Origin of the sequence: Jiella avicenniae (genome assembly GCF_021390325.1) — a bacterium.
GTDB lineage: Bacteria > Pseudomonadota > Alphaproteobacteria > Rhizobiales > Rhizobiaceae > Jiella > Jiella avicenniae.
The window spans coordinates 1-57671 of the sequence record NZ_JAJUWU010000027.1 but is presented as its reverse complement, the minus strand read 5'-3'; the positions used below and the strand labels follow the sequence as shown (position 1 = coordinate 57671).

The 57671-nt window shown below is 67.4% G+C and carries 46 protein-coding genes (1 of these 46 running past the window's edge); 25 read left to right on the top strand and 21 right to left on the bottom strand.

Annotation, left to right across the window (positions count from 1 at the left end; translation table 11 throughout):
* Together ffh and LZD57_RS22100 are read right to left on the bottom strand one after the other, a co-directional pair.
* Positions 1-1519 carry the 5' portion of a signal recognition particle protein gene (ffh, locus tag LZD57_RS22105; protein ID WP_233721758.1) on the bottom strand. 38 nt of this gene lie to the left of the window's left edge, so the window shows 1519 of its 1557 coding nt (coding positions 1-1519); its start codon is at positions 1517-1519; the stop codon falls past the left edge of the window.
* A 274-nt stretch (positions 1520-1793) separates the two neighbouring features.
* Positions 1794-2210 (bottom strand): CBS domain-containing protein, encoded by a 417-nt coding sequence (locus tag LZD57_RS22100; RefSeq protein WP_233721757.1) that lies wholly within the window; start codon positions 2208-2210, stop codon positions 1794-1796.
* Positions 2211-2703: 493 nt separating this feature from the next.
* On the opposite strand from LZD57_RS22100, the gene LZD57_RS22095 reads away from it, so the two are divergent.
* The 9 genes from LZD57_RS22095 (at position 2704) to LZD57_RS22055 (ending at position 11981) form a co-directional block, all read left to right on the top strand.
* On the top strand, positions 2704-3810 hold the full coding sequence (locus tag LZD57_RS22095; protein ID WP_233721756.1) for a helix-turn-helix transcriptional regulator: 1107 nt from the start codon (positions 2704-2706) through the stop codon (positions 3808-3810).
* 612 nt (positions 3811-4422) lie between these two features.
* A complete protein-coding gene (locus tag LZD57_RS22090; RefSeq protein WP_233721755.1) occupies positions 4423-5502 on the top strand; it encodes an endonuclease/exonuclease/phosphatase family protein in 1080 nt (359 codons plus the stop codon).
* 406 nt (positions 5503-5908) lie between these two features.
* The gene (locus LZD57_RS22085; protein ID WP_233721754.1) at positions 5909-6286 is read left to right on the top strand and encodes a hypothetical protein; all 378 of its coding nucleotides are present in this window, start codon (positions 5909-5911) and stop codon (positions 6284-6286) included.
* Between the two features lie 32 nt (positions 6287-6318).
* Positions 6319-6999: a LysM peptidoglycan-binding domain-containing protein gene (locus LZD57_RS22080; RefSeq protein ID WP_233721753.1), complete on the top strand. Its 681-nt coding sequence runs from the start codon at positions 6319-6321 to the stop codon at positions 6997-6999.
* A gap of 191 nt (positions 7000-7190) precedes the next feature.
* A complete protein-coding gene (dapF, locus tag LZD57_RS22075; RefSeq protein ID WP_233721775.1) occupies positions 7191-8066 on the top strand; it encodes a diaminopimelate epimerase in 876 nt (291 codons plus the stop codon).
* Positions 8066-9364, top strand: a complete 1299-nt coding sequence (mtaB, locus tag LZD57_RS22070) for a tRNA (N(6)-L-threonylcarbamoyladenosine(37)-C(2))-methylthiotransferase MtaB (protein ID WP_233721752.1) — start codon at positions 8066-8068, stop codon at positions 9362-9364. Before dapF ends, mtaB begins: the two co-directional genes overlap by 1 nt.
* A gap of 17 nt (positions 9365-9381) precedes the next feature.
* Positions 9382-9693, top strand: a complete 312-nt coding sequence (locus LZD57_RS22065) for a hypothetical protein (protein ID WP_233721751.1) — start codon at positions 9382-9384, stop codon at positions 9691-9693.
* A gap of 56 nt (positions 9694-9749) precedes the next feature.
* A complete protein-coding gene (gene ftsY, locus LZD57_RS22060) occupies positions 9750-11090 on the top strand; it encodes a signal recognition particle-docking protein FtsY (protein ID WP_233721750.1) in 1341 nt (446 codons plus the stop codon).
* 210 nt (positions 11091-11300) lie between these two features.
* Positions 11301-11981 (top strand): septation protein A, encoded by a 681-nt coding sequence (locus tag LZD57_RS22055; RefSeq protein WP_233721749.1) that lies wholly within the window; start codon positions 11301-11303, stop codon positions 11979-11981.
* A gap of 297 nt (positions 11982-12278) precedes the next feature.
* Here LZD57_RS22055 and trhO read toward each other — a convergent pair whose 3' ends face one another.
* On the bottom strand, positions 12279-13160 hold the full coding sequence (gene trhO, locus LZD57_RS22050; protein ID WP_233721748.1) for an oxygen-dependent tRNA uridine(34) hydroxylase TrhO: 882 nt from the start codon (positions 13158-13160) through the stop codon (positions 12279-12281).
* Between the two features lie 189 nt (positions 13161-13349).
* On the opposite strand from trhO, the gene LZD57_RS22045 reads away from it, so the two are divergent.
* Positions 13350-13781, top strand: a complete 432-nt coding sequence (locus LZD57_RS22045; RefSeq protein ID WP_233721774.1) for a DUF805 domain-containing protein — start codon at positions 13350-13352, stop codon at positions 13779-13781.
* Positions 13782-14086: 305 nt separating this feature from the next.
* Here LZD57_RS22045 and dksA read toward each other — a convergent pair whose 3' ends face one another.
* Positions 14087-14503, bottom strand: a complete 417-nt coding sequence (dksA, locus tag LZD57_RS22040; RefSeq protein ID WP_163463686.1) for an RNA polymerase-binding protein DksA — start codon at positions 14501-14503, stop codon at positions 14087-14089.
* 342 nt (positions 14504-14845) lie between these two features.
* Between dksA and LZD57_RS22035 the strand changes: the two genes are divergently transcribed.
* The 4 genes from LZD57_RS22035 to LZD57_RS22020 all read left to right on the top strand — a co-directional run bounded on the left by LZD57_RS22035 (position 14846) and on the right by LZD57_RS22020 (position 18670).
* Positions 14846-15358: a SixA phosphatase family protein gene (locus tag LZD57_RS22035; RefSeq protein ID WP_233721747.1), complete on the top strand. Its 513-nt coding sequence runs from the start codon at positions 14846-14848 to the stop codon at positions 15356-15358.
* A gap of 143 nt (positions 15359-15501) precedes the next feature.
* Entirely contained in the window at positions 15502-16953 is a 1452-nt protein-coding gene (locus LZD57_RS22030; RefSeq protein WP_233721746.1) for a YcjX family GTP-binding protein, read from the top strand.
* Positions 16950-18038, top strand: a complete 1089-nt coding sequence (locus tag LZD57_RS22025; RefSeq protein ID WP_233721745.1) for a YcjF family protein — start codon at positions 16950-16952, stop codon at positions 18036-18038. The genes LZD57_RS22030 and LZD57_RS22025 overlap by 4 nt, the downstream gene beginning before the upstream one ends.
* 98 nt (positions 18039-18136) lie before the next feature.
* Positions 18137-18670: a hypothetical protein gene (locus LZD57_RS22020; RefSeq protein ID WP_233721744.1), complete on the top strand. Its 534-nt coding sequence runs from the start codon at positions 18137-18139 to the stop codon at positions 18668-18670.
* A 69-nt stretch (positions 18671-18739) separates the two neighbouring features.
* On the opposite strand, the gene LZD57_RS22015 is transcribed toward LZD57_RS22020, so the two are convergent.
* The 4 genes from LZD57_RS22015 to folP form a co-directional block, all read right to left on the bottom strand.
* On the bottom strand, positions 18740-19111 hold the full coding sequence (locus LZD57_RS22015; RefSeq protein WP_233721743.1) for a response regulator: 372 nt from the start codon (positions 19109-19111) through the stop codon (positions 18740-18742).
* A gap of 4 nt (positions 19112-19115) precedes the next feature.
* Positions 19116-20591 carry a sensor histidine kinase gene (locus LZD57_RS22010; RefSeq protein WP_233721742.1) on the bottom strand — a complete coding sequence of 492 codons (1476 nt, stop codon included), beginning with the start codon at positions 20589-20591 and terminating at the stop codon, positions 19116-19118.
* Positions 20592-20881: 290 nt separating this feature from the next.
* Positions 20882-21382 carry a 2-amino-4-hydroxy-6-hydroxymethyldihydropteridine diphosphokinase gene (gene folK / locus LZD57_RS22005; RefSeq protein ID WP_233721741.1) on the bottom strand — a complete coding sequence of 167 codons (501 nt, stop codon included), beginning with the start codon at positions 21380-21382 and terminating at the stop codon, positions 20882-20884.
* Positions 21379-22239: a dihydropteroate synthase gene (gene folP / locus LZD57_RS22000; RefSeq protein ID WP_233721740.1), complete on the bottom strand. Its 861-nt coding sequence runs from the start codon at positions 22237-22239 to the stop codon at positions 21379-21381. Before folP ends, folK begins: the two co-directional genes overlap by 4 nt.
* Positions 22240-22402: 163 nt before the next feature.
* Between folP and LZD57_RS21995 the strand changes: the two genes are divergently transcribed.
* Complete coding sequence (locus LZD57_RS21995; protein ID WP_233721739.1) at positions 22403-23011, top strand: DUF922 domain-containing Zn-dependent protease; 609 nt, start codon at positions 22403-22405, stop codon at positions 23009-23011.
* A 141-nt stretch (positions 23012-23152) separates the two neighbouring features.
* On the opposite strand, the gene LZD57_RS21990 is transcribed toward LZD57_RS21995, so the two are convergent.
* Both LZD57_RS21990 and LZD57_RS21985 read right to left on the bottom strand, forming a co-directional pair.
* Positions 23153-23473 (bottom strand): 2Fe-2S iron-sulfur cluster-binding protein, encoded by a 321-nt coding sequence (locus LZD57_RS21990; RefSeq protein ID WP_233721738.1) that lies wholly within the window; start codon positions 23471-23473, stop codon positions 23153-23155.
* 199 nt (positions 23474-23672) lie between these two features.
* A complete protein-coding gene (locus LZD57_RS21985) occupies positions 23673-24113 on the bottom strand; it encodes an Hpt domain-containing protein (RefSeq protein WP_233721737.1) in 441 nt (146 codons plus the stop codon).
* A 366-nt stretch (positions 24114-24479) separates the two neighbouring features.
* On the opposite strand from LZD57_RS21985, the gene LZD57_RS21980 reads away from it, so the two are divergent.
* The 3 genes from LZD57_RS21980 (at position 24480) to LZD57_RS21970 (ending at position 36446) form a co-directional block, all read left to right on the top strand.
* Entirely contained in the window at positions 24480-33113 is an 8634-nt protein-coding gene (locus LZD57_RS21980) for an apolipoprotein A-IV repeat region-like domain-containing protein (protein ID WP_233721736.1), read from the top strand.
* 307 nt (positions 33114-33420) lie between these two features.
* On the top strand, positions 33421-35247 hold the full coding sequence (locus LZD57_RS21975; RefSeq protein WP_420844849.1) for an extracellular solute-binding protein: 1827 nt from the start codon (positions 33421-33423) through the stop codon (positions 35245-35247).
* Positions 35248-35405: 158 nt separating this feature from the next.
* The gene (locus LZD57_RS21970) at positions 35406-36446 is read left to right on the top strand and encodes a sodium:calcium antiporter (protein WP_233721735.1); all 1041 of its coding nucleotides are present in this window, start codon (positions 35406-35408) and stop codon (positions 36444-36446) included.
* Between the two features lie 57 nt (positions 36447-36503).
* Here LZD57_RS21970 and LZD57_RS21965 read toward each other — a convergent pair whose 3' ends face one another.
* Complete coding sequence (locus tag LZD57_RS21965; protein WP_233721734.1) at positions 36504-37619, bottom strand: ribonuclease T2 family protein; 1116 nt, start codon at positions 37617-37619, stop codon at positions 36504-36506.
* 204 nt (positions 37620-37823) lie between these two features.
* Here LZD57_RS21965 and LZD57_RS21960 point away from each other — a divergent pair, with 204 nt between their 5' ends.
* Entirely contained in the window at positions 37824-38783 is a 960-nt protein-coding gene (locus LZD57_RS21960; protein ID WP_233721733.1) for an alpha/beta fold hydrolase, read from the top strand.
* Between the two features lie 107 nt (positions 38784-38890).
* A complete protein-coding gene (locus tag LZD57_RS21955) occupies positions 38891-39343 on the top strand; it encodes an MgtC/SapB family protein (protein ID WP_233721732.1) in 453 nt (150 codons plus the stop codon).
* A 66-nt stretch (positions 39344-39409) separates the two neighbouring features.
* Here LZD57_RS21955 and LZD57_RS21950 read toward each other — a convergent pair whose 3' ends face one another.
* From LZD57_RS21950 to LZD57_RS21940, 3 genes are all read right to left on the bottom strand, one after another.
* On the bottom strand, positions 39410-40372 hold the full coding sequence (locus tag LZD57_RS21950; RefSeq protein ID WP_233721731.1) for a COG3904 family protein: 963 nt from the start codon (positions 40370-40372) through the stop codon (positions 39410-39412).
* A gap of 57 nt (positions 40373-40429) precedes the next feature.
* On the bottom strand, positions 40430-41749 hold the full coding sequence (locus LZD57_RS21945; RefSeq protein WP_233721730.1) for a hypothetical protein: 1320 nt from the start codon (positions 41747-41749) through the stop codon (positions 40430-40432).
* 648 nt (positions 41750-42397) lie between these two features.
* The gene (locus LZD57_RS21940) at positions 42398-43600 is read right to left on the bottom strand and encodes a pyridoxal phosphate-dependent aminotransferase (RefSeq protein ID WP_233721729.1); all 1203 of its coding nucleotides are present in this window, start codon (positions 43598-43600) and stop codon (positions 42398-42400) included.
* A 276-nt stretch (positions 43601-43876) separates the two neighbouring features.
* On the opposite strand from LZD57_RS21940, the gene LZD57_RS21935 reads away from it, so the two are divergent.
* The gene (locus tag LZD57_RS21935; RefSeq protein ID WP_233721728.1) at positions 43877-44953 is read left to right on the top strand and encodes a histone deacetylase family protein; all 1077 of its coding nucleotides are present in this window, start codon (positions 43877-43879) and stop codon (positions 44951-44953) included.
* Positions 44954-45127: 174 nt separating this feature from the next.
* Here LZD57_RS21935 and LZD57_RS21930 read toward each other — a convergent pair whose 3' ends face one another.
* From LZD57_RS21930 to LZD57_RS21910, 5 genes are all read right to left on the bottom strand, one after another.
* Positions 45128-45469 (bottom strand): hypothetical protein, encoded by a 342-nt coding sequence (locus tag LZD57_RS21930; RefSeq protein ID WP_233721727.1) that lies wholly within the window; start codon positions 45467-45469, stop codon positions 45128-45130.
* Positions 45470-45649: 180 nt separating this feature from the next.
* On the bottom strand, positions 45650-46258 hold the full coding sequence (locus LZD57_RS21925) for a GNAT family N-acetyltransferase (protein WP_233721726.1): 609 nt from the start codon (positions 46256-46258) through the stop codon (positions 45650-45652).
* Positions 46259-46272: 14 nt separating this feature from the next.
* Complete coding sequence (locus tag LZD57_RS21920; RefSeq protein WP_233721725.1) at positions 46273-46686, bottom strand: ketosteroid isomerase-related protein; 414 nt, start codon at positions 46684-46686, stop codon at positions 46273-46275.
* A 179-nt stretch (positions 46687-46865) separates the two neighbouring features.
* Positions 46866-47354 carry a BrnT family toxin gene (locus LZD57_RS21915; protein WP_233721724.1) on the bottom strand — a complete coding sequence of 163 codons (489 nt, stop codon included), beginning with the start codon at positions 47352-47354 and terminating at the stop codon, positions 46866-46868.
* 172 nt (positions 47355-47526) lie between these two features.
* Positions 47527-49071, bottom strand: a complete 1545-nt coding sequence (locus tag LZD57_RS21910; RefSeq protein WP_233721723.1) for a bifunctional aminoglycoside phosphotransferase/ATP-binding protein — start codon at positions 49069-49071, stop codon at positions 47527-47529.
* Between the two features lie 135 nt (positions 49072-49206).
* Here LZD57_RS21910 and LZD57_RS21905 point away from each other — a divergent pair, with 135 nt between their 5' ends.
* Positions 49207-49560, top strand: coding sequence for a c-type cytochrome (locus LZD57_RS21905; protein WP_233721722.1), 354 nt, complete (start codon positions 49207-49209; stop codon positions 49558-49560).
* A gap of 58 nt (positions 49561-49618) precedes the next feature.
* Here the strand turns inward: LZD57_RS21905 and LZD57_RS21900 are convergent, their stop codons facing one another.
* Positions 49619-51529, bottom strand: coding sequence for an ABC transporter ATP-binding protein (locus tag LZD57_RS21900; RefSeq protein ID WP_233721721.1), 1911 nt, complete (start codon positions 51527-51529; stop codon positions 49619-49621).
* Complete coding sequence (locus LZD57_RS21895; protein WP_233721720.1) at positions 51526-53403, bottom strand: ABC transporter ATP-binding protein; 1878 nt, start codon at positions 53401-53403, stop codon at positions 51526-51528. Before LZD57_RS21895 ends, LZD57_RS21900 begins: the two co-directional genes overlap by 4 nt.
* Positions 53404-53860: 457 nt before the next feature.
* Between LZD57_RS21895 and LZD57_RS21890 the strand changes: the two genes are divergently transcribed.
* From LZD57_RS21890 to LZD57_RS21880, 3 genes are all read left to right on the top strand, one after another.
* Entirely contained in the window at positions 53861-55450 is a 1590-nt protein-coding gene (locus tag LZD57_RS21890; RefSeq protein ID WP_233721719.1) for a peptide ABC transporter substrate-binding protein, read from the top strand.
* Positions 55451-55567: 117 nt separating this feature from the next.
* Positions 55568-56491, top strand: coding sequence for an ABC transporter permease subunit (locus LZD57_RS21885; RefSeq protein WP_233721718.1), 924 nt, complete (start codon positions 55568-55570; stop codon positions 56489-56491).
* Entirely contained in the window at positions 56488-57411 is a 924-nt protein-coding gene (locus LZD57_RS21880; protein WP_420844848.1) for an ABC transporter permease, read from the top strand. The genes LZD57_RS21885 and LZD57_RS21880 overlap by 4 nt, the downstream gene beginning before the upstream one ends.
* Positions 57412-57671: the final 260 nt, after the last annotated feature.

The following is a 57671-nucleotide window of genomic DNA, read 5'->3' as shown; positions in this document are numbered from 1 at the left end:
ATCCGCCCGGCATGCCGCCGCCCGGACCGCCGAAGCCGGGGGGCAGGCCCTTCGGCATCCCGGGCATCCCGCCGCCGGACTGCGCGGCCTTCGCCAGCGCCTCGAGTTCCTTCGGGTCCATCTTCGACAGGTCCGGCATCCCGCCCGGCATACCGCCGCCGGGCAGGCCCATCTTGCCGGCGAGGCCGCCCATCATCTTCTGCATCATGCCGCCCTTGCCGCCCTTGCCCATGGCCTTCATCATGTCGGCCATCTGGCGGTGCATCTTGAGCAGCTTGTTGATCTCGGCGGCATTGGTGCCGGAGCCGGCCGCGATGCGCTTCTTGCGGCTATGCTTCAGGAGATCGGGATTGGCGCGCTCGGCCTTGGTCATCGAGGAGATGATGGCGAGCTGGCGCTTCAGCATCTTGTCGTCGAGGCCGGCGGCGGCCATCTGGCTCTTCATCTTCCCCATGCCGGGCATCAGGCCCATCATGCCACCCATGCCGCCCATCTTCTGCATCTGCCCGATCTGATCGGCGAGGTCGTTCAGGTCGAACTTGCCCGACTGCATCTTCCTGGCCATCGCCGCGGCTTTTTCCGCGTCGATGTTCTCCGCCGCCTTCTCGACGAGGCTGACGATGTCGCCCATGCCGAGGATGCGGTCGGCGATGCGGGCCGGATGGAAGTCCTCCAGCGCGTCCATCTTCTCGCCGACGCCGATCAGCTTGATCGGCTTGCCGGTGACCGCGCGCATCGACAGGGCTGCGCCGCCGCGGCCGTCGCCGTCGACGCGGGTCAAGACGATGCCGGTGATTCCGACGCGCTCGTCGAAGGAACGGGCGAGATTGACGGCGTCCTGGCCGGTCAACGAGTCGGCGACGAGGAGAATCTCGTGCGGCCGGGTCTTGGCCTTGATGTCGGCCATCTCGACCATCAAGGGCTCGTCGATATGGGTGCGGCCGGCGGTGTCGAGGATGACGACGTCGTAGCCGCCGAGGCGGGCGGCCTGTTCTGCTCGTCCGGCGATCTCGACCGGCCCCTGCCCGGCGATGATCGGCAGGGTGGCGACGCCGGTCTGCTCACCGAGGACCTTCAGCTGCTCCTGCGCGGCCGGCCGCCGCGTATCGAGCGAGGCCATCAGGACCTTCTTCTTCTGACGCTCGCTCAGCCGCTTGGCGATCTTGCCGGTGGTGGTCGTCTTGCCGGAGCCCTGGAGGCCGACCATCATCACCACGACCGGAGCCGGCGCGTTGAGGTCGATCGGCACCTGGGTTTCGCCGAGGGTGGCGATCAGCTCGTCATGGACGATCTTGACGACCATCTGGCCGGGCTTGATCGACTTCAGGATCTCGGCGCCGACGGCCTTTTCGCGCACCCGGTCGGTGAAGCCGCGGACGACCTCCAGCGAGACGTCGGCCTCCAGCAGCGCCCGCCGCACCTCGCGCAGCGCCGCCGACACGTCCTTGTCGGAAAGCGCGCCGCGACCGGTGAGGCCGTTCAGGATGGACCCGAGGCGGTCCTGGAGCGAATCGAACATCAAGCTTCCTTCCGTCCTTCCGTGATCAGACGGAAGGTGGGGCGACCGACCGCCATACGCAAACCCGTTGCCCGCGCCGGAAACGGCGCAAAGCAAAAACGCATCCCCGGGCGAAACTCGCTGGGGGATGTTGACCTCCGGGCGGCTCGGCGGCCCTTTCAGGAATTTCCTGTCAGGACGAGGGGCCCGGTCGGCGGATCGCGGACGGCATGTCGCGGATTTGCGGGGGTTGAAGCAGCATGGCGGGCGCTTGTCAAGGTCGGCGTCCAGCGCCTCAAGCGCTTCGCTCCCCGAACAGATCGCGCTGGTTCTTCTCCATTTCCTCGGCATAGCGCTTTCTGACGAAGCTTTCCGACAGCAGCCCCAGCACCTGCCCCTCCGCACCGACCACCGCGAGTTCGTCGGCGGTGGCCGCGTCGAAGGCTTCCATGACCTTGGAAATGTCCATCTCCGGGCGGAGCGCCGCGTCGGTGAGGACCGCGACCTCGGCGATCGGGGCGGCGGGGTCGAGACTGTCGGCATGGGCGGTGGGAGTGACGACGATGCCGGCATAGCGCTCCTTCTCCTCGATCAGCACGACGCGGGAGGTCGAGCCGAGGGGAAAGCGGCGGCGGAACTCGGCGATGGTCCGGGCAGCCGGCGTCGCCCGCGTCTCCCTGCGCATCATGCGGCCGGCCGTCAGCGTCTTCACCCAGCCGACGTCCCGCGCCGAGCGGATCGTCTCGCCTCGCAGATGCAGCCGCGAGGGGGAGAAGGAGTAGCCGAAGAACGATGCCCCAACGTCCGGCCGCAGGATTCGCCGCGCCTCCGGGGCGGATCCTGGTGATATGGCAGTATTGATGACTTATCGGGCTCTTGCTATGCTTTTCCGCATGATCCGCTGACGCGACGATCGGGCGGCAGGCGTCTCGTTCTTCTTTCCGGGATGGGGGATCGGCATGGTCTTCGCGTTCGTCGCGTCCGATGGGCGGGGCCGGGCATCCACGCCGGATGAAAAGGAAATTCGACATTCGCATTCCCGATTCAGCAGAGCCCCGTGAGCGTAGCGCGTCGGCGCTGACGGACGATCGCCGAACCGGCGATGCGGCGTCGGGTGCCCTCGCCGCCCCGAGCGGCGGGAGCAATCGACGCGCCTTCGCGCGGCGAGCCGGGCGGCGGTCGCCGGAATTAATGATGGCCGGTCGATGAGCGATACGCTGACGGCTCTGGCCGGTGCCCTCGACGGGCTTTACCAATCGCTGGCGAGCGGCAGCGACTGGCAGGAAACCGTTCGGCATGGGGCCGAGGCGACGGGCTCCGACCGGTTCAATCTCATCACCGCGGGTGGCGACGGGACCGCCCGCCAGTTCACGCATCCGTTCGATCCGGAACCCGCGCTCGAATACGTCACCACCTATCTGCCGCGGGATGCGCGGTTTCCGCGACTGATCGCCCGGCCGAGCGGCTTCGTGACCACCGAAGATCTGATGAGCCCGGAAGAGATCGCGACCTGTCCCGTCCATCAGGAATTCTACCGGCGGCATCCCGAATGCTGGAACACGGCGATGGTCTTCGGCCGCAGCGAAGGCGGCCTCGTCGTCGTGGCGGCCCATCGCCGTCGCTTCCATCCGGAAGGCTGGCGCAGAGACCAGCCCAGTCTGATGATCTTCGCCAACCATCTCGCCCGGATCGCCCATTTGCGGGACATCGTGCCGAGCGGGGCGATCGCCCGCCACGGCGCGCTGGCCGCCTTCGACGGGCTCGACGACGCGATCGCGATCTTCGACGTCAACGGGCTTGTGGTCCACCTGAATCCGGCCGCCAGACGGCTGATCGACGGGCGACACGGCCTGCGCCTCGTCGGCCGCCGGCTGATCGCCGGTCAGCCGGAGGCGACCGAGGCGGTCACCCGGGCGGTCGGCAAGACCATCCGCGTCCTCGCCGGTAGCGACCTGACGCTTCCAAGGCCCGTCCCGGTCCCGCGACCGGACGGCCGCCCGCCGCTGTTCCTGCGTTTCTTCGCGGCGCCTTCGCATGAAGGACGCGCCCGCTACGGCGTCGTCAAATTTGCCGACCCGGCGGAACGGCGCGTGCCCGACATCGCCTTCGTCCGGGCCGCCACCGGCCTCAGCAACGGCGAGGCCGCACTCGCCATCGGCGTCTATCGCGGGCTGACGGTCAAAGCCTTCGCCGAAGAGACCGGGCTCTCCGAACAGACGATCCGCAAGCGGCTGAAGCATGTCTGCGACAAGCTCGGAGTCCGCCGTCAGCCGGAAATCGCGACGCGGATCGCGGCGCTCGCCAACGTCTGAGGCGCCGGCTCCGCGCCCAGCGACATCCCTGCATCGGCTCGACTTCGGTCGAAGCGTAACCGATCGCGTCCGGCCCGCGGCTCCAGCTCGGATCGGCATCTGCAAGGTCCGCGGGCCGCTCCTGCGAAGCGGTCGAGCCAGCGGCAAAAAACTCTGGAGGCAAAAACGCAAGCCGGAAAAACGGTTTGTGCGAAAACAGCCCTCGTAAAGGTGGATATCTTCGCATCCCCGCTGCAAAAGCGGCTCCAGGCCTTCCACTCCGTCGGTGATGGCGACGAGGACGCCGCCCGACCCCGAGGCTACCCCCGTTTGGGGGCTGGCGAAAACCGCAGGGGGGCGCATCTTCACGGCGCGCCCCGATCAGTTCAGCGAACTCTTTCGCTCGCTTCAACGCCCCAAAAGCGAGCCGAAAGGTAGGACCAGCGCGGCCGAAAGGCCGCGCTGGCTCTTTTGTCGGGTGTATCGGCACTCGGACGGAAATTTCCTTGGCTCTGCCATGGAAGACCGCGGCAGACCGGATAGTTTGGCTGCAACTGCCGAACGGTTCGTCGCGGCAATTCCAGCCGGGTCGCGCCACAGCCAGCCCACAACCAGCCGGAGCCTCCGCCCGAGATGGTCATTCTGTTCGCCGCCCTCACCCTCATGCTTCTGGCCGCGACCGGAATTCCCTTTCTACACATTTCGCACGGCTTGGTGCGGGTGTTCGCCTTCCCGCGTCTGCAGATCCTGACGATCACCCTGATCGTCGCGGCCCTGTCGATCTGGCTACTCGACGGGACTGCCCGGAACTGGATCGTCGGGGGCCTGCTGATCGTCGCCGGCGTCCAGGCGGCCTGCATCGCCCAGTTCCTGCCCCTCAGGCCCCGCCAGTCGAAGCGCTACGAGGGCGATCCGGACGGGCCGAACACGGTCTCGATCGTTTCCTACAACGTCAAGATGTCCAACAGGCGCTACCAGGACGCCGTCGATCTCATCGAACGGGAAGCGCCGGATCTGGCGCTGTTCATGGAGGTCGACGAAGGCTGGGCCGAGGCGCTGGAGCCGCTCGGACGCTCGATGCCGCATGTCGTATCCCAGCCCCTCGACAACAGCTACGGCATGATCCTCTATTCGAAGCTGGAGCTTTCCGACGTCCGGCTGGCCAATCTGGTCATGGACAAGGTGCCGTCGATCATCGCCAGGGTCACGCTGCGAAGCGGCCACGACTTCTCGCTCTACTGCGTCCATCCGGAGCCGCCGGTTCCGTATGCCGATTCCGCCGGGCGCGACGCCGAGCTCGTGCGGGTCGCGGAACTGGTCGACGAGGACCTGCTGCCCGCGATCGTCTGCGGCGATCTCAACGATGTCGCCTGGTCCCATACGACGCGGCATTTCCAGCGCGTCTCGCGGCTGCTCGACCCGCGCGTCGGCCGCGGCTTCTACAACACCTTCGATGCGCGATACCCGCTGCTGCGCTGGCCGCTCGACCACCTGTTCCACAACGCCCGCTTCGACCTCATCGCCATGCGGCGCCTGAAACACATCGGATCGGACCATTTCCCGATGCTTTTCAAGGTGGCGCTGACCCGCGACGCCGACGGCGCGGATTATCCCGAAGAGGCGGACGAAAGCGACCTGGCGGAGAGCCGGGAGATCGTCGAAGACGCCAGGAAACTCGACCGCGAGGCGATCGGCACGGACTGGGAAAAGTGAGGACGGCGTCGACACGAGTCCTGCTTCAGCCATTTCATCGGAACGAGCGAATGCGCAGCGTTTTCAGCCGCTAGTCAGCAGTTTCTCGATCGAATTATCAGCGATTCCGTCCACCGCCCGGTTGAGATTGACGCAGATTTTCGGCCGATCCTTCGCTTCTTCCCGGAAATCACGAGGCCGGATCATGCCTCAGCGGCGTGGCCGCCGTTCGCATTCGCTGCTTTCGCCTGCCGTACCGAGGAGCAGTCGATGCACATTTCCGCGGCAGCCGAGGAACGATCGCCGCCCATCGACATTTGGTCGCAGGAAGGGACATGCCGCCTGTCGGCCATGCGAGACCAAGGCTCCGTTCAAGAGCCGGGCCCGGTGAATGGCGACGAGGCGGCCTTGATTGGAGCGCTGCATCATGAGCAATACCAACGGCCGGAAGCCGGACGGGGACAGGACGACGATCGTCAACAACGATCGCGGCGGCGGAGGCGGCGGGGGTTCCGGCTGGCTGATCGCCGGCATCATCATCGTCGTGGTAATCGTCGGCGGCTATTTCCTGCTCAACGGCAACTACTTCGGCGGCGCGACCAACGAGGCGGTCACCACCGAACCGGCGGCAACCGAACCGGCGGCCGGGACGGCCAGCAGCGCTGGCGGAGAAACCGCCCCCGCCACGGAGAGCGCGCCTGCGACGGGCAACGCCGAGACCGGCGGTGCGGCAGGCGGAGCCGACGGCGCCGTCGGCACCGCTGGCGAGGGCACGACCGGAACCGGCACCACGACCGGTCAGTGACCGACGTTGCGGTAAGGCAAACGGAGAGACCCATGCTGACACGCGCATTTGCATTGAGCGGACTGATCTTCGCCGCGTCCACGGCCTCCGCCCAGACGACCGAGCCTTGCGGCCGCGAGGTCGAGGTGCGGGCCGGCGACACGCTGAGTTCGATCGCCTCGCGCTGCGCGGTCACGGAGGGTCTGATCCTCCGGGCCAATCCGCGCATCGACGGCTCGGCCGACCTCCGGGTCGGCCAGGCGGTCAGCCTGACCGGTCCGATGGACGAGCTGAAGTCCATGGCGACGAGCGCCGGCCAAGGGCTTTCGCAGGCCGCCGAAAACGTCGGGTCGCAGGTGAAGTCGTCGGTGCAGGGCTTTCTGAGCGACAATCCCCAGCTCCAGTCCAACATTCGCGACCTCGGGACGCGGCTCGGCCTGAGCGAGGGGCAGCAGCCCGCCGAGGTCTCGCTCGACCCGGCGTCCCCGGCGCCGGGATCGACCGTCACGATTTCCGCCACCGGTCTTCCCGAGGACCAGCCGGTGATCATCGGCGGCGGCAGCCCGGGAGCAGCCTTCGCGCAGCTCGACGAAGCGCGCACCACGCCGGAGGGGACCCTGCAGGCCGCGGTCAAGCTGCCGGCCGAGATCTCCGGCGATCGCTACCTGATCTCGGTGCGCGGCGAGGACGGATCCTGGAAAGCCGAAGCGCCGGCCTTCCCGGTCACGCGCTGAGGCCGTATTCCGCTGCCTCGACGACGATGAAGGGCGCCGCCGGCCCTGCCGCGCGGCGTCTTCGTTCGAATGGAGCCGACAAGCCGGGCTTCCACCGGTGGCAATCGGCGAGGTTTCTTGCCATATACGGCTCGATTTTCGCAGCGACCGGTCCGAAAGCCTTGGCAGTTCCCTCCGTCCCCTTCGCCCGCATGAATGGCTGCGGCAACGAGATCCTCGTCGTCGACATGCGCGAAACCGACGCGCGCATCCGGCCCGAAGCCGCGAGGACGCTGGCCGCCGGTCCGGAGACGCATTTCGACCAGATCATGGCGATCCACCGCCCCGCGACGCCCGGCACCGACGCCTATGTGCGGATCATCAATGCCGACGGCTCGGAAGCCGAAGCCTGCGGCAACGGCACGCGCTGCGTCGTCCAGGCGCTTGCCGCCGAGACCGGCCGGACGGGCTTCACCTTCGAGACCCGAGCCGGGCTGCTTCTCGCCGAGGAGCATGCGGATGGCACGATTTCCGTCGACATGGGCAAGCCGCGCTTTTCCTGGCAGGATATTCCGCTTGCCGAGGAATTCCGCGACACAAGGGCGATCGAACTGCAGATCGGGCCGATCGAGGCGCCGGTACTGCATTCCCCCTCCGTCGTCTCGATGGGGAATCCCCATGCCGTCTTCTGGGTGAAGGGCGACGTCGGCTCCTACGCCCTCGACCGGTTCGGGCCGATCCTCGAGAACCATCCGATCTTTCCGGAGCGGGCGAACGTCTCGATCGCAGAGGTCACCTCGCCCTCCTCGCTCATCATGCGGACGTGGGAGCGCGGGGTCGGGCTGACCCGCGCCTGCGGCTCCGCCGCCTGCGCCGCCGCCGTGTCCGCGGCCAGAACCCGGCGCACCGGCCGTGAGGTCGCCGTCACCCAGCCGGGCGGAACGCTGACGATCCTGTGGCGCGACGACGACCACGTGGTCATGACGGGACCGGCCGAATGGGAATGGTCCGGCCGGCTCGACCCGGAGACGGGCGACTATCTTCGTGACGCGCCAGCCGAGTCCCACGCGGAGCGGGAGATCGGCTGATGGGCGTCGAGGTCGTATCCTTCGGCTGCCGGCTCAACACCTACGAGTCGGCTGTGATGAAGCGCGAGGCCGAGGAAGCCGGCCTCGGCGAGGAGGCGCGCGGCGCGATCGTCTTCAACACCTGCGCGGTGACGGCCGAGGCGGTGCGCCAGGCCCGCCAGCAGATCCGCAAGGCGCGGCGCGAGAACCCGGACGCGCGGATCGTCGTCACCGGTTGCGCGGCGCAGACTGAGCCGGCACGCTTCGCCGAGATGGCCGAGGTCGACGCCGTCATCGGCAACATGGAAAAGCTGTCAGCCGAGAGCTATCGCAAGCTGCCCGACTTCGGCGTCGCGGCCGAGGAGAAGGTCCGCGTCAACGACATCATGAGCGTGACCGAGACCGCCGGCCACATGATCGACGCCATCGAGGGCCGCTCGCGGGCGATCGTGCAGATCCAGAACGGCTGCGACCATCGCTGCACCTTCTGCATCATCCCCTATGGCCGGGGCAATTCGCGCTCGGTGCCGATGGGCGCCGTCGTCGAGCAGATGAAGCGGCTGGTCGATGCCGGCTACAACGAGGTCGTCCTGTCGGGCGTCGACATGACCAGCTGGGGCGCCGACCTGCCCGGCAGCCCGAGGCTGGGCAATCTCGTCCAGTCGATCCTTCGACACGTGCCCGAGCTGAAGCGGCTGCGGCTTTCCTCGATCGATTCCATCGAGGCCGACGCCGCGCTGATCGACGCGATCGCCTCGGAAGAGCGCTTCATGCCGCATCTGCACCTGTCGCTGCAGGCCGGCGACGACATGATCCTGAAGCGGATGAAGCGCCGCCACTCTCGGGACGATTCCATCCGCTTCTGCACCGAGATCCGCGACAAGCGCCCGGACATCGTCTTCGGCGCCGACATCATCGCCGGATTCCCGACCGAAACCGGAGAGATGTTCGAAAACTCGCTGCGGATCGTCGAGGAATGCGGGCTGACCTTCCTGCACGTCTTCCCGTTCTCGCCGCGCGAGGGAACGCCGGCGGCGCGCATGCCGCAGCTCGAAAAGCCGGTGATCAAGGAGCGGGCTGCGCGGCTGCGGGCGGAGGGCGAGGCGGCGCATGCGGCGCATCTCGCACGTCTCGTCGGCAGCCGGCAGAACGTCCTGATCGAGCGCGAAGGCATTGGCCGGGCGGAGAATTTTACCCTCTGCCGGATCGATGCCGGTCTCCCCGGCGAGATCGTCGACGCTATCATTACCGGTGCCTCGGACGGAGCGGCGATTGCCCGGCCGGTCGAGGCGGCTTTTCCGGCGACGCAGGCCGGCTAGAATGACGAAGGACAGGCATGGCTGAGAAAAAGGGCTTCTTCCGGCGGATCTTCTCCTTCGGTTCCGACAGCGAAGAGGCGCGCACGCCGGAAAAGGGCCAGACGCCTCGGCCATCCGATTCGGAGTTCGGCCGCGAGGGCGCACCCGACCCCGAGGTCCGGCCGCAGGCGGCGGCGAGTTCCGTCGCCGACGCCGAGGCCGGCGCCGCTCCCTCCGACGACGGCGGCATCGAGCCGCTAGAGCCACGTGGCGAAGACGCGTCGACGGCCACCGAGCCGGTCGGCGAGGCTCAAAAAAAAACTCCGTCGTCCGGGATGAAGGCCCGCTAGAGACACGCGACGTCGACCCCTCCGCACCGCCGCGGGTGGAAGTCGAGCCGCGCCCGATGGCCACGGCCGACACCGAAGAGACGGACGGCGATTTCGCCTTCCTCGAAACCGCCGAACCCCTCCCCGAAACTCCTGCGGACTTTTCCTTCCTCGAAGAGCGCGTCGAACCGGTCGAGACCGCGACGCGGGAACCCTCGCCGGAGGCCGATGCCCTCGCCCCCGAGGTCGAACCGGCCGGCGAAGAGGATCACGTCGGCATCGAGCCGGCGGAGGTCGGCGAGGAAGACGATCTCGGCGAAGACGAGGCGGACTTCTCCTGGCTTGATGCCGACCTGCCCCCCGAGGAGGAAGAGCGGAGCGAGCCGGCGGCGCCGGGCGTTCCCGCCGCTCCGCCGCGGGCGCCCGTTCCGGACGATGCCGGCTTCCGCCTGCGCGAACGGCCGGCGGCCCCTGCTCCCGCCGCTCCTGCACCACACGTTTCCTGGGCCGAGCGGCTGCGCCAGGGCCTTGCCCGCTCCTCCAGCCAGCTTTCCGGCTCGATCACCGCGCTGTTCACCAAGCGCAAGCTCGACGAGGACACGCTCCAGGACTTCGAGGACATCCTGATCCAGGCCGATCTCGGCGTCGAGACGGCGATGCGGATCACCGATCGGCTGTCGGAAGGCCGCTTCGGCAAGGAGGTCACCGGCCAGGAGGTCCGACGCATCCTCGCCGAGGAGATCGAGAAGACGCTCACGCCGGTCGCCCAGCCGCTGGAACTCGACCTCGAGAAGAAGCCCCACGTCATCCTCGTCGTCGGCGTCAACGGCACCGGCAAGACCACGACCATCGGCAAGCTGGCGGCGAAGCTCACCCGCGGCGGCCTGAAGGTCACGCTCTGCGCCGGCGACACCTTCCGCGCCGCGGCCGTCGAGCAGCTCAAGATCTGGGGCGAGCGCACCGGCTCGGAGGTGATCGCCAAGCAGATCGGCGCCGATGCGGCGGGCCTTGCCTTCGAGGCCTACGACCGGGCGCTCGAAAACGATTCCGACGTCCTCATCATCGACACCGCCGGGCGGCTGCAGAACAAGGCCGAGCTGATGGCCGAGCTCGAAAAGATCAACCGCGTGCTGGCGAAACGCGAGCCGGACGCGCCGCACACCGTGCTGCAGACCCTCGACGCCACGACCGGGCAGAACGCGCTCTCCCAGGTCGAGATCTTCCGCAACGTCTCGGGCGTCAACGGCCTCGTCATGACCAAGCTGGACGGCACGGCGCGCGGCGGCATCCTCGTCGCGATTGCGGCGAAACACCGCCTGCCGGTCTACTTCGTCGGCGTCGGCGAAGGCATCGACGATCTGGAGCCCTTCAAGGCGAAGGATTTCGCCAGCGCGATCGCGGGAACGCCGTTGAATTGACCGTTCATCGGACGGCACCGCCATAAATCGACCGGCAAAATGGTCGAAGTCGTCATCCCGGCCTTGAGCCGGGGTCGATTCCAAGCCATGTGAGCGACGGGTCAGTCCAAAATAGCTATGCCCGCCGGCCGAAATGGCCTTCCGCGGCGATCTGGACTGGATCCCGGGTCAAGCCCGGGATGACGAGGCTGAGAAGGCGATTATCGCGACATGACCGAACACATCATCGAGGAAGCCCCCAACAAGCCCGGCCGCAAGGAGATGAGCCCGCTGCTCAAATTCGCGCTGGAGCTGGGGCCGCTGATGGTCTTCTTCTTCGCCAATTCGCGAGGCGAGGATCTCGCCGCCGCCTTCCCCATCCTCGGCGAACTGGGCGGACCGCTGTTCATCGCGACGGCCCTGTTCATGGCCGCGATGGTGATCGCGCTTGGCGTTTCCTGGGCCGTGACGCGCACCTTACCGATCATGCCGCTGGTGACGCTCGCCGTCGTCCTCGTCTTCGGCGGGCTGACGCTTTGGCTGCAGGACGAGACCTTCATCAAGATGAAGCCGACCATCGTCAACGGCCTGTTCGCCGCCGTCCTCCTCGGCGGGCTGTTCTTCGGCAAGTCCTTCCTCGGCTACGTCTTCGACCAGGCCTTCAAGCTCGACGACGAGGGCTGGCGCAAGCTGACCTTCCGCTGGGGGCTGTTCTTCATCTTTCTGGCGGTCCTCAACGTCGTCGTCTGGAAAGCCGCCGACGCCTATTACGGCCCGGGCCAGACGTCCGACGACCTCTGGGTCGACTTCAAGGTCTGGGCGACGATGCCGATCACCATCGTTTTCATGCTGACCCAGATCCCGCTGATCAAGCGCCATGCGACGGAGCCGCTGGGGGTGAAGAAGGAGTAGCCGGGGATCGCTCAATGATGCGGGCGCCCTCTCTCCCCTTTGCGGGAGAGAAAGCGATTTCATCGGCTTAGCGAGGAACTCGCTAAACGATAGAAATCGCAAGAGAGGGGTTTCACCGGTACAGCCGCTGTCTGTCGCAGGCAGACCGGACATGATGCTTTCTCAGGCGGCGGTCACGGCGAATTCGATGGTGAAACCCCTCTCTTGTCATTCTCAAGGTTTGGTCCTCGCTCTGCTCGGCCCAATTCCTTGGAATGACGTTCTCTCCCACAAGGGGGAGAGAGGGCACCTTTTCGCTCACCCCTCGCCAATCGTCATCCGCCGATGGCGTTCGCGCAGCGCAGCGACCTCGCTTTCGGGCCTCTCGCCCACGCAGCCCGCACAGGACACGCCTTCCTCATACTCGGTCGCCGCCCGGTCTTCTTCCGACAGCGGCGCGCCGCAGGCGAAGCAGGCGGTCCAGCCGGTCTCGGTTAGTCCATGGCCGAGTGCCACCCGGCCGTCGAAGACGTAGCAGTCGCCGCGCCAGCGGCTTTCGGGCTCCGGCACCTTCTCGAGATAGGACAGGATCCCGCCCTTCAGCTGGTAGACCTCGGCGAAGCCCTTCTCCAGCATGAAGGCCGAGGCCTTCTCGCAGCGGATGCCGCCGGTGCAGAACATCGCGACCCTCGGGGTCTTCGCCGGGTCGAGCGTCTCCTCGACATAGCGCTTGAAATCGGTGAACCGGTCGATCCCCGGATCGACGGCGCCCTCGAAGATGCCGACCCTCGTCTCGTAGCGATTGCGCGTGTCGAGGAGGAGGACGTCCGGGTCCGCGACGAGCGCGTTCCAGTCTTCCGGGGCGACGTGAACGCCGGTCTTCGCCGAGGGGTCGCCCGCCACGTCGCGAAGGGTGATGATCTCCGGGCGGATGCGGACCTTCATGCGGGCGAAGGGCCAGTCGCCGGCGGCCGACAGGCGCAGATGCTCGTCGGTCAGCGAGAAGCGACGCGACAGCTCGGCGAGAAATTCCTCCATTGCGGGCTTTTCGCCGGCGACCGTCCCGTTGACGCCCTCCGACGCGATCAGGATGGTGCCGCGCAGGTTGCGGTCGTGGCAGAAGCCGAGCAGAGCTGCGCGCATGGGCCCGAGATCGGCGAGCGACAGGAAGCGATAGAAGGCGGCGACGGTCAGATGCATGGGCGGCGTGATAGCCTCGCCGCGCGCCGACCGCAACGCGCTTTCCCGGCCTCCGCAAAGCCGGGTGCGACGGGCACCCTCGGGACGATCGGCGCGGGGCCGGGATCGTCCGTCGCCATCTTGGCACCGGCCTGCCGGCTCTGTAAGCCATAGCCCTCCCTCAACGGTCAGGAGTCCGCCGTGTCGACCATGCTCATGCCCTATCGACGCTATTTCAACTTCTCGAGCCGGGCCCGCCGCAAGGAGTACTGGCTCTATATGCTGCTCTTCTACGTGGTCGGATTCGTCCTGATCTTCGTCGACTCGGCGCTCGGCCTCGGCGGCCCGACGCAGACGGCTGTCGATACGGTCGACGGCTTCAGCGCCAGCGCAAGCGCCGAAGGCGGCGTCCTGACGGCGATCTGGGGCATCGCGAATTTCATTCCGTTGCTCGCCTGCTCGGTTCGCCGGCTGCACGATACGGATCGCCGGGGCTGGTGGATGTTCATCACCCTCATCCCGCTGATCGGCTCGATCTGGTTCCTGGTGCTGATGTGTCTCGACGGAACGACGGGCAGCAATCGTTTTGGCCCGGATCCGAAGGACAGGATCGGCGCGACGGCGGAATCCGTCTTCGAATGATCCACGAAGTCGACCGCTCCGGGGCACCCGCTCCGGGGCACCGGCCAGCGCGAAGCGGCGACGAGCGGCAGATCTTTCCGGGAAAACCCCACGGCCCGTCACATTGGGGCCGTGTTCCTTTGGCGTGATGGGACAGTCGCGCCGGCGGCAGGTTCAGCCGACGCCCTCGCCGTTTCCGATCCGCGGCGGCTTCTATGACCTGCGCCGCAGGTGCGCCAACTCCGTCTGCCCGTGCCGGGCGAGCAGAGGATGGACGGCGGAGCTTTACGCGCGAAGCGAAGGGCGACGAAGCCTTCGCGCTCGGCTCATTCGTCGCGATAGACCTTTTCGCGACGCTCGTGCCGCTCCTGGGCCTCCAGAGAGAGCGTCGCGATCGGCCGGGCGTCGAGACGCTTCAGGCTGATCGGCTCGCCGGTCTCTTCGCAATAGCCATAGGACCCGTCCTCGATCCGCTCCAGGGCCGCGTCGATCTTCGAGATGAGCTTGCGCTGCCGGTCGCGGGCTCGGAGCTCGATCGCCCGATCGGTCTCGGACGAGGCGCGGTCGGCGACGTCGGCGAGATTGGAGTTGTCGTTGGCGAGGGTGTCGAGCGTCTCGCGCGCCTCGCGCAGGATCTCGGCCTTCCAGGTCAGGAGCTTGCGCCGGAAGTATTCCTTCTGGCGGTCGTTCATGAAGGGGCCGTCTTCGGACAGCTTCAGTTCGGCATTGAGTGTTTCGCTCATTACGCACCTCCATTCCCGCTGGCCGGCCTTATAGCGGCGGTTTGGCAGTCGAACAAGTTGAGTCTGCGTCACAGTCATCCGCTGGATGTGATTCTAAGACTCGGATTTGCTTGACGAATTGGAAAGCTCAGGCGGCCGGGCGATGCCGCGGCGACCGCCGATCCAGCGTCGCGCCAGCCTCGAAGCGTGTCCAACCATCGAAAATTCGACGGATTCCAAGGTTCTTTCGCACCTTGGGCTCGTGCGCTCGTCAGGCGGCCGGGATGCGCCGGACCGCGTCCGGGGCCGGATGAGCACGCGCGACGATTGCCTGACGGAAGGTTTCAGCTTATCGAATTTTTCATGACGGCACGCTTCGCGCACCACATCTTGATCCTCAGGCACGCCCATTCGTCCTGGGCGCGGCCCGGCGAGCGCGACCATCAGCGCCCGCTCGACGACCGCGGCGCCGCCGACGCCGAGCGGCTGGCGCAAATCTTCGCCGATGAAGCGCTGCCGGTCGACGCCGTCGCCTGCTCCACGGCGAAGCGGGCCGTGGATACGCTCGCACCCCTCCTCCCGACCCTCAGTCAGAGGGTTCCCGTCGCCTATGCCGACGAACTCTACGCGCTCGGCACCGAGGCCTATTTCGCCGCGGCGAAAGACGCGGGCGACGTCGGCAACCTTCTCATCGTCGGCCACAACCCGATGGTCGAGGACTTCACCCGGTCGCTCTGCGACAGCGGCGAGGAGGACGCCATCGCGGCGATCGCCGGCGGGTTTCCCACGGCGGCCCTGGCGATCGTCGGTCTCGACCGTCCGCTCGCCGAGATCGCCGCCAAATCCGGCCGTCTCCTGAGGATCGTCCGGCCCTGACGGCTCGGCGTGCGGACTGAACGGCCTTCAGGCCGGTTCATCGCCGGTCCCCTTCGAAGCGGGGCGCAGCCTTCCTATATGCCGGTCGAGGCTCCTTGCCCTGAAACCCGCCCCTCAGCCCGTCTCGAAGACCAGCGCCGCCCATGACATCGATTGCCGACGAGGCCCGCCTCGTCTTCGACAATTTCACCGACCGGACCGCGTCGATCTTCAATCCGCATCTTCGCCTCGGCGTCACCGGGCTTTCGCGCGCCGGCAAGACGGTGTTCATCACCGCCCTCGTCCACAACCTTCTGTCCGGTGGCCGGCTGCCGCTGTTCAAGGCGCAGGCGAACGGCCGCATCCTCGGCGCCGATCTCAAGGAGCAGCCGGACGACGCGGTGCCGCGCTTCCAGTACGAGGATCACATCCGCCGCATCGTCGAGGAGCGGGTCTGGCCGGAATCGACCCGGGCGATCTCCGAACTGCGCCTCACGATCGCCTTCGAATCCGCCGAGGCTTGGCGCCGCATGCTGCCCGGCGGCAAGCTCACCCTCGACATCGTCGACTATCCCGGCGAGTGGCTGCTCGACCTGCCGCTGATCGACAAGGATTTCGCCACCTTCTCGGCGGAAGCCCTGGAGCGGGCCCGCCTGCCCTCGCGGCGGAAGGAAGCCGGCCCCTTTCTGGCGAAGCTCGAAACCGTCGATCTCGATGCGCCGGCGGACGAGGTGACGGCGCGCGATCTCAGCGTGCTCTTCGCCGAGTATCTCAAGGCATGTCGGGCGGACTCCGCGGCGCTCTCGACCTTGCCGCCCGGACGCTTCCTGATGCCCGGCGATCTCGACGGATCCCCCGCCCTCACCTTCGCGCCGCTGCCGGTGGAAAAGGGCAAAACCTATCCGAAGGGCTCGATGGCGGCGCATCTTTCCCGCCGCTACGAGGCCTACAAGACCGTCGTCGTCAAACCGTTCTTCCGCAATCACTTTGCGAGGCTCGACCGGCAGATCCTGTTGATCGACGCGCTCCAGGCGATCAATGCCGGGCCGGAGGCGGTGAGCGATCTCGAAACCGCGCTCGCCGACATCCTCGCCTGCTTCCGTCCGGGCCGATCGAGCTGGCTCGGCTCCTTCCTCACCCGCCGCATCGACCGCATCCTCGTCGCCGCGACCAAGGCCGATCATCTCCACCACGAGAGCCATCGGCGGCTGGAGGCGATCGTCCGCGTCATGGTCGACGACGCGGTCGCCCGGGCGAAGTTCTCCGGTGCCAAGACCGAGGTCCTCGCCATGGCGGCGGTGCGCGCCACTCGCGAGGCGACGGTCAGCGACGGGGGCGAGGACCTGCCGGTGATCGTCGGCATCCCCGCCGCCGGCGAGACCATCGGCGAGCGCAGCTTCGACGGCCAGAGCGAGACGGCGGTGTTTCCGGGCGACCTGCCGGACGATCCACGCCGTCTGTTCGATCCGAAAGACGGCGTTGCGGCCGGGTCGCTGCGCTTCGTGCGGTTTCGCCCGCCGAAGCTCCAGCACAGCCCCGAAGGACTTTCGCTTTCGCTGCCGCACATCCGGCTCGACCGGGCGCTGGAATTCCTCCTGGGAGACAGGCTGCAATGAGCGACGAGCAAGGCCCTCGCCGGCGCGCGCCGGGCGCGTTCGACCTGCCGGGAAGCAAGCCGCCGCGCGAGGCCGAGAGGCGAGAAGAAACGGATTTCGCGCCGCCGCGCATGCCGCGCTCGATCGCGGCTGTCGAGACGATCGAATTCGACCCCGACGAGGCGATCGATGAAGACGTCGCGGCGACCGGCGAGCCGGAGATCGAGACACGCCGGCGCTTTTCCTTCGGCAAACTCCTCGCCGCCTCGCTCGGCCTTCTCCTGTCGATCGGGATCGGACTTGCGATCGACGCCATCGTGCGCGACGTCTTCGAGCGGTCCGAGTGGCTCGGCTGGACCGCCCTCGGCCTTGCCCTCCTCGCCCTTTTCGCCCTTCTCGCCGTCGTCATCCGCGAGACAGTCGGCCTGATGCGGCTCGCCGCCGTCGACCGGGAGCGCAAGCGGGCGCTGGCCGCCTATCGGGGGGATTCGCTCGCCGAGGCGAAACTCGCCGTCGCGACGCTGGAGACCCTCCTCTCCGACCGGCCCGAAACCGCCCGCGGCCGCGCCGACATCGCCGCGCTCGAAGGCGAGGTGATCGACGGCGCCGACCTGATCGCCCTGGCCGAAGAGCGGATGCTGGGGCCGCTCGACGCCAAGGCGCGGGCGCTGGTGCTCGCCTCGGCAAAGCGGGTCTCGGTGGTGACTGCCGTCAGCCCGAAGGCGCTGGTCGACGTCGCCTATGTCGTCTTCGAGAACGTCAAGCTGATCCGCAAGATGGCCGAACTCTACGGCGCGCGGCCGGGCATGCTCGGCCTCGTCAAACTGACGCGGGACGTCCTCGGCCATCTCGCGGTCACCGGCTCGATCGCGGTCGGCGACAGCCTGGTGCAGCAGGTCATCGGCCATGGACTCGCGGCGCGCCTCTCCCAGCGGCTCGGCGAAGGCGTCGTCAACGGCCTCCTGACGGCGCGGGTCGGCCTCGCCGCGATGGATCTTTGCCGACCGCTGCCGTTCCTGCGCGCCAGACGCCCGCGGATCGGGGCCATTCTGTCCGAACTCACCGCCCATTCCGGCATCGAACCGTCCGCCGGCAAACGATCATGAGGCCCTTCAGGCGGCGCGGCGGGCCCGCCGAAAGGCTTGGTTAACCCTTTGAAGCGACAATGACATGGTAAACGGTCTTCATTCAGGAAGTTTTCTCCATGTCGCGTCTGATGACAGCCGGTCTCGCCCTCAGCCTCGCAGTTTCGGCCGCGACCATCGTTCCGGCGAAAGCCGACAGTGACGAAGCCTTCTTCAGGCGCGTCACCGGCCAGTGGTCCGGCCCGGGCGAGATCGTCGCCGGCAAATTCAAGGGCACGAAGTTCGTCTGCAACTTCGCCGGTGCCGAGCATCCGAAAAAGGTCGGCGTCGAACTCGAGGGCTCCTGCCGGGTCGGCCTGTTCTCGCAGCCGATGCGGGCCGAGGTCGTGCGCGCCGGCAAGTCCTATCGTGGCGCCTTCCAGGACGGGGCGGCGGGCAAGGGCCTCGACATCGTTTCGGGGGAAGTCGCCGGCGACCACATCGTCGTCGGGCTCGACCGCAAGCAGCTCAAGGGCGCGATGATCGCCCGTCTCGCCGACGACGATTCGCTGGCGATCACCGTCTCCGTCCGGGTCTCCTCGCAGCTCGTGCCGGTCATCGGGATGAACCTGAAGCGGGCCGCCGGCACCCGCCAGAGCGCGCTCTCCGACTGATCCGACCGCGGCGGCAGCCGGCCGCCCGAAACCCGAGGCTGCGGCTCGACGCCCGGCGCGGCGGGAAAGTCAGTTGACGGACAGACCGATGGCGCGGCGCAAGTCGCGCTCGACGACGGGCTTGATCAGCACCTCATACGGATGGTCGAGGCTGATGCGCGCGAGCGAATTCGGCTCGTTCGAGCCGGTGATGTAGATGACTTTGAGATCGGGCAGTTCGGGCTGAATCGCCTGGGCGACGTCGACGCCGTCCCGATCGCCCGCCAGCCGAAGGTCCATGAACACGAAGTCGGGCCGGTTTTGCAGAATCGTCGTCACCGCCTGATCGGCGACGTCCGCCGTTCCGAGAACGTTCAGTCCGATTTCCTCCGACAGCTCGCGCAGATATTCCATGATCAGGAAGTCGTCCTCGACGATCACGACACTGAACCGTCTGTCCATTCGCTCATCTCCCCACGGGCATTCGGATGGAGAACCGGCTTCCCGATTCATGCGACACTTCCATGCTGCCGCGAAGCTGCGCGACGATGGCCTGAATGATCTTCGTCCCGAGGCCGTCTTCCGGGCATCGTGGGGCGGAAGGCTGGAGGCCGGAACCGTCGTCCTCCACGGATAGTTCGCAGCGGTCACCCTCGACCACCCGGAACGACACGTCGACCGTTCCGCCCCCGCTTGCCGCGAAAGCATGCTTGATCGCATTGCCGGCCAGTTCGTTGAGCAGCATCCCGGTGGAAATGGCAAAGTCGGGCTGCAGTTGGACGCGGTCCGAATGCACGGCTATGCGGATGCCGCGCTGCCTCGCCCCCAGCCCCTCCTCGATCCGCTCGCACAGGGCAGTGAAGTACTCCTGCGCGCACAGCGTGCTCGGATTGTCCTTGGCGAGGAGGATCCGGTGCAGCGTGCTCAACGCCTCGATCCGCCCCTTCATGTCGATGAGGCCCTGCCTGGCGACGGGATCGGCGACGCGGCGCGCCTGCAGCCCGAGCATCGCATGGACCTGCGCGAGATTGTTCTTCACGCGGTGGTTGACCTCGCGCAGCAGCAGGTCGCGATCCCGGGCGTAGAGTTCCATCTTCCGCATCATCTCGGCGAGGCGGGCTTCGCGCTCGTTGACGAGATGCCCGCTCCAGAGAACGCTCGCGCCGAGAAGAAACGAGGACAGGGCCGCGATGATGCTGACGACGACGGAATCGGGCAGGACATCTCCCGCCATCGCTCGATAGCCGGCATAGCAAAGCACCACGGGGATCAGGATTGTGAACGGAAACAGCCAGCGCGCCATCATGCTCCCGGCGCCTCGTCCGAGCAGGATCGCGGTCCAACTGCGCGCCGGCCGGAGCATCAAGAGGCCGGCGAAAGAGACGAGGAAGGCCAGCGCCGAGGAAAGGGCGTGGCCGACGAAAAACGGCACGGAATAGATCGCCCCGACGTCGAACAGGATGCTGAGAAGCGAAATTACGACGACGATCAGGCCGATCGATGCCGAGATCGCGGCCACGGCCACCGATCGACGCGCCCGGGCGTGAAACAACCGGATCGACAGGGCGGCGAGAGAAAAACACAGGCTCGTCGCCCACGACATGACCGCATGTTCCGGCCCACCCGCGTGAAACGACAAAGCCTGCGCCGGCCATTCCGCAGCGCCGAAGGCGAAGAGACAGACATTGAGGACGACGAGCACGGCGAGAGCGGCCGCAAGCAGGTTCGCGGTCCGATAGTGGCGACGAACCGCGGCGACGAGGGCAATCCCCGTGACGAGGAAACCCAGCGCGGCGAGAGGGGCCGTCGCGGTGTAGCGCGAGCCGGCCACCAGAAGTCCGGTGCCGATCGACCAGTCGAGCCAGTCGATCGCCCCGAAGGACGCGACGAGGACGCCACAACACATCGTGAATGTTTCGGCCGACCGCAAGCGATGCCGCATGGCCATCCTGATCAGTTGCAGAGAATCAGACGTCGATTTGTGCAACTTTACCGATATCTTGCAAGCTAAGCGATTCGCCTGCGACAAAACAACACGGAGGGAGTCAGAAGATGAGTGTCGCGGCTGAAATTCCTGCGAATGATCGCTTCCAGCAACCATTCACGCAAAGTCAATTCGAAGGATTCAACGACTGAATTTCGCATCAGAGGCGCGCACATCGCCCCGGGTCGCAAGCCTTGGCGCTCCGTGCCGATCAACCGCCGGGGGAAATTCGTAAACCTCGCAGGCCTTCAGCGCCACCAGCCGCCATCCTGGGTGACCGGCACGATCACGCCCTGGTCCAGCGCGTCGACGCGCTCTGCCACCCGCCGACCGCCGATGGCGAGGTCGGGCGCGATGTCGGCGAGCGGCACGAGCACGAAGGCCCGCTCGGCGATGCGCGGATGCGGCAGCGTCAAGGCCTCGTCGCCATGCGTCGTGCCGCCGAAGTCGAGAACGTCGATGTCGAGGGTGCGCGGACCCCAGCGCTCGGCCCGTTCGCGCTTGAACTCCCGCTCCGTCTGGAGGCAGAGGTCGAGAAGCCGGCGCGCCGACAGTTCCGTCTCGACGGCGGCGCAGGCGTTGAGAAAGTCCGGCTGATCCGTCTTGCCCCAAGGCGGAGTGCGGAAGAGACGCGAGACCGCGACGACCGTGCAATCGGTCCTCGCGTCGATCGTCCGAAGCGCGGCGGCAATCGCCACCTTCGGATCGCCAAGATTGCCGCCGAGCCCGAGATACGCTTTGACGCTCACCAGCGTTCGCCCTTCAGCGCCCGCCGCATGGCGTCGGCGATGGCCAGCGCGTCGCGATTGGCCGGCACGTTGTGAACCCGGATGATGTCGGCCCCGCGCTCGCGCAGAAGCACGCTCGTCGCCGCCGTGGCGATGTCCGGCTCCGGATCGGCCCGGCCGATCGCCCCGCGCACGAAGCGCTTGCGCGAGGTCCCGACGAGGAGCGGATAGCCGAGCGCCATGACCTCGTGGACGCGCGCGAGCAGAATGAGGTTTTCCGGCCCGTCCTTCTCGAAGCCGAAGCCCGGATCGAGCACGATCGCCTCGTTTGCGACTCCGGCCGCCCCGGCGATCTCGAGCGAACGGCGGAGGAAGTGGAACTGGTCCTCGATGACGTCGGCGAGTTTCTCGCGGTCGCGCCCGGTGTGCATAAGGCAGAGCCCCGCCCCAGTCGCCGCCGCGACCTCGGCGATCGCCGGCTCGCGCTGGGCGCCGTGGACGTCGTTGATGATGTGCGCCCCGGCCTCGACCGCCAGACGCGCCGTCTCCGCCCGATAGGTATCGACCGAGATCAGGCAGTCGGAGCGCCGCACCAGCTCTTCGATCACCGGCAGAATGCGGCGCTGTTCCTCGGCTGCATCGACGGGCGTCGCGCCCGGCCGCGTCGACTCGCCGCCGATGTCGACGATCGCGGCGCCCTGCTCCACCATCCGCAGCGACTCGTCGACCGCCGCGCCCACCGAGGCGTAGCGCCCGCCGTCGGAAAAGGAGTCCGGCGTCGCGTTGAGGACGCCCATGATCGTCGCGGTTTCGCCGAGAACGATGCTGCGACCATGGGCCAGCTTCCAGGTTCCGCCACGCGGTGAAATCACGTCCATCCGGCCTTCTCCACGATCGGCTGCGAGCCATCGCGAGCCTGCGGCCCCTTGGGTAACCTCACCGGAAAGATTGCGCAATTGTGTCGCCGGACGCGCTTGCTTCCGGGCCCGGTTGAGGTACCGTAGCACGACCTTCTTTCGACTTATTCCAGAGGCGGCGCGCATGAAATCGAGGTTGGGGTTGTGCGTGGCGGTGGTCGCGCTCTGTCTGCCGGCGGTCGCCGATGCGGCGTCGATTCGCGAGAAGACCACCTATTTCGCCGTGCGCGGATCCACCCTCGCCGAACTCGACCAGGATCTCAACCGGCGCGGACCCTACGTCTCGGACACCGGGATCCGCCATCCGGGCGCAACCCAGGTCAAATTCGACGGCAAGGTCACCTACAAGCGGACGCCGGATGGCTGCGCCGTCGACGCGACCAATCTCAGCCTCGATCTCGAAATGACGCTGCCCAAATGGATCCAGCCGAAGCGGGTTCCCGCCCGCACCAAGCTGATCTGGGAAACGCTCGAGAAAGACATCCACCGGCATGAAAACCGCCACGCGGCCATCGCCACGAACTGGCTGAAGCGGATGGAGTCCGCGATCCGCAATCTGCGGACGGAGCCCACATGCTCCGCCATGGAAGCGATGGTGAACACCGTCACGCAGCGCTATCTCGCCGGGCACGAACGCGCGCAGATCGAGTTCGACACCATCGAAGGCCGCGAGGTCAACTTCCGGCTGCGCCGGGCGCTGGCGCGCGCCGTCGACGAACAGAGTTCCCGCTGACCCGGTTGATCGTCGATCCCCGCACGGTTGCCGCCAACACGACCGAACGTCACGAGAACACCGGTCGCCCGATGGCCCGACCGACAGACGCTCGGAGTCGCCGAGCTTCCGTCCGAAAATTTCGCCGAATCCAGGCCCGTCTCAGCCCTGCCGCTCCGGGACGTAGAGCACCAGCCCGTCGAATTCGGGCCGGACCTTGATCTGGCAGGACAGCCGGGAATTCGGCTGCGGTTCGTGGGCGAAGTCCAGCATGTCCTCCTCCATCGCTTCCGGCTCGCCGACGATCTCGCGCCAGGCCTCGTCGACATAGACGTGGCACGTCGCGCAGGCGCAAGCGCCGCCACACTCGGCCTCGATGCCCGGCACGTCGTTCCGGACGGCGTTCTCCATCGCCGTGGTTCCGTCGCGGGCGTCGAGGTCGTAGCGGGTCCCATCCACCGTCTCGAAGGTGATCTTGGTCATGCCGGACAAGCCTTGGTTGGATATCGCTCGAAGCGCCCTCCGCCCCACCTCGCCGTCGGCGAGCGCTGATCGGCGCGGTAGAATGGGCCGCGTCGGCCCGGAGTTAGTGAGCCCACCGCCGACAAGTCAATCGCCACCATTCCAAATTCGGAGGGCGCGGCGTGGGCATCCATCCGCGCGGGTGCTGCCGGTCGCGCCTTCAGAGGCCCGAGAGATCCCTGGCGAATCGCCCCGTCCGCTCGAGTTCGGCAAGGAGGTCCTCCACCGCCGCCGGACCGTCCGGGTCCCGTTCCAGCTCTTCGGCGGCGTCGGCGAGCCGGAAGGCGCCGAGATTGCGGGCCGCACCCTTCAAAGCATGGCCGAGCCGGCATCGCTCCTGCGGGTCGGCGGCCAGGATCGCCGGCCTCGCACGCTCGATCTGAATGACGAGAAGCCCCAGCACCTCGACCTCGAGTGCCCGATCGCCGGCCGTCTGGCGCGCCAGATGCACGAGATCGATCGGCGAGCGACGGGATGGCAGCAACGGCCCGCCTAGCGGCGCAGCGCCGCCTTCGGGCTGTCTTTCGATCGGCCGCGACATCGCATCCTCCATCGGCGGCCGCGCCGGTTTCGGCAGCGCGACGCCATTCGTTGAAGCCAAAGCGGAATCGTCTCGCGGTTCGGTGAGCAATTGGTTAAGGTGGTAGATCGAATCCACGCCGGTCGAGCCTTCGTGTCCTTTCCGCCGATCGTTCGCAAGCCCGCCCAAGCAAGCTTTCCGGCGAAAAAATTCGCAATTGCCCCGCCGTCGTTAACCTTATGTTTAAACTTGTAGGGATTGGCCGGCTTTACGGTTTCTTTCGGACCGGGGGGCCACTAACATCGTAAGGTGAAGAACCGCGGACGTCGCGCCCTCGTCCGGCCTCGGGCCGAGCGAGATGCGCCGATGCCGGCGGCCAGATGGTGCCATAACGGTCGGCATCTGGCCGCCATGGGCGGATGTAGAGAGTATCGAGGCGCGACGGCCATGTCCAAGACGAAACCCTTCGATCAGCTTTCCGACGACACGGTCAACGAGCTGGAAGAGGCGCTTGCCGGGATCGACATCGCGGACGACGAGGCGGAGGAGACTTCCGCCTCTGGCACGGCGACCGGACATCTCGAGACCTCCGCCAGCGAGGAGAACGTCGACGTCGTCCTCTCGCTCGAAGACTTCGAGCGGCAGATCAGCGAGACCGCCGGTCAGTTGCGCGACGAAGACGGCGACGCGGAGCCGGCCCTTGGCGAGGCTGCCTCGACGGGCGGTGCGGGCGACCCGGCGTCCGCAGGTTTTGCCGCGGCAGCGGCAGCCTCCGCCGCAGAGGCGACGCGCCCTTCCCCCCGGCCTGGCGAACGCGCGGAGGCCTCCGCGGAGCCCGCCCAGCGGCCGGAGACGCAGGAGAATCGCTCATCATTCGGCGAACAGCCCCGCGCCTACAGCCAGGCCGCCGCCAATGACGAGGCCCGGCGAAATGCCGTCTGGGCCGAGGCGCTGCTGCAGCGGCGCGCGTCCCGGACGCCGATCTGGATCGCCGCCGTCGCCTCGGTGCTGTGGCTGGTCGCCGTCGCGGCCGGTGCTTCGACCATCTACGGAACCGATCTCGAGCTTTTGGCAAGCGGCGCCGCCGATCCGCTGCGCCAGGGCGAAATGCTCGCGCTTCTCGCACTGGCGATCCTGCCGCCCATCCTGTTCATGGCGATCGGCCTGATGGTCCGCCGCTCCGCCGACCTTCGCCTGATGAGCCGCTCCCTCGCCGAGGTGGCGATGCGCCTCGCGGAGCCCGAAAGCGTCGCCACCGAGCGGGTGATGAGCGTCGGCCAGGCGGTGCGACGGGAGATTTCCGGCCTTGCCGAAGGCGTCGAGCGGGCGCTGTCGCGGACCTCGAACCTCGAAAGCCTCGTGCGCGACGAGGTGAGCGCGCTCGAACGCGCCTATGCCGACAACGAAGTGAAGATCCGCACGCTGGTCCAGGATCTCGGCAACGAGCGCGAGGCGATGCTGTCCCATGCCGAGCGTCTTCGCTCGGCCGTCCTCGGTTCGCACCAGCGGCTGGTCGGCGACGTCGAGGCGACCTCGGACGCGGTGCTGGGACGCATCGAAGAGGCGTCGCAGCGTTTCACCGCCCTCATCGACGAGCGCAGCGCCAGCTTCATCACCGACTACGAAACCCGCAACCAGCAGCTCTCCGAGCTGTTCGACGCCCGCGGTCGCACCTTGAGCGAACAGCTGACCTCCGAGGGCGAGACGCTGCTCTCGCGGCTCGACGAGGTCGCCGACAATGCCGGCCGCAAACTCGTCGACGTCGGCGAGAAGGTCGCCGGCGATCTCGACGAGCGCTCCAGCCGCATCGGCGGCGAAATCGACGAGCGCAGCACGACCCTCGTCGCCCTGCTCGGCGAACGCGCCGACGGCATCAAGCAGGCGATCGCAGCCGATTCCGAATCGCTCATCGAACGGATCACCAGCAGCGCCGATCAGTCCGTCCGCCGCCTGGCCGAGACCAACGAGACGCTCGCCCGCGAGAGCGAAGAGCGCAGCCGCGCCCTCGCCGACGGCGTCGAAAGCCGCAGCAGGGAGCTGATCCGGGTCTTCGACGAGAAGAGCGCCGCGCTCGATTCCCGCGTCAGCGACCTCGGCGATCGTCTCGTCGCCGACATTTCTTTCACGGCCGAAAACGCCACCAGCCAGATCACTTCGGCCGGCGACCAGGTGTCCCAAGCTCTCGACGAGCGCGCCACCCGGCTCGCGGCGGAGTTCGACGGCCGCAGCCAGCAGCTGCTGTCGGCCTTCGACGAGCGCACGGCGGCGATCGTCGGCGCGGCCAACGGCGCCAGCGAAGAGCTCCTGTCGACCATCACGTCGGCCGGTGAATTGGCGGTCGGCCGGCTCGGCGAGACTAGTGCCGTCGTCGCCCGCACCCTGTCGGAGAAGAGCGACGGGCTGGCGAACGACTTCGACGATCGCAGCCGCCAACTCCTCGCCGCTTTCGGCGATCAGTCCTCCGCCCTTGTGGATCAGGCGAACGGCACCAGCGAGCGGCTGCTCGCGGCGATCACCGGCGCCGGCGAAGCGGCGGTCGGCCGACTCGGCGAGACGGGCGAAACCGTCGCCCGCACCCTTGCCGAACGAAACGCCGCGATCGCGGAGGACTTCTCGACCCGCGGCCAGCTCCTTCTCAGCGACTTCGCCGAGCGGAGCGCGACGCTGCAGTCGAACGTCCGCGAGTCGAACGAACAGCTCGTCCTCGGGCTCTCGCTCGGCGCCGAGGCCGCGGCTGCCAGCATCGTCGAAGCCGGCGAGACGACCGAACGCAGCGTCCAGGAGCAGATCGAGCGCCTCACCGGCGAGTTCGATCAGCATGTCGAGCGGGCCGTCGCGGCGCTGTCGGAGCGTGGCACGACGCTTTCCGCTTCGCTCGGCGACACCACCCGCACGCTCATCTCCGAGCTGAGCGGCACGTCCGAGACCGCGGTTCGCGAGATCACGGCCGCCAGCCAGGCCGCCAACGACACGCTCGGCACGTCCTCGGGCGAACTCGTTTCGCGGGCCGGCGACATCAGTGCGCAGATGACGTCGGTCGGCACCGAGATCGTCGGCCGCATGATCGCCTCCGCCGACGCCGCCACCGGCCTCGTTCGCTCGCGAACCGAGATGCTGTCCGAATATGGCGACAAGTTCGTCGAGACGCTGGCACAGGCGCTGGACGATCGGACGCTCACGATGCGGCTGCAGGGCGAGACCTTCCTCGACGGTCTCGACAGCCTCTTCCGCGAGCGCCTCGAGGCGATCGAGAAACACGGCGACGGCTTCAAGGCCGGGATCGCCGAGGAAATCGACGGCCGCCGGCAGCGGCTGGAGGACAGCGCGAGCCGCTTCCTGAAGAGCGCTGAGACCGAACTCGGCGAGCGGACGGCGCGGATCGAACATCTCCTGTCGGCCGACAACGATGCGATGCTCGGCGGTCTCGACCGCCGCATGGAGGACATCGAGAAAGCGCTCGGCGAACGGGGGCCGGCCCTGCTCGCGGCGATCGAAAACCGGGCCAATGCCATCGAGGTGTCGACCGAACGGGTGTCGGCCGCCCTCAACGACCGCTCGATCGACTTCGCCCAGACGCTCGCCGACCGGACGCGCGACATCGTCGGAGCGTTCGACAAGGGCCATTCGGAGCTGGCCGGACTGAGCCAGGGCGCCGTCCAGTCGGCCAACGAGACGCTGGAAGCGCGGACCAACGAACTCCGCTCGCTGCTGAGCGACCGTCTCTCCGGCCTCGACGCACTGCTGACGGAGCGCACGGGCGGCCTCGCCGAGGTGCTCGATCAGCGGCTCCTGTCCTTCGATCTGGCCGCCGACAGCCGCATCGAGGCGATCGGCGAACGCGCTGGCGAGGTCGGCACCAAGCTCGACAGCGCCGCCGAGCGGATTCACGGCGTCCTCACCGAGCGCCGCGACGAGATCGAGGTCGTCATGGGCCGCGTCGCCGAGGGCTTCGAGACGAGCTTCGCCGACCGCATGCGGATGCTGGAAGAGAAACTCGCCGGCCAGACCCAGCGTTTCGCGCGGGCTCTCGACGACGCCCAGCGGCTCGTCGCCGACGACATGGATGAACGGACCGGCCGGGTCGCCGAGCGGGTCGAAGCGGTTCTGGCGGAGATCCGCGAGGCGGTCGCCACGGCCGAGGGCCTGCTGGCCGAGGGCCTCGACGAGCGGGCGGCGGCCTTCTCGGCGCTGTTCGAGGAACGCCGCGGCGCGATCGAGGAAATCCTGTCGATGTCGCAGGACCGGATCGTCAATTCGCTCGATCATCGGATCGACGCGATCGCCTCGACGCTGGCCGATCGCGGCGCCGAGATGCAGCGCACGCTCGATGGCGAAAGCTCCAGCTTCGTCAAGACGATCGACGAAAAGTCTCAGGCTCTGTTCGAGAACCTCGATCAGCGCACCGGTGCGCTCAATACGGGGCTGGCCGACCGCCTGCACGCCAACGAGCGACTGATGGGCGAGGCCCAGGACGCGCTGATGTCGAGCTTCGACGCGCGCAAGTCGGAACTGTCCGAGATCCTCGACGGGCGATCGGCGTCGCTGCGGGCGATCGGCGACGAGATGGCGGCCCAGGTCGCATCGGCGATCGACGAGCGTCTGCGTAACGTCGCGACCGGCTTCGACGACGTCGTCGACCAGATCGTCGGCGATCTGTCCGAGCGCATCGCTTCGCTCGGCGCATCGCTGGCAGAGACCCGCAACGCCCTGGTCGGCACGGTGGACGCCGAGACCGGACGGTTCCGCGCCGAGATGGACGAGCGCACACAGGGCTTCGAGGATCATCTGTCGGTGTCTGCGAGCAGCCAGCTCGTCGCCATCGAAAGCGCCCTGTCGATGGTCGTCGAAGGCCTCGACGAGCGGCTTTCACGCCTGTCGGCCGCGGCCGAGGGCGCCAGGGGCGACATCGAAAAGGGTCTCTCGGCCGAAATCGAGAAGCTCCGCCAGACCATCGCGTCCGGCCTCGAAGGTTTCTCCGGCGAGGTCGACACCGGCGGCCAGTCCCTCTCGGCCGCGATCGAGACGCGGATCGCCGAACTCAAGTCGGCATCGCAGGCCGCCGAGACGGGCGTGCGCGAAAGCCTCGATCAGCGGATTCAGACACTCGAAGGCCTGCTCGCGGCCAGCCGCGACGAGGTCTCCGGCACGCTCGATCAGGGGATCGGCTCGATCCGCGACGAGATCGGCGAGCGGGTCAACCGTCTCGCGGAGAATCTCGACGGTCGGACCGCGGCCCTGCGCACCATCATCGAGGACGCCCGCGGCATTCTCGTCGAGGGCCTCGACGAGCGGCTCGGCGCCATCCAGCGGGTGGTGGACGGCTCGGAAGGCACGCTTCTCGCGGCGCTCGACGCACGCCGCGACGAATTCGGCCGGCAGATCGAAAGCGGCCGCTCGGCGCTGGCCGCGACGCTGGAAGAGCGGGTCACCGCCCTTTCCGACGCCCTGTTCGAAGCCGACCTCAAGCTCGCCACCGCCTTCGACGAGCGCCGCGACAGCCTCGCTTCGCTCATCGACGGCGCGGTCTCCTCCGCCGCCGCGACCTTCGAGGACCGGGCGGACGACGTCCGCCGGACCATCGAACAGTCGGTCGGCGACGTGTCGCAGACCCTCGACGGCCGCCGCGAGGATCTCCTCGCCGTCCTCGAAAGCGGCTCGTCGAGCCTCGTCGGCGCACTCGACCAGCGCACCGAAGCGATCGCCACCGCGCTCGAACGCGGGCTCGGAAACGTCGAGCGCACGCTGAACGCGCGCGCCGCGACGGTCGCCGAGGCGATCCGCAACACCATCACCGAGGCGACGACGGCGATGGCGCAGGAGGCCAGCCGTGCCCGCGAAGGCCTGATGGCCGAAACCGAGAAGGTTTCGTCCAGCGTCGGCGAGATTTCCCGCGTGTTCGACACGGCCAGCGAGGAAGCGCGCAGCCGCATCGCCGCCGAAGCCGAGCGGCTCACCGGCCGCCTCGAACAGCTGGCGAGCGAACTCAACCAGCGTACCGAAAGCGCCGGAACCAAGCTCGTCACCGAGGGCGGACGGATCGCCGAGACGATCACCGGCTCGGCCGAGGCCATCCGCTCCCTGTCGGAGGAATCGCGGTCGCGCTTTGCCACCGAGGCGGAGGCCCTGGCCAACCAGATCGCCGGACTCACCCACGGCATCCGCAAGGAAACCGACGAGGTGCGCGAGCAGCTGGCGCAGCAGCGCATGGCGCTGGTCGACACGTTGTCCGGCATCTCGGGCGTCGTGGCCGGCGAGTTCGACCGCAACACCGAGAGCTTCGCCGAGCGGATCACCACTGCCGCCGAAGAGCTGCGGCAGATCGCCGAGGACAACCGCTCGCGCTTTGCCGGCGACACGAACCGGCTGGCGGCGGAGTTCGAGACGGCCATCGCCCGCATGGGCGAACTGACGGAGACCGCCCAGGGCGCGTTGAAGGCCTCCGGCGAGGACTTCACCGGCCGGGTGAACCGAGCGGCCGGCTCCATGCGCAATGCGACCGGCGACATCGCCGCCGCGCTGGAAGCGAAAGCCGACGCCTTCTCGGCGGAACTCGAGGCGACGACCCAGCGTCTCGCCGGCCTGCTTGCGGAAAACCCGGTCACCGGCGAGATCGACGCCTCGACGGCGCGGCTGCGCGAGGAACTCGTCGCCACCACCAACGCCATCCGCGGCGAGGTCGAGGGCGTCGTCGGCCAGTTGCGCGGCGAAGTCGCGACCGTGTCCGGTCAGCTCCTGCAGGACGCCGAGAGCGTCCGCGACGAAATCGCCAACCGGGGCGGCGACCTGTCGACCCAGATCGCGGCGATCTCCGAAATCATCCGGCTGGAGACCGAGCGCGCCCGCTCGGCCCTCATCGACAGCGCCGGCACGGTCGGCGAGGAACTGGCCGACCGGATGAGCGAGACCGAGCGCCAGCTCGCCACCCGCACGCGGACGATGAACGACGAGATGGAGGAGAAGACCCGCAACCTCGCGGCGATGCTGTCGGCCCGCAACGCCGAGATCAGCCGAATGCTCGAAGAGGAAGCCCGGCCGATGCTGTCGCAGATCGGCGAAGGCGGCACGGAGCTGGCGCGGCTTCTCCAGGCCACCACCCGCGACGCCGCCGAAAGGCTGCGGTCCGAGAACGCCTCGCTCGCCGCGGCGCTCGGCCGGCGGGCCCAGGACACCATCGCCGCCCTCACCCAGTCCTCCGACGCCATTCTCGGCGCGCTGGACGAGCGGGCCGCCGCGACGGTGGGCATGGTCGGCGAGATGCGCGAGCAGCTCCAGCGCGACGTCGGCTCGCTCATCGGCAGGCTCGCCCAGACGTCGAGCTCGCTGCGCGGCCTCGTCGAGGAGACGGCCGGCAATCTGGGTGCCATCGACAACCTCCTCAAGGACAGCGGCGCCCGCTTTGCCGAAGACGCCCAGGAGGCCTCGAACTCGATCTCGCTGAGCGCCCGCATGCTCGACAACAACGTCGAAAAGCTCGATCAGCTTTCGCTGGCGGCGTTTTCGCGGATCGCCTCGATGGCCCAGCGCTTCGAGGAGCACGGCGCCGTCCTGTCCGAGACCGTCGGGCTTCTGGAAACCCGGGAGGACGGCCTGCGCCAGGTGCTCGACGGCGGCCATGCCGGCCTCGACGAACTGTCCACCAATCTCGTCCGGCGCTCGGAGGAGATCGGCGGCCTGATGCACGCCTTCGAGGAGGTCGTCACCGGCCTGTTCGACCGCACCGAACAGCGCTCGCGGATGATTTCCGAGCGGCTGTCGGGCGAACTGGGCTCCTCCCTCGGCGACGTCGACCGGCAGCTGCAGGAAGCCGAGGCGCGTTCGCAGCGCACGGCAGCGGTGCTGCGCGACGAGGTGCAGGCGGCGCTGGGAGATGCCGGCGCGCGGTTCGAACGCTCGACGGAGGAGATCCGCGAGGCCGCCGAGGCGATCCGCACGGAACTCGAGACTGCCCGGTCCGAGATCAAGCGCGGCGTCTTCGAACTGCCCGAGGAGACCCGCACCAGCACCGAGGCGATGCGTCGGGCCGTGTCCGACCAGATCCGGGCGCTGCGCGAACTCTCCGACATCGTCTCGCAGTCCGGCCGGGCATTCGACGTCGCCGACCGTTCGCGGCCCGCCCCGGCGCGGCCGCAGCGCGAGACGCGTCCCGAGCCGCGGGCGGCGGCACCGAAGCCCGAACCGGCAAAGCCGGACTTCGACTTCGACGACGAGGACGCTTTGGACGTCGAACGCGAGATCGCCGCATCCTTCATGAGCGACGGCAACCTCGCCCGCGATCTGAGGGGCGGAAACTTCGAGCCGAGCCGCTCCGAGCCGACGCGGCCGACCAGCGAAGCCAGGACCTCGGACGCCTCGGGGACAACGGCGCAGCCTGCGACCGCGCGCGCGGCACCGCAGGGCGGCGGCCAGCGGCCCGCTTCGGCTCAGAACGGACCTTCGGGCGCTGCCCCGGCGTCCGGCCGGACGGCCGTCGGCGGATCGGCGGCTCCCTCGGCTCCGGCGGCGCAGGGCCCGGCCCGGCCGGCTCGCCCGGACGACGGCGGCCGCAAATCTTCCGACGCCGGCCGCAACGAGGCGGACCGCGGCGGCGGATGGGTGTCGAACCTGCTGCGCCGCGCATCGGAGGACGACGACGCCTTCGGCGACGACTTCGCGCCTTCCCCGGACGCGTCGCAGTCCCCGCCGGCCTCGGCAGCCGCCGGGCGGACGCCGGCAACGCCCGAGCGTTCACCCGACCACGTCGTCGAATCGCTGAACTCGCTGTCGATGGACATCGCCCGGGCGATCGACCACAACGCGTCGATCGAACTGTGGGACCGCTACCGCCGCGGCGAGCGCAACGTCTTCACCCGCCGGCTCTACACCATGCAGGGCCAGCAGACCTTCGACGACATCCGCCGCAAGTATCAGCGCGACCCCGAGTTCCGGGAGGCGGTGGATCGTTACATCGCCGACTTCGAGGCGCTGCTGCAGGACATCGCCCGCAACGACCCGGAGAACCGGGTGTCGCGGACCTATCTCGCCTCCGATACGGGCAAGGTCTACACGATGCTGGCCCACGCCTCCGGGCGGTTCGACAGCTAGGGCGCAACGCCGGAGCAAGTCTCGTGACCCATTGAAGCCCCGGATCGTCGATCCGGGGCTTCGTCGTTTGGACTGACGCCGATCGACCGGTTCGCGGCGGCAAGCGGAATTGCCGGTGGGCAAACCTCGCCGCCGCAGGTAGATTCGGCGCGGCAAACGGGAGGCGGCCACAAACATTCGCCGGTTTGTCGTGATCTGGCTGGCGCGGAGCGAGCCTTTGTCGCGCCGCCGCCGTCCTGCCATCGAAACCGCCGACCGGAAGGATGCCGGCCGGCCGGAACCATCGAACCGAAACCGGGAATATCCGATGCGCAAACACCATGCCGCCGTCTGCGCCTTCGTCTTCGCAGCGGTGCCGCTCGCCGCCGCCGCCGATGCCGCAAGCGCCGCGCCGGCCCATGCGATCGCCATGCAGGGAGAGCCGGCGCTGCCGGCGGACTATCAGACCCTTCCCTATGCCAATCCCGACGCGCCGCAGGGCGGCACGATGCGCTACTGCGTCTTCGGCAATTTCGACAATCTCAACCCGGTGATCGTGCGCGGCGCGCTGACCACGGCGCGGGGCATCTGGTTCGACAAGGAGTTCGGCAACCTCGTCTTCGAGCCGCTGATGCAGCGCTCGCCGGACGAGCCCTTCACCATGTACGGCCTGATCGCCGAGACCATCGAGACCGACGACAAGCGCAGCTTCGTCGAGTTCCGGCTCGATCCGCGGGCGACGTTCTCCGACGGGGTGAAGATCACCCCCGAAGACGTCCTGTTCACGGTCCGCATGCTGCGCGAGCATGGACGGCCGATCTATGCGAACTGGCTGCGCCCGGCGGTGAAGATCGAAAAGGTCGGCGACGACGGCGTCCGCTTCACCTTCGACGAGACGGCCGACCGGGAGACGCCGCTTTTGATCGCCGGCCTGCCGGTATTGCCCGAGCACGCCTTCGACGAGAAGACCTTCGAGCGCACGACGCTGAAGCCGGTGATCGGCTCCGGCCCCTATGTGATCGCCGACGTGAAGCCGGGCCAGGAGATCGTCTACGAGAAGAACCCCGACTACTGGGCCAGGGACCTGCCGATCCGCAAGGGGATCTTCAACTACGGCACCGTGGTGATCGACTACTATCGCGACACCAACGCCCAGTTCGAGGGGTTCAAGAAGGGCAACTGCCACATCTATCTCGAAGGCGACCCGAACCACTGGCGCACCGCCTACGATTTTCCGGCGGTGAAGGACGGCCGGATCGTCAAGGAAACGTTCGAGACCGGCGCGCCGCCCAACATGCTGGCCTTCGTCTTCAACACCAGGCGGCCGATCTTCTCCGACCGGAAGGTGCGCAAGGCGCTGTCGATGCTGTTCGACTTCGAATGGGCCAACAAGACGCTCTATTACGACGCCTATGAGCGGACCGGCTCGTATTTCCAGAATTCCGAACTGTCCGCCCTCGGCCGGCCGGCGAGTGAAAAGGAGAAGGCGCTGCTTGCGCCCTATCCGGACGACGTCGACCCCGAGGTCATGGACGGCACCTATCGCCCGAGCGTCAGCGACGGCTCGGGCTCGGACCGCAAGGTGATGCGCGCGGCGCTGGATCAGTTCGAGGCGGCCGGCTACCGTCTCGAGGGCCGCCGGCTCGTCGGGCCGGACGGCAAACCCCTCGCCTTCGAGATTCTCGCCCAGTCGCCCGAACAGGTGAAGATGGCGCAGGCCTACACGCGTACGCTCGGGCGCCTCGGCATCGCGGCGAGCGTGCGCCTCGTCGACGACAGCCAGTATCAGGCCCGAAAGAACGCCTTCGAATTCGACATGATCATCGCCTCCTACTCGGCCTCGCTCTCGCCGGGCGCCGAGCAGGCCTATCGCTGGAGTTCGAAGTCGAAGGACGTCAACGGCTCCTTCAACTATGCCGGGGCGGCGGACCCGGCGATCGACGCCCTGATCGACGACATCGTCACCGCGCGCTCGCGCGAGGATTTCGTCGCCGCCGTCAGGGCCTACGACCGGGCGCTGATCTCCGGCCACTACGTCGTCCCGCTGTTCCATCTGCCCGAGCAGCGCCTTGCCCGCTGGAATTTCATCAAGCATCCCGACACGACGCCGCTCTACGGCTATTTCCTGCCGGCCTTCTGGCGCGCGCCCGACTGATGGGGCGCCGACCACCGGGCGGCGAAAAAGACCGGGCCAACGATCGGATACGAGTGCCGCCAGCGTTGGCCGGGTCCGAACTTTTCCGCCGGCGGCCCTCGCCTTGCCCGCCTGCGCCCTAGCTGCCGACAGGCATGCCTCGAGCCGAGGGAGCTGTCGTGTCGGGTGGAATCGTCTTGTGGGTGGCGGTGGCGATCGTCGCCACCGCGATCGTCTGGAAGGGCAGCGGGCTTCTCGAAAGCTCCAGTACGCGGCTCTCCACGCACTATCGGCTCCCTCCGGTGGTCCATGGTTCGATCGTCGTCGCCGTCGGTTCGAGCTTTCCGGAGCTGTCGACGACGGTCCTTTCCTCGCTGATCCACGGCGAGTTTCAGCTCGGCGTCGCAGCGATCGTCGGCTCGGCGATCTTCAACATCCTCGTCATCCCGGCGCTCTGCGGCCTGTTCAGCCCGAAGCGGCTCGAATCCAACCGCGAGCTCGTCTACAAGGAATCGCAGTTCTACATGGTGTCGGTGGCGGTGCTGCTGATCACCTTTTCCTTCGCCGTGATCTACAATCCGACCGACCAGCAGGCGGATGGCGTGATCACCGGCACGCTGACCCGGCTCCTCGCCCTCATCCCGATCGCCTTCTACCTGCTCTACGTCGTCATCCAGTATCTGGAAACGCGGGACCATCCCGCCGAGAAGAGCGAGGAGGCCATCAGCCCCGGCCGGGAATGGATGTTCTTCGGCGCGTCGCTCCTCGTCATCGTCCTCGGCGTCGAGGGCCTCGTGCGGGCGGCGATCAATCTCGGCGAGATTTTCGAGACGCCCAGCTTCCTGTGGGGCTTCACGGTCGTCGCCGCCGGCACCTCGGTGCCGGACGCCTTCGTCTCGGTCCGGGCGGCGCGCAGGAACAACGGCGTGACGGCGCTGGCGAACGTCCTCGGCTCGAACATCTTCGACCTTCTGGTGGCGATCCCGGCCGGCGTCCTCGTCGCCGGCGCGACCGTCATCAACTTCTCGGTCGCCGCGCCGATGATGGGGCTCCTCACCGTCGCGACGGTGGCGCTGTTCCTCGCCATGCGCACCGGCATGCTGCTCACCCGCAGGGAGAGCATCTTCCTGATGGTGCTCTACGTCGCCATCGTCCTGTGGGTAGCGCTCGAAAGCGTCGGCGTGACGAGCCTCCTCTCCGGGCTGCTGCGGCAGGCATGACGCCCGTCGCCGGCGCAGAGCGGCCGGGGAAGATAGCCGACGACGGAACCGCGCTTCCTATTGAAATCCGATCGCGTCGACGATGCCTTCGTTGCAGCCACCATCGGTCGGTCTGGCGGCGGCGATCAAGCCGGAAACGTCGGGATCGGGCGTGATCTCCCCGACGAGACCGATGGTCAGTTCGCCGATCAGCTGGCGTTTGCCGTCGCGCGAGCAGGCGATCCGCACCCGCTCGCCGGCTCCCGCGCCGAACGCCTCGTCGAAGGCCGCGCGGATCTCTTGACGGGTGAGCGTCCGGCCGATGGCCCCGGCGAAGAGGTCACGAACCTTGGAGCCATTGATCTTGCCGAGCACCGCCAGCGCATCGTCGAAATATTCGTCGGTGGAAGTCGCGTAACAGGTGCCGTGCCGGGTCCATTCGTGGCGATCGAGCATCGACAGGGTGCCGGGCATCGCCTTTTCCATCTCGGCCCGGGTCTCGGCATCGACCTCGAGCGGCGGCAGCTTGTCCCAGTCGCCGGCCTTGTCGTCGCTCTTCTGCTTGGCGCCGACGCCGCAATATTCGACGCCGCGCGGCTGCGGCCAGAGACCGTGCAGGGCGAAGTGATCGGCATCGAAGCGGTCGCGCGTCTGCGAGCGGCATTCGGTCTTGCTCTGATGGGTGTCGCAGAAGGCCGGCTGCCAGCTGATGGCGAGAAGGAGGTCGCGCGGGACCTTGCCGCCCTGCGCGTCGCGGCCGCCGGCGCCGGCGTCCGACGGTGTGGCAGCGCCCGCCGTTTGCGACTCGGCCGTCCTGCCCTGTTGAGCGACTTCGCCGTTCGCGTCGTCGCTCCTGGTGGCGATGGAACCGCCCGAGCCCGGACGGTCGAAGGCATCGGCGCGCGCTACCAGCTTCACCCAGTCGCCGCATGTCTTTTGCACCCAGCGCCGGTCCGGCTCGGTGCCGGGAACAACGACGTAATAGTGCGAGCCGTTCAGCCGGTTCTCGCCGATGAGATGATAGGCGCGGTCGATTTCGAGCGTCGTGCCGCTTTCGCTGGCGGCATTGCGGATCGACACGGTGGCCTTGCACGCCTTGCGGGCGATGAGATAGCCGTCGAGCGGCTCCTGGGCGAAGGCCGCCGAACCGACGAGGCTCGCTGCGACGGTCGCCAACAACACCAGAATGCGCATCGTTCGATCCCCCTCGGCATCGGCCGGGCGCCGGTCCGGCGGGCCCTGCCGTTCTGGTTGCATTCTACGAGTTTTGTCCCCTGGGGCAATCGTGCAGGCCACCGTTGCGCGAAGGTTCCCGACGCGTCTGCACATCCGATGCGACAGACCGGGAGAGAGCCCTATGTCACAGACGGGCCCGAACAACAGAGGAGTCGCTTCGCCGTGGATTTCGACCAGGAGACGTCGATCGAAAGCCGCTCCGGCGCGACGCTGCATCTTTACGTGACGGAGGCCGAAAACGAGCCCCGCGGCACCGTCCTCGTCTTCCACGGCCTCGCCGAACATGCCGGCCGCTACGGCCGCTTCGCCCGCGATCTCGCGGCTCTCGGATTTCACGTCCTCGCCCACGACCATCGCGGCCACGGCTCGACGGTGGCGCCCGACGCGCCGCTCCGCCGCTTCGCCGTCAAGGGCGGCGCGGAGAAGCTGCTGCGGGACTGCCACGCCGTCCATCTCCATGCCGAGGAGACCTTCGGCGAATTGCCCCTCGTCGTTTTCGGCCACTCCCTCGGCGGGACGATCGCGCTGAATTACGGCGAGCGCTACGGCCGCCGGCTCGCCGGCCTGTGTGTCTGGAACGCCGATCTCTCGCACGGGATGGAGCGGCGTCTCGGGCGGTTCGCGCTGAAGGCCGAGAAGGCGCTGAAAGGGTCGGACGTCGCCAGCGACCTGTCGCAGCGCGTCATGTTCGGTGCCTGGGCGAAGTCCGTCTCGCCGCGCCGGACGCAGTTCGACTGGCTGAGCCACGACGAGGCCGTCGTCGACGCCTATATCCGCGATCCCCTGTGCGGTTTCACGCCGACGGTCTCGATGATGGAGGACATCGCGAAGCTGGTTTTCGAGGCCGGCTCCAAGGCCGGGCTGTCGCTCCTGCCGCCGCACCTGCCGATCCACCTTCTGGGCGGCTCGAAGGATCCGGCGACACGCGGCGGCAAGGCGATCGGCGAACTCGCCGAGGCGATGCAGGCACTCGACTGCGACCACGTGGAGACCCACGTCATCGATGGAGCGCGGCACGAGACGCTGATGGAGATCGAACCCATTCGCGCGGCGGCGATGCGCTCGCTCGAACGCTTTCTGATTGCCGCCACCGACGGGGACGCGGCGGCGGGCGCTTCGTAGACGGTGAGCGGCGGCGCCGGGGCGGACGCCCTTACCGGCGCATCTCGTCGACCGGATCGGGCGCATCGAGGCGGGAACCAATTTTGCCGTGACACGCTCTCCCCGCCATGAGCGACCTCGGCAGTTTCCTCGATCTTCAGGCTCTCGGCACCGACGCCCTCCGGCTCTCGCTCGCCGCTCTGCTCTGCGGCGCGATCGGCTTCGAGCGCGAGAGGAAGGAGCGTTCGGCCGGGCTGAGGACGCACATGCTGGTCGGCGTCGGCGCCTGCGTCTTCACGCTGCTGATGACGGTTCTCGTCGACCTCTACGACGGCGACCAGGTCCGCGCCGATCCGATCCGCATGATCGGGGCGATCACCTCCGGCGTCGCATTCCTCGCGGCCGGCGCGATCATCCAGGCGAAGGGCGAGGTTCGCGGCCTCACGACCGGCGCGTCGCTGTGGCTCTCCGGGGCGATCGGCCTTGCCTGCGGCCTCGGCGAATTCCGGATCGGCATTCTTGCCGTGGTGGTGACGCTGCTCGTCCTTCGCGGCGTGAAGATCATCGAGCGTCACATCTGAAGCCTGCCGACCGAGTCTCGCGTTGCCTGGATCGCAACTCGCCGGCGGCGTCCGCCGCGGGCGGGATCAGAGCAGCGAGCCGTCCGGCCGCGCATCCGTGGGCCGATCTCCGCCCGCCGCCGCGTCGGCGGTCTTCGGCGGCTCGAATTGCGGATAGGTCGGGGCCGGCGGGCCGACGAAGCTCGGGCCGTCCGGCAAGGGGCGGACCAGACGGTATGCGAGAAGCTCCTCCCGCGTCAGCACGTAGAGGCTGGCCGAGGGCGTCTGCATCGCCTTGATCCAGAGCGCCGGATCGACCCCCATCTCGGCAAGCAGGGTCTGGCACTCGGCGGTGGTCGCCTGAATCTCGGCGATGGAGCGGTCGACCGTCGACGGCAGTCCCGGTTCGGCCCCCGACACGGCATAGACCTGATGGACGCCGACCCAGGAATTCTCCCCGGCCCGGCGGGTCAGGCCGCCGGCGAACACCAGCGGGCAGGCCGAGGCACAGTAGCCGTCGGCCGGAACGCGGGTGGAAATCTTCTGCGAGCGCAGATCGCGCGCCATCGCCATGGCGTCGGCGACCGAGCCGCCCGGCGAATGGAGGACGAGTGTCTCGACGCCCGCGGCCTCGGGCGTCGCCAGGAACTCGCGCAGCGCCTCGCCGGTGCCGATCTCGATCCGCCCCATCGCCGTCGCCTCGCCCTTGGGGCCGATGAAGAAGCGCATCGGCGCGGCCAGAGCCTCGCCTTCGACGGGGCCGTCATAGCCCGGCAGGGTCGGCTCGCCGCGATCCGGACCGACCGGCATCGTGCGCGGCAGATAGGGCCGGATCTGATCGCCCGGACTCGGCCGCCTCAGCGGCAAAGGCTCGGTGCGGCTCAGCCGCTCGCGCTCGGCCGAGCGGCCGGCCATCGTCTGATAGTCGAGCGTGATCATCGCGACCGCGATCCCGAGCAGCGCCAGGAACACCAGACGCAGCACCGAGCCCTCGGGCAGCCTGAGGACCAGCCGTTCCAGCCGGCCGGGCGGCGTCTCTTCGCCGATCACCGAACGCTTCCCTCTGCGACGGCCGCCGCGCGGCGTGGCTGCGTCATCCCGCGCGCCCTATCGTGCCGCGGTCTTCGGGAAGGGCGTCGCACCCGCCGGCCGGTTGCGCTGGACGATGTCGTCCTCTTCGCGCGGCGGGCCGGAGATCTCGCCGTAATAGGGCGCAGAGGCAGCCTCGTCTCCATCGTCGGAGCGCTCGGCGGCCTTCAGCTTCTTCTGGATGCGCAGCGCCCGCATCATTTCGCCGGCGCTCATGTCGCCGACCTCGAACTCCTCGCCCTCCTCGCGGCGGATCACGTCCTGGACGATGCACAGGACGAAGATCAGCACCGCCGGCAAAAGGTCGATGGAAATCGCCCCGGCCCAGGATGGCAGGAAATCCCGGGCATAACGGATGACCGCCTCCGGCGCCGAAAGCGGCGTGAAGCGCAACGGCTCGACCTTCGGCCGGGCGAGGATCTCGTCGGCAGCGGTCGCCAGGGCCTGGCTCTGGGTCTTCACCGCCGCCTCGATCGTGCCGACGACGCGGCTTTGGCGATCGCGCAGATCGGCGTCGGTCCCGTCGGAGATCGGCGCGATGAAGCTGCGGCCGAGATCTTCGGCGGCGCGGCGCACGGCGGGGGCGACGGAGGTCTGTTCGAGCGAGGTGAGCAGGCCGGAGAGCGCCACCGCCTCCTCGCCATAGGCGTTGGAACGTTCGGCGACCGGCCCTTGCGAAGAGACGAGCTTGCGCATCGTCGCCAGATGCTCGCCGCCCTGTTCGAACAGCGTCTTGACCTGCTGCCGCGAGCCTTCGATCTCCGCCTGGAGGCCGGAGAGCTGGTTCGACATCTGGCGCAGGAGTTGGACGACCGTCCCGGACCCGGACGTCCCGGTGAGGACGCCCGAGCGGGCCTCCTGATCGGAAAGCCCGGCAAAGCGCTGGGAGGCGAGCTGAATGTCCGGCAGGAGGCTCTGTGCCGCCAGCGCGTTTTCGTGCGCCTCGGTGAGCTTCTGCTGATAGGCCTCGGTTGTAACCGCGAGATGCTGTTCGAGCGCCGCGGACCCCGCAAGCGCCGAGGCGTTCAGCCAGGAGGACATGGCGATGATCATCGCCGAGCCGATCGCCATGGCGAGATAGAGCATGCCTCGGCCGCTGCGCACATGCGGCATGAAACGCATGAGATAGGACCAGAAGGCGTAGATGGCGACGGAGACGGCCGAAGAGTAGACGATGGCCCCGAGGAAGACCGTCGTCTCGTCGCCGTCGAGAAGCTCGCGCACGCCGAGATAGGTATAGACGCCGCTGGCCAGCGCCAACACCGACAGGGTGATCCGGGTCGTGGCGTCGAGCCGCGTGACCTGTCCCCGCAAGGTGTAAGACTGCGATGCACCCATGAACGCGGGACTCCTGGAGGGACTGACGGCGAGGCGTCGTCGCCCCATCGCATTGCGTTAACAGGAGATTAAGACTTTCCCTCGACTGGCGTAAGCCTCGCGCCGCCGATTTCGCTCGATGGCCGCAATGAAGGCGACGGATGGTTAATGCCGACGGGCGCGAGCGGCGTAAGGCGGTCGGCCGCCGATGGTCGCGCAACGCAAGATCTGCACGATACGCATACGAAAGCGGTCGTTCGATAGAATATTTCTATCGAGTGTTTTCGAAAATCCGTGCGATTTCAGGTCAGCGATCGAAATCAGCTATCGTCGAAATGCATGGCTGGCATGCCGGCTCGGCATTTGATCTGTTCGTATGACGAATTAGATTGGCGTCAGTCGGATGCGTCGGCACCTCCTCCCAGTCGATCCGTCCGACTGTTTCCTCCCATACGGTCTTTCGAGACCACGATTGGCCGGGTTCTTTTGGACCCGGCTTTTTTTTGCCTTTCGCATGCCGAGAGCCTGCATTCCTGCCGCCGTGGCAAGACCGCCGCGCTTGTTCCGGGGGGCGCGTCGGACGGCCGCGATGCGGGCGTTACGGGCAAACGAAAAGCGGGCGGCCCATGGGACCGCCCGCTCCGCCGTCTTGATCCGGGCAGTGGATGGTCAGTCGAGGCTGCCGCAGAAGCGCTGGATGCGCGAGCAGGCTTCCTCGAGCAGCGCTTCCGACGTCGCATAGGAAATGCGGAAGTTCGGGCCGAGGCCGAAGGCCGAGCCGTGGACGACGGCGACACCCTCGGCTTCGAGCAGCTCGGTGACGAAGTCCTGATCGGTCTCGATGACCTTGCCGCCCGACGTCTTCTTGCCGATCAGCCCCTTGCAGGACGGATAGACGTAGAAGGCGCCCTCCGGCGACGGGCACTCGATGCCGCGGGCCTGATTGAGCATGCCGACGACGAGGTCGCGGCGGCCCTGGAAGATCGCCTTGTTCTTCCCGACGAACTCCTGCGGCCCGTTCAGCGCCTCGACGGCCGCCCACTGGGCGATCGAGCAGGCGCCCGAGGTCTGCTGGCCCTGGATCATGTCCATCGCCTTGATCAGCGGCAGCGGGCCGCCGGCATAGCCGATGCGCCAGCCGGTCATCGCATAGGCCTTGGAGACGCCGTTGATCGTCAGCGTCCGGTCGTAGAGGGCCGGCTCGACCTGGGCGGGCGTCGCGAAGGTGAAGTCGCCATAGACGAGATGCTCGTACATGTCGTCGGTCATCACCCAGACCTGCGGGTGGCGCATCAGGACGTCGGTCAGCGCCTTCAGTTCGTCATGGGTGTAGGCCGCGCCGGACGGGTTGGACGGCGAATTGAACAGGAACCACTTGGTCTTTTCGGTGATGGCGTTTTCCAGCGCCTCGGCGGTCAGCTTGAAGCCGGTCGCAATGCCGGCTTCGACGAACACCGAGGTGCCGCCGCAGATCGCCACCATCTCCGGATAGGAGACCCAGTAGGGCGCCGGGATGATCACCTCGTCGCCGGGGTTCAGCGTCGCCATGAAGGCGTTGAACAGCACCTGCTTGCCGCCGGTGCCGACGATCGTCTGCTCGGGCTTGTAGTCGAGGCCGTTCTCGCGCTTGAACTTCTGCGAGATCGCCTCGCGCAGCTGCGGGATGCCGGAGATCGGCGTGTACTTCGTCTCGCCGCGGCGGATCGCGTCGATCGCGGCTTCCTTGACGTTGTCCGGCGTGTCGAAATCCGGCTCGCCGGCGCCGAGGCCGATGACGTCGCGGCCTTTCGCCTTGAGTTCGCGGGCCTTCTGCGAGACGGCGATGGTGGCCGAAGGCTTCACGCGATCGAGGGCGGCGGCAAGAAACGCCATTTTTCAGGTCTCCGATGATGATCAGATGAGACGCGGCGCCGGACTCGTTCCGGGCACCTTGACAAACGGCGCGAACCTAGTCCCGGCCGGCCGAAGGCGCAAGCTGCAATGACGGCCGAGAAAGCGTGAAGGCTCCCGATCTCCCGAGGTTTCGCAGCATCGCGCATCGAAGGCCGGAAAGCGGGACGACAAGCCGGGCCGAATGGCCTATTCCCCCGAAAGAAGACGCTGCTCCTGCCCGAGCGGCGTCGGACGCGGGATCGAACGAGGCAAGCGATGAAGGTCTTCTTCTCCAGGACGCAGCTGGATCACCAACCGACCCAATACGGCGTGCATGGCAAGCTCGTGCGGCCGCTGGAGAACCCGAACCGGGCGGAAACGCTGATCGCGAGCCTGGCGCGGCTGGGGCTCGTGGCCGACGAACCGGCGGCGGCGGATCGTGCGGCGATCGAGCGGGTGCATCCGGGGCACTATCTGGATTTCCTCCAAACCGCCTTCGAGCGGTTCCAGGCCCTGCCGAATGCCGGGCCGGAGGTCATTCCGAACGTCCATCCCTATTTCGCCGCCGACCGGCCCTATGCGCCCTCGCCGCTCGCCTCCGGCGCCCGGCCTGCGCCGCGCACCACCGGCATCATCGGCCAGACCGGCTGGTATGTCGGCGATCTCTCCTGCGCGATGACCGAAGGGACGGCGGCCGCCGCCTTCGCCTCGGCGGCGAGCGCGATCGCGGCGACCCGGACCATGCTTTCGGGCGAAACCAGCGCCTTCGCGCTCTGCCGCCCGCCCGGCCACCACGCCTATCCGGACCGCTCCTCGGGCTTCTGCTTCCTCAACAACGCCGCCATCGCCGCCGAGCTTCTGCGCGAGCGGTTCGGCAAGGTGGCGATCCTCGACTTCGACACCCATCACGGCGACGGCACGCAGACGATCTTCTATGCACGCGGCGACGTGTTCTTCGGCTCGGTCCACACCGATCCGTCGGCCTACTACCCGCATTTCCTCGGCTATGGCGACGAGACCGGCGTCGGCGCGGGGGAAGGCGCGAACCTCAACCTGCCGCTCGCCTTCGGCTCGGGAGACGACGTGTTCCTCGGGGCTGTCGAAACGCTTGCGCAACGTGCCGTCGAATTCGGCGCCGAGGCGGTGGTGGTCTCGGCCGGGTGGGACGCCCACCAGAACGACCCCTTGTCGAAGCTCGCCGTGACCAGCGAGGCCTATCCGCGCGCCGGCGAAATCCTCGGCCGGCTGAAGCTGCCCACCGTCATCGTCCAGGAGGGTGGCTATTCGCTGACCGCCGTCTCCGAGGCCGCGCCGGCCTTCGTCTCGGCCTTCATGGACGCCAGCGGGGGCTGACGCTTCGCGCCGATCCGTCCGGGCTTTCGCAGCATGATCCCGAATGTCGGAACCTGCTTTCGGGAAAGATCCTGCTCCAGCGAGGAGATGGAGCGGAAGGGTGAGCGAAGCTCATCTCATTCCGCTCCAGAAGAGCCGAGGCGGACCGGCGCATGAAGGACGGGAGCCGATCGTTCAGCGGTAGCCGATGACCGGGCAACCGCGGACGCGGGCGAAGCGCACCAGCGTATGACTACGATGCTTGCGACCGGCGACGGTGATGGAACGGCGGTTGACGCCGCGGATATGGGCGTGGCGGACGCCGAAATGCCGGGCCTTGCGCAGCGCGTGGCGCGGCGTGCAGGTGCCGCGGTTCCAATGCCGGCCGTGGCCGCGATGGCGGACGAGTTCGACGCCGCCGTTGCCGATCGTGATGGTGGCGCGATAGTCGGCGGCCGAAGCAGCGGTCGGAGCGGCGACGCCGGCGGCACCGAGAGCGGCGACGAGGCAGAGGGTCTTGGCGAATTTCTGGAACATCGGGGCTTCTCCTTGGGCTTCGGTATCTCGGCGGTTTTCGTCCGCCGATGATGTGAAGATGCCAGGGGGCCGCTGAACCGTGACGGAAGGCGACATTCATGTCGCATTCAGACTATGACGCATGGGAAGATAGGCGGCGAGGAGACAGCTGAACCTGGGGCCGAAGAGACGTTTGCTTCATCAATTCAATCGGCGTATCCAGAACTGCATCGGCTTGTCCGTCTCGTCCGCTTCGCCGACGTCGCGCCAGCGCATCGAGGAGACGAGGCCGTCGATCCGCTCGTATCCGCGCTTTTTCCAGAAGCCGTCGAGCGGTACATAGCCTTCCGGCCTCGCGGGGTGATCCGAAGGCCGAACGACACCGCAGAAGGCCGCGACACCGAAGCCCTGACGGCGCCCCGCCTCCTCCCGCCCATCGAAGAAGCGGTGGCCGGCGCCCCTGCCCCGATAGTCCGGCAGGAGCACCGACTCGCCGAGATAGAACACCTCTGCCGGATCGACGCCGTTGTCCCGGAAGGCCTTCGCAAGCTGCGGCTGGTGGTCGCCGAGCGGTGCTGCCGTCGCGGCGCCGACGATCTCGCCCTCGCCGGTCCTGGCGATCACCACCATGGTGCCGGGCGATCTCGCATAGGAGGCGAGATAGGTCCGCTCATAGGCCTCGTCGCCGTCGTAGAGATAGGGATAGGCCCCAAAGACGACGATGCGCAGCCGAGCGAGATCGTCGAGGACGCTCGCGATCGCCTCGCCCGAAAGCACGTCGAAGGAAAGCCCGCCGGTCGTCTCCGCCATGCCGCCTTCGCCGCTCAAGCCTTCGAGACCGCCGCGATCCAGGCGGCGAGGTTGTAATAGGTGGTGACGCGGGTGATGCGGCCGTCCTCGAGCGAGAAGAACTGGCCGGCCGGGATCGAATAGGCCTGGTTCGAGGCTTCCGGCAGGCCGGGCGCCGTCTCGCGGTAGCGCCCGCGCACGGTGAACTCGGCGGCGGCCCGCGTCCCGTCTTCGGAGGCGAAGACGACGATGTCGGCGAGCGTCTCGTCATAGTGGCGGTGCATCGTCGCCATGAAGCGGCGGAAGCCCTCCCGGCCGATCTCCCGGCCGCCCTCGTTGACGTCGTGGGCGACGTCCTCGTCGAGCAACTCAAGCATCGTGTCGACGTCGCCCGCATTGAAGGCGTCGAGATAGCGGCGGATCAGGGCTTCGGTGTCGGCGCGGGTCATCGGGCATCCTTCGGGTGAGGCGGACAGTCTGTTTCGCTCCGCCCTACCCGTCAACCGGCCGAAACGCCAGCCTTCCCCGTGAGAGCGGCATGAGACGAGCTTCGCTCACCCTTCCGCTCGACCTTCCTGTTGGAGCATGATCTTTCCCGAAAGCCGGTTCCCACCTTTCGGGATCATGCTCAGCTGGTGACGCCGAAGACCTCGGCGCAGCGCGAGAAGCTGAAGCCCTCGCCGTCGGTGTCGCGGCTGGTGCGGATATTGGTGATGATCCCGGCGGGATTGGTGGAGATCTGCGCCTCGCAGCCGAGTTCTTCGGTGCGGGATGGTGCGAGCAGCACCTTGCCCGGCGGCGTCGCGTCCATCGCCATGTTGCCGCCGATGTTGATGATCGTCGAACCGCGGCGCTTCTCTTCGTATTCTCGCTCCTGCTTGGTCATGTCCCGGTACTGGGCCGAGACGGTGCGCGACGTCTCGCCACCACGCCAGGTGTAGACGGTGCCGCCGCTGTTGAGCGGGAACTCGCTGGAAGGCGGGCCGTATTGCGAGAAGAAGGCGTCGCTCGGCTGGCCGATCCAGCGGCCCTGGATCGCCTGGTTGGCTTCCTCCGTCGTCGTGCAACCGGCCAGAAGGCCGAACGCGACCAGACCCATCCCCATGAATTTCTTCATCGATCGCCTTTCCGTCATCGCAGACCTCGCCCAGCGCGAGGTCGACCGCAATGGCGATTCCAGCAGCCGGAACGAAAAGTCCATGACCCAGCGTCTCAAAGTGGATCGTCCACGAAGTTTTTCTTGGGAAACTCGAAGTTCCGCCGGCTCGTGCCGGATCGCGGCGGCGCGTTCACGGGGTGGATTCGTCGCGCGTTTCTTCCAGCATTGCCAGAACACGATCGCGCACCGAAGCGGCCGTGCCCTCGCCATCGATGACCGCCCATCCGATCGCCCCGGTGGTGTTCGCGATCTGGCGGCGGACGATCTCGGGCGTCGCGTCGGACGGATCGCCGGACCTCGAACCCACGCGGCGAACGAGTTCGTCCGCCGGAACGTCGAGCCAGATGCCGCGAAACGGGACGCCCGCCTGCTTGGCGGCCGCCTCGATCGCCGCGCGTTCCTCTGACGTCGAAAAGGTCGCGTCGGCGACGGCGGCATGCCCCAGAGAAACGATTGCGCCAGCCCGTTCGGAAAGGTCGCGGTAGACGGCCGCCGTCACCGCCGACGCATAGGCGTCCGCGCCCAGCCGGGTCTGAGGAGACACCCCGTAGCGCGCCTTGCGCAGCCGGTCGCTCGACAGCGTCCGCGCGCCCGGCGCCGGACCGATCCGTGGTGCGATCATCCGTGCGACCGTCGACTTGCCGGAGCCGGACAGCCCGCCGACCGCGACGAGGAGCGGCGCCCTCTCGTCCAGAAGGCGGGACGCGAGGTCGAAATAGTTCGTCGCCTCGGCCCGCTTTTCCTCGGCGCCCTCGTCCATGTCCGCCGCGACCGTCGCCGCCACATGGGCACGCACCGCCGCCCGGACCGCCATGAAATACGGCACCAGCGGCAGGCCGGCCTCGTCGCCGGTGAGATCGAGATAGCGGTTGAGGACGAGGTTGGCGTGATCGCGAAGATCGCGGTGCCAAAGGTCCATCAGCAGGAAGGCGAGATCGTAGAGGAGATCGGTGGTGCCGAGATCCTCGTCGAATTCCAGACAGTCGAAGATCGTCGGCTCGCCACCGACGAGGCAGACGTTCTTGAGATGAAGGTCGCCGTGGCAGCGGCGGATCATGCCGGCACGGCCGCGCCGGTCGAGGAGTTCCGAAAGTGCCGCATGCTTCTCGCGGAAGCGGCCGTTGAAGGCCGCCACCGCATCGTCGGCGAAGACGTCGCCGCCGGCGAGCGCCGCCTCGTTGACGTCGAGGACGCCGGCCATATGCGCTGCGCCGTCGTTACGCGGCGCAGCCTCGATGCCCCGATGGAAGTCGGCGATCTGCCGCGCCAGGGTCTCGATCAGCTCGTTCGTCAGCGTGCCGGCGACGGCCATGCGGTCGAACAGCGTCTCCTCGTCGAAGCGGGCCATTTCGACCACCACGTCGGCGAGATCGCCGCCGCCATCCAGTGCCAGTTCGCCGGACGGCTCACGGGTGATGCGCCGGACGCCACGATAGAGCTGCGGCGCGGTGCGCCGGTTGAGCTCGACCTCGCGCTCTGCCGCCGCAAGCCGGAGGTCGGGCGTCGAGAAATCGACATAGGGGCGTTTCAGCGCCCGCTTCAGCTTCAGCGCGGTCTTTCGCCCGAGGAGGAGATGCGAGATGTGGGTCGTGACCTCCGCGACGGCGTCCGGATCCCCGAGAAGGCCGCCGGTCTTCAGGAAGGCGATCACCTCTGCCTGGCCCTCGTCCTTCATCGCCCGTCTCCCTCGATGTCCCCGCCCTCGCCGCGATGCCTCGCCGAACTTCGACGGCGCCGCCTTGACGGGGATCAAGGCGGCGGCGGCAAGGCAATGCGACTTCATCACCTCGACATAGGAGGAGATCGGACGATGACAGCGCGACGAATGAATTTGCCGAGGACGTCGGGGCTGCTGGCAGGCTGTTTCCTCCTCCTCGCCGGAGCGCTGACGGCGACGGCGGAAGAGCGATCGCAACTGGCGGTCGGTCAGCAGTTGCTCGAGGAGAACTGCTCCCGCTGCCACGCCGTCACGGGGTCCGGAGACAGTCCGCACCCGGCGGCACCGCCCTTTCGCACGCTGTCCGAGCGCTATCCCGTCGAACAGATCGAGGAAGCCCTCGTCGAGGGCCTGTCGACGGGCCACCCCGACATGCCGCAGTTCGTCTTCACGCCCGCAAAGGCCGCGGCAATCGTCACCTATCTGAAGAGCATTCAGGCAAAATGAAGCCGGCGCGGACGGTCGACGGCACCGCCTTTCGACGAATCTCATCGCCGGTGCGCCCTCACTCCGCCGCGGCGCTCTCGTCCTCCTGCCCGTCGCCGCCGAACAGGAAGCCGCCGGACTGGCGGCGCCACAGGCTGGCGTAGAGGCCGTTCCTCGCCAGAAGCTGCTCGTGGCTGCCTTCCTCGACGATGGCGCCCTTGTCGAGCACGATGAGCCGGTCCATCGCCGCGATGGTCGACAGGCGGTGGGCGATGGCGATCACCGTCTTGCCCGTCATCATCCGGGTGAGGTTCTCCTGAATCGCCGCCTCGACCTCGGAATCGAGCGCCGAGGTCGCCTCGTCGAGGACGAGGATCGGCGCATCCTTGAGGAGAACGCGGGCAATGGAGATACGCTGGCGCTGGCCGCCGGACAGTTTGATGCCGCGCTCGCCGACATGGGCGTCGTAGCCGGTGCGACCCTTCGGATCGCGCAGGCCCGGGATGAAATCCTCGGCATTGGCCCGTTCGGCCGCGAGCAGCACCTCGTCTTCCTCGGCGTCGGGCCGACCGAAGGCGATGTTGTCGCGGATCGAGCGGTGGAGAAGCGAGGTGTCCTGGGTGACGACGCCGATGGCCGCGCGAAGCGAATCCTGGGTGACCTTCGAGATATCCTGCCCATCGATCAGGATGCGGCCGCCTTCGACGTCGTAGAGCCGCAGCAGGAGATTGACGAGGGTCGTCTTGCCGGCCCCCGAGCGGCCCACCAGCCCGACCTTCTCGCCGGCCCGAATGTCGAGGGAAAGCTTCGAGATGACGCCCTCGCCCTTGCCATAATGGAAGGTGACGTCGTCGTAGCGGATCGCCCCCGTCTCGGCGACGAGCGGCCGGGCGTCCGGCGCGTCGACCAGCGTCGGCAGCCGCGTCACCGTGGCCACGGCGTCCTGGATGGTGCCGTAATTGCGCACGAGGCCGTTGATATTGAACATCATCCAGCCGGACATCTGATTGAGCCGAAGGACGAGGCCGAGCGCCGTCGCGACGCCGCCGGCCGTCACCGTGCCGGCCTGCCAGCCGAGGATCGCGACGATGCCGACGCCGGTCATCATGAAACCGTTCAGGAGCGCCACGACGGTGCGCACCTCGGTGATCGCCCGCGTGGCCCGGCGGGTCATTTCGACGAGATAGGCGAAGCCGTCCTTGACGAACTCGTCCTCGCGCTTGGAGCTGTCGAACAGCTTGACCGAAAGAATGTTGGTGAAGCTGTCGACGACGCGGCCGGAGACGATCGAGCGCGCATCGGCCGAAGCACGGCCATATTCCCTGATCTTCGGCAGAAGCGTCCGGACGATCCAGACGTAGCCGAGCACCCAGACCGCGAGAACCACGGCCATCCGCCAGTCGATCGTGCCGAGGATGGTGACGGTGAGGATGATGAAGGTGACGAAGGACCAGAAGGTCTGCAGGATCGTGGTGATGAAATCGCCGGTCGCCATGCCGACCTGCTGGACCTTCTGGCCGAGACGACCGGCGAAGTCGTTCTGGAAGAAGGTGTAGGCCTGCTCCATCAGCCGACGGTAGCTCTGCCAGCGGATCCTGTTGTAGAAACTGGGGCTTATCACCTGTTCTTCGAGCACGGACGAAGCAAACAGCACGGCCGCACGACCGATCAGCGTGAGGAAAAGCAGCCCGGCGATCAGCCAGAAATGCTCGGTCATCAGCGTCTCGGGTGTCGAGCGGTTCAGCGCGTCGACCAGCCAGCCGACGCCGGTGAAGAGCATCGCCTCGACGCCGCCCGTCAGGCCGCCGACGACGAGGAGGCCGATCAGCGGCCACTTCGCCTGCATGGCGAAATGCCAGATGAAGGCGTTGGTCTCGGCCGGCAGCGGCTTCAGATAGCCGGTGCGGTAAGCCCCGTCCTCGCCGGGCCGCTCGGCGTCCTCGAACGGATCGAGGACGTTTTCGAAGCGCTGGAGCAGTCGGTCCATCATTCGGCGGCTCGCATGGCTGACGCCGGATCCGCGTCGTCGGTCTCGCCGACCGGCAGGAAGCCGCCGACCTGCCGCGACCAGAGCGAAGCGTAGAGACCGCCGCGCGAGACGAGCTCGGCATGGGTGCCCTCCTCGACGACGACGCCCTTGTCGAGCACCACGAGGCGATCCAGGGCGGCGATGGTCGAGAGACGGTGGGCGACGGCAATCACGGTCTTGCCCTCCATCAGCCGGTAGAGATTTTCGGCGATCGCCGCCTCGACTTCGGAATCCAGCGCCGAGGTCGCCTCGTCGAGAAGCAGGATCGGCGCGTCCTTCAGCATGACGCGGGCGATGGCGATGCGCTGGCGCTGTCCACCGGACAGCTTCACGCCGCGCTCGCCGACCTCGGCGTCGAGGCCGGCGCGCCCGTCCCGATCGCGCAGCTCGGCGACGAAGTCGGTCGCCTCGGCGCGGGCGATGGCGCGTTCGAGTTCCGCCTCGCTCGCCCCAGGTCGGCCATAAAGGACGTTGTCGCGGATCGAGCGGTGCAGAAGCGATGTGTCCTGGGTGACCATGCCGATCTTCTCGCGCAGGGATTCCTGCGGCACGTCGCGAAGGTCCGTGCCGTCGATCAGGATCCGCCCGCCCTCGACGTCGTGGAAACGCATGAGGAGGTTGAGGATGGTCGACTTGCCGGCGCCGGAGCGGCCGACGAGGCCGACCTTCTCGCCCGGCCGGATCGTCAGGGCGAAGTCGCGCAGCACGCCGCCGCCCTTGCCGTAGTGGAACGACACCTCGTCGAAGCGGATCTCGCCCTGCGGCACGGCGAGTGGCCGTGCCTCGGGCTTGTCGGTAATGGCGTGGGGGATTTCGAGGGTCGCCATGCCGTCGCGGATCGTGCCGATGTTCTCGAACAGCGCCGAGACCTCCCACATGATCCATTGCGACATGCCGTGGATGCGAAGCACCAGGCCGACGGACGCGGCAATCGCGCCGACGGTGACGAGATCGTTCGTCCAGAGCGCGATACCGGCTGCCCCGACCGCGAAGAGCAGCAGCGAGTTCAGCGTCTGCAGCGCGACGACGAAGAGCGTGATCAGCCGGCCCTGGCCGTAGACCGTCTGCAGGAACCCCTGCATCGAGGCGCGCGAATAGTCCGCCTCGCGCCTTGTATGGGCGAAGAGCTTCACCGTCTGGACGTTGGCATAGGCGTCGACGATGCGGCCGGTCATCTCGGCCCGAGCATCGGCCTGCCGCTCGGCCACCCGGTCGAGCCGCGGAATGAACCAGCGCAGCATCGCAGCGTAGAGGACGAGCCAGCCGACGAAGGGCAGCGCCAGCTTCCAGTCGGAGGCCGCGGCGACGACGAGCACACCGGTGAAATAGACCGCGACGTAGAGAAAGACGTCGATCGCCTTGATCACCGTCTCGCGCACGGCGAGCGCCGTCTGCATCAGCTTCTGCGAGACACGGCCGGCAAACTCGTCCTGGAAAAAGCTCAGCGAATGGCCGAGCAGCCAGCGATGCATCATGTAGCGGAAGCGCATCGGGAAGTTGCCGAAGATCGCCTGGAAATTGACCAGTCCGTCGAGCAGCTGGATCCCCGGCAGCGCCACCAGGATGACGAGCCCCATCAGTGCCAGTTGCCAGCCGCGCTCGGCGAGGAACCGGTCGGGCGGCGTATCGCCGAACCAGTCGACGACGTTGCCGAGGAAGCCGAACAGCGAGACCTCGATCACCGAAATCGCCGCCGTCAGGACGGCCATGGCGAGCAGCAGCGGCCAGACGGGCCTGGCAAAGAACCAGATGAAGCCGGCAAGCGTCTTCGGCGGCGGTGCGTCGAGCTCGCCGTCGGGGAACGCGTCGACGAGCCTCTCGAATTTCGAGAACATGCGTATTTCCTGAGAGGTTCCGGGCATTCACGGCCTGCCGCGCAGGCCGGCGGCACACCGCTCTTTGGCAACGAGAGCACGGATCGACATCGATCCCCGTGATGCCCCTCATATAAGGTCGCATTCCGGGATGATCAGGGGACCCTCGCCGGCCGGAGCGTCGGACGATGCATGGCGCGCGATTGCCTCGATCGATACGTCGTCTCAGGAAACGCCGGGCATTTGCCCGTCGCGTGAGGAATTGTCCACAGGACAATCGCTTTCGGCAGAGCCCCCCTTTTTGCCGGGGGAGCGCCCGGCCTGAAAGGGCTTTGCCCGCACAGTCGACGCACTGCCTTCCTCATCGGCATGACGGATCCTTGTGCAGCCCCCCTCTGGACACGCGCAGCGGAAATGGAACAATTGGAAATCAGGGTTGCACCCCAGGGTGCGACATCCACCAATCCGCGGGGCGAAAATGAGCTTCTCCTTCAAGACGTTCACGGGCGCGCTCGCGCTCTCGACAGTGCTGGCGCTGGGCGCGGCCCACGCCAAGGAACTCGTCATGTACAATGGCGGCGACGTGACCTCGCTCGACCCGCACAAACTGTCGGGCGACTGGGAAGACCGCGTCGAGGGCGACATCTTCGAAGGCCTCTTCACCGAGGACGCCAAGGCCAAGCCGATTCCCGGCGTCGCCGAAAGCTACGAGACCTCCGAGGACGGCCTGACCTGGACGTTCAAGCTGCGTGACGACGCCAAATGGTCCGACGGCGAGCCCGTGACGGCGGAGGACTTCGTCTTCGCCTTCAAGCGGCTGATGGATCCGAAGACGGCGGCGCAATACGCCTATCTGCAATATCCGATCAAGAACGCCGCCGCGATCAACACCGGCAAGATCGACGATCTCGATCAGCTCGGCGTCAAGGCCGTCGACGACAAGACGCTCGAGATCACCCTCGAGCAGCCGGTCCCCTACTATCCGAGCCTTCTCACCCACTACACCGCCTATCCCGTGCCCAAGCACCTGATCGACAAGGTCGGCGACGACTGGGTGCAGATCGGCACGATCGTCACCGACGGACCCTACAAACCGGTGGAGTGGGTGCCGGGAAGCCACGTGCTCACCGCCAGGAACGAATACTGGCATGGCGGCCAGGAGAAGCTCGACATCGACGGCGTCCGCTTTCTCTCGATGGAGGACGTCTCGGCCGGTTTCCGCCGCTATCAGGCCGGCGAGATCGACCTGATGACCGACTATCCCAAGGACCAGTTCAAGTTCATCCAGGAGAACCTGCCGGGCGAAGGTCACTTCGCCCCCTTTGCCGGCCTCTATTACTACGTCTTCAACACCAGCAAGCCGCCCTTCGACGACGAAAAGGTGCGCGAGGCGCTGTCGCTGGCGGTCAACCGCGAGGTCATCGGGCCGAAGGTGCTCGGTTCGGGCGAGCCGGCTGCCTATGGTTGGGTGCCGCCCGGCATGAACAATTATCCGGAGGAAGGCGCTCGCTTCGACTGGGCGAGCGAGCCCTATCCCGAGCGCCTAGAAAAGGCCAAGGCGCTTCTGGAGGAGGCCGGCTACGGCCCCGACAAGCCGCTGAACGTCACCCTCAGCTACAACACCAACGACAACCACAAGCGCGTCGCCGTCGCCATCGCCGCCATGTGGAAGCCACTCGGCGTCAATGTCAGCCTCGAAAACACCGAAGTGAAGGTGCACTACGCCAATCTGCGCCAAGGCGCCTTCGAGGTCGCCCGCGCCGGCTGGCTCGCCGACTTCAACGATCCCGTCAATTTCCTCGACCTTCTGAAGAGCGGGATCGAAATGAATTACGGCCAGTGGTCGAACGAGGACTACAACCAGTTGCTGGCCGAAGCCGCCAAGACCCAGGATCTCGACCAGCGCGCCGGGATTCTGGAAAAGGCGGAAAAGATCGCGCTCGATCGGGACGCCGCGCTGCCGATCTATTTCTACCTGTCGGAAAACATCGTCTCGCCGAAGGTGAAGGGCTTCGAGGACAACGTCTTCGACAAGCACCGCACCCGCTGGCTGTCGATGACCGAGTAGGAGCGGAGGCGCCAGGCCGTCTTCGACCCGTCTGCCGCTTTTGGCGGTGACGGACACGCCGTTTCGCACCGGGGCCGATCAACGAGCCCCGGGCCTTTTACGGAAACCATTCCCGACATGCTGATCTTCGTCCTGAAGCGGCTGGCCTCGACGATTCCGGTCGTTCTGATCGCGATCACCGCCTGCTTCTTCATCCTGCGGCTCGCCCCCGGCGGGCCGTTCGACCAGGAGCGGGCGCTGCCGCCGGAGGTGCTCGCCAATCTGCGCGCCTACTACCATCTCGACGACAGCCTGATCGTCCAGTACCTGCGCTATCTCGGCCGCCTCGCCCAGCTCGACCTCGGCCCCTCCTTCGTCACCAAGGACTTCACCGTCGCGCGGCAGATCGCCATCGGCCTGCCCTATACGCTGATCCTCGGCGGCTCGGCGTTTCTTCTCGCCATCCTCGGCGGCATCGTCGCCGGCATCTACGGCGCGCTCTATCACAACCGCTCGGCCGACTGGCTGATCGGCGCCGTCGCGATGACCGGCCTCGTCGTGCCGAACTTCCTCGTCGCGCCGATCCTGCAGCTCGTCTTCGGCGTCCGGCTGGGATGGCTCCCGGTCGGCGGCTGGGGCGACGGCGGACCGCGCTTCCTGCTCCTGCCGGTGCTCGTCCTCGCCCTTCCCCATATCGCCCGCATCTCGCGGCTGATGCGCGGCTCGCTGATCGAGACGATGAACTCGAACTTCATCAAGACCGCGACGGCCAAGGGCATCGGCCGCCGGCGCGTCGTGCTCGGACATGCGCTGCGCCCGGCGCTGACCCCGGTCGTCTCCTATCTCGGCCCGGCGGCGGGCTATCTCCTCACCGGCTCGATCGTCGTCGAACAGATCTTCGGCATTCCCGGCATCGGCCGCTACTTCGTCAACGCCGCGCTCAACCGGGACTACGGCATGGTTCTCGGCACGGTGATCTTCTACATGGCGCTGATCGTTCTGCTGAATCTCCTCGTCGATCTCGCCTATGCCTGGCTCGATCCGAAGGTGCGCCAGCGATGACCCTCTATGCCGGCAAGCGCGAAGCGCTGGAAGACGCCTTCCTCGGCCGCGACGACGAGATGCCGCGCGGCAAGCCCCGCTCGGTCACCCGCGACGCCATGCGGCGGCTGCGCGCCAACAAGGCGGCGATGACCGCGCTGTTCGTCTTCGCCTTCATCGTTCTGGCGGCGCTCGTCGGTCCCTATCTCATCCCCTACGACTACGAGACGCCGGACTGGAACGCCTTCACCGCGCCGCCCTCCATCGAGAGCGGCCACTATTTCGGCACCGACCAGAACGGCCGCGACCTCCTCGCCCGCACCCTCTACGGCACGCGGATCTCGCTGCTCGTGGCGCTGATCGCGACCGCCGTCTCCGTCGTCGTCGGCGTCCTCTACGGCGCGGTCTCGGGATTTGCCGGCGGGCGCATCGATTCCGCGATGATGCGCTTCGTCGACGTCATGTACGCGCTTCCCTACATCCTCTTCGTCATCCTGCTGATGGTGATGTTCGGGCGGAACGTCTTCCTGCTCTTCGCCGCGATCGGGCTCCTGGAATGGCTGACCATGGCGCGCATCGTCCGCGGCCAGACATTGTCGCTCAAGGAGAAGGAGTTCGTCGAGGCGGCTCGGGCGGCGGGCGTTTCCAGCTTTCCGATCATCCTCAGGCACATCGTGCCGAACCTCGTCGGCCCGGTGGTCATCTACGCCTCGCTCACCATTCCGGAGATCGTCATCACCGAGAGCTTCCTGTCCTATCTCGGCTTCGGCGTGCAGGAACCGCTGACCTCGCTCGGCACGCTGATCTCCGAAGGCACCGGCGCCATCGGCGCGGCAGACTGGCTGCTGCTCTTTCCCGGCGGCGTCCTCGTGACCATGCTCCTCGCCCTCGCCTTCATCGGCGACGGCCTGCGCGACGCCTTCGACCCGAAGGACCGGTGATGGTTGCCTCGTCTCCCTCGGCCGGCTGGAAGATCGCCGCTTCGGCTTTGCTGTCCCCGAGGCGAGCACCGTCTCGAGCCGGGCGAATTGCCGGTAAGATCGACGACGATACGCGCTCGTTCGGCGACTTGGAATGGCAACTGTGTTCATGCAAAGGCCTTTTTGTCCCTCTGCATGGCATTGAGGACGGTGAGAAGCTTTCTGGCGACGGCGATGATCGCGACCTTCTTGGATCCCGATCTTTCGGTGACGGCGTTGAA

What these genes read in the sequence shown, in the direction of transcription:
- LZD57_RS22095 (WP_233721756.1), top strand. Translation starts at nt 2,704, where the DNA reads ATGAGCGATACGCTGACGGCTCTGGCCGGTGCCCTCGACGGGCTTTAC.
- LZD57_RS22090 (WP_233721755.1), top strand. Translation starts at nt 4,423, where the DNA reads ATGGTCATTCTGTTCGCCGCCCTCACCCTCATGCTTCTGGCCGCGACC.
- LZD57_RS22085 (WP_233721754.1), top strand. Translation starts at nt 5,909, where the DNA reads ATGAGCAATACCAACGGCCGGAAGCCGGACGGGGACAGGACGACGATC.
- LZD57_RS22080 (WP_233721753.1), top strand. Translation starts at nt 6,319, where the DNA reads ATGCTGACACGCGCATTTGCATTGAGCGGACTGATCTTCGCCGCGTCC.
- dapF (WP_233721775.1), top strand. Translation starts at nt 7,191, where the DNA reads ATGAATGGCTGCGGCAACGAGATCCTCGTCGTCGACATGCGCGAAACC.
- mtaB (WP_233721752.1), top strand. Translation starts at nt 8,066, where the DNA reads ATGGGCGTCGAGGTCGTATCCTTCGGCTGCCGGCTCAACACCTACGAG.
- LZD57_RS22065 (WP_233721751.1), top strand. Translation starts at nt 9,382, where the DNA reads ATGGCTGAGAAAAAGGGCTTCTTCCGGCGGATCTTCTCCTTCGGTTCC.
- ftsY (WP_233721750.1), top strand. Translation starts at nt 9,750, where the DNA reads ATGGCCACGGCCGACACCGAAGAGACGGACGGCGATTTCGCCTTCCTC.
- LZD57_RS22055 (WP_233721749.1), top strand. Translation starts at nt 11,301, where the DNA reads ATGACCGAACACATCATCGAGGAAGCCCCCAACAAGCCCGGCCGCAAG.
- trhO (WP_233721748.1), bottom strand. Translation starts at nt 13,160, where the DNA reads ATGCATCTGACCGTCGCCGCCTTCTATCGCTTCCTGTCGCTCGCCGAT.
- LZD57_RS22045 (WP_233721774.1), top strand. Translation starts at nt 13,350, where the DNA reads ATGCTCATGCCCTATCGACGCTATTTCAACTTCTCGAGCCGGGCCCGC.
- dksA (WP_163463686.1), bottom strand. Translation starts at nt 14,503, where the DNA reads ATGAGCGAAACACTCAATGCCGAACTGAAGCTGTCCGAAGACGGCCCC.
- LZD57_RS22035 (WP_233721747.1), top strand. Translation starts at nt 14,846, where the DNA reads ATGACGGCACGCTTCGCGCACCACATCTTGATCCTCAGGCACGCCCAT.
- LZD57_RS22030 (WP_233721746.1), top strand. Translation starts at nt 15,502, where the DNA reads ATGACATCGATTGCCGACGAGGCCCGCCTCGTCTTCGACAATTTCACC.
- LZD57_RS22025 (WP_233721745.1), top strand. Translation starts at nt 16,950, where the DNA reads ATGAGCGACGAGCAAGGCCCTCGCCGGCGCGCGCCGGGCGCGTTCGAC.
- LZD57_RS22020 (WP_233721744.1), top strand. Translation starts at nt 18,137, where the DNA reads ATGTCGCGTCTGATGACAGCCGGTCTCGCCCTCAGCCTCGCAGTTTCG.
- LZD57_RS22015 (WP_233721743.1), bottom strand. Translation starts at nt 19,111, where the DNA reads ATGGACAGACGGTTCAGTGTCGTGATCGTCGAGGACGACTTCCTGATC.
- LZD57_RS22010 (WP_233721742.1), bottom strand. Translation starts at nt 20,591, where the DNA reads ATGCGGCATCGCTTGCGGTCGGCCGAAACATTCACGATGTGTTGTGGC.
- folP (WP_233721740.1), bottom strand. Translation starts at nt 22,239, where the DNA reads ATGGACGTGATTTCACCGCGTGGCGGAACCTGGAAGCTGGCCCATGGT.
- LZD57_RS21995 (WP_233721739.1), top strand. Translation starts at nt 22,403, where the DNA reads ATGAAATCGAGGTTGGGGTTGTGCGTGGCGGTGGTCGCGCTCTGTCTG.
- LZD57_RS21990 (WP_233721738.1), bottom strand. Translation starts at nt 23,473, where the DNA reads ATGACCAAGATCACCTTCGAGACGGTGGATGGGACCCGCTACGACCTC.
- LZD57_RS21980 (WP_233721736.1), top strand. Translation starts at nt 24,480, where the DNA reads ATGTCCAAGACGAAACCCTTCGATCAGCTTTCCGACGACACGGTCAAC.
- LZD57_RS21975 (WP_420844849.1), top strand. Translation starts at nt 33,421, where the DNA reads ATGCGCAAACACCATGCCGCCGTCTGCGCCTTCGTCTTCGCAGCGGTG.
- LZD57_RS21965 (WP_233721734.1), bottom strand. Translation starts at nt 37,619, where the DNA reads ATGCGCATTCTGGTGTTGTTGGCGACCGTCGCAGCGAGCCTCGTCGGT.
- LZD57_RS21955 (WP_233721732.1), top strand. Translation starts at nt 38,891, where the DNA reads ATGAGCGACCTCGGCAGTTTCCTCGATCTTCAGGCTCTCGGCACCGAC.
- LZD57_RS21945 (WP_233721730.1), bottom strand. Translation starts at nt 41,749, where the DNA reads ATGGGTGCATCGCAGTCTTACACCTTGCGGGGACAGGTCACGCGGCTC.
- LZD57_RS21940 (WP_233721729.1), bottom strand. Translation starts at nt 43,600, where the DNA reads ATGGCGTTTCTTGCCGCCGCCCTCGATCGCGTGAAGCCTTCGGCCACC.
- LZD57_RS21935 (WP_233721728.1), top strand. Translation starts at nt 43,877, where the DNA reads ATGAAGGTCTTCTTCTCCAGGACGCAGCTGGATCACCAACCGACCCAA.
- LZD57_RS21930 (WP_233721727.1), bottom strand. Translation starts at nt 45,469, where the DNA reads ATGTTCCAGAAATTCGCCAAGACCCTCTGCCTCGTCGCCGCTCTCGGT.
- LZD57_RS21925 (WP_233721726.1), bottom strand. Translation starts at nt 46,258, where the DNA reads ATGGCGGAGACGACCGGCGGGCTTTCCTTCGACGTGCTTTCGGGCGAG.
- LZD57_RS21920 (WP_233721725.1), bottom strand. Translation starts at nt 46,686, where the DNA reads ATGACCCGCGCCGACACCGAAGCCCTGATCCGCCGCTATCTCGACGCC.
- LZD57_RS21915 (WP_233721724.1), bottom strand. Translation starts at nt 47,354, where the DNA reads ATGAAGAAATTCATGGGGATGGGTCTGGTCGCGTTCGGCCTTCTGGCC.
- LZD57_RS21910 (WP_233721723.1), bottom strand. Translation starts at nt 49,071, where the DNA reads ATGAAGGACGAGGGCCAGGCAGAGGTGATCGCCTTCCTGAAGACCGGC.
- LZD57_RS21905 (WP_233721722.1), top strand. Translation starts at nt 49,207, where the DNA reads ATGACAGCGCGACGAATGAATTTGCCGAGGACGTCGGGGCTGCTGGCA.
- LZD57_RS21900 (WP_233721721.1), bottom strand. Translation starts at nt 51,529, where the DNA reads ATGATGGACCGACTGCTCCAGCGCTTCGAAAACGTCCTCGATCCGTTC.
- LZD57_RS21895 (WP_233721720.1), bottom strand. Translation starts at nt 53,403, where the DNA reads ATGTTCTCGAAATTCGAGAGGCTCGTCGACGCGTTCCCCGACGGCGAG.
- LZD57_RS21890 (WP_233721719.1), top strand. Translation starts at nt 53,861, where the DNA reads ATGAGCTTCTCCTTCAAGACGTTCACGGGCGCGCTCGCGCTCTCGACA.
- LZD57_RS21885 (WP_233721718.1), top strand. Translation starts at nt 55,568, where the DNA reads ATGCTGATCTTCGTCCTGAAGCGGCTGGCCTCGACGATTCCGGTCGTT.
- LZD57_RS21880 (WP_420844848.1), top strand. Translation starts at nt 56,488, where the DNA reads ATGACCCTCTATGCCGGCAAGCGCGAAGCGCTGGAAGACGCCTTCCTC.